General features: G+C 58.8%; 49 protein-coding genes and 1 riboswitch (2 of these 50 only partly in view). Of the genes, 26 read left to right on the top strand and 23 right to left on the bottom strand.

From position 1 onward, the window contains the following. Both DES53_RS06670 and DES53_RS06665 read left to right on the top strand, forming a co-directional pair. Positions 1-426, top strand: the 3' end of a protein-coding gene (locus tag DES53_RS06670) for a lactonase family protein (protein ID WP_113957460.1). 846 nt of this gene lie to the left of the window's left edge; 426 of the gene's 1,272 nt are visible here — the last part of the coding sequence; its start codon lies off the left edge, out of view; the stop codon is at positions 424-426. 93 nt (positions 427-519) lie between these two features. Next, the gene (locus DES53_RS06665) at positions 520-1,536 is read left to right on the top strand and encodes a class I SAM-dependent methyltransferase (RefSeq protein WP_113957459.1); all 1,017 of its coding nucleotides are present in this window, start codon (positions 520-522) and stop codon (positions 1,534-1,536) included. A gap of 286 nt (positions 1,537-1,822) precedes the next feature. Here DES53_RS06665 and DES53_RS06655 read toward each other — a convergent pair whose 3' ends face one another. Next, positions 1,823-2,560 (bottom strand): rhamnogalacturonan acetylesterase, encoded by a 738-nt coding sequence (locus DES53_RS06655; protein ID WP_113957457.1) that lies wholly within the window; start codon positions 2,558-2,560, stop codon positions 1,823-1,825. A gap of 189 nt (positions 2,561-2,749) precedes the next feature. On the opposite strand from DES53_RS06655, the gene DES53_RS06650 reads away from it, so the two are divergent. After that, positions 2,750-3,223 (top strand): SRPBCC family protein, encoded by a 474-nt coding sequence (locus DES53_RS06650; protein WP_113957456.1) that lies wholly within the window; start codon positions 2,750-2,752, stop codon positions 3,221-3,223. A gap of 63 nt (positions 3,224-3,286) precedes the next feature. On the opposite strand, the gene DES53_RS06645 is transcribed toward DES53_RS06650, so the two are convergent. Then, positions 3,287-4,690, bottom strand: coding sequence for a TonB-dependent receptor (locus tag DES53_RS06645; protein WP_113957455.1), 1,404 nt, complete (start codon positions 4,688-4,690; stop codon positions 3,287-3,289). A gap of 116 nt (positions 4,691-4,806) precedes the next feature. On the opposite strand from DES53_RS06645, the gene DES53_RS06640 reads away from it, so the two are divergent. From DES53_RS06640 to DES53_RS06630, 3 genes are all read left to right on the top strand, one after another. Continuing rightward, positions 4,807-5,439: a 2'-5' RNA ligase family protein gene (locus tag DES53_RS06640; RefSeq protein WP_170156907.1), complete on the top strand. Its 633-nt coding sequence runs from the start codon at positions 4,807-4,809 to the stop codon at positions 5,437-5,439. Between the two features lie 18 nt (positions 5,440-5,457). Next, entirely contained in the window at positions 5,458-6,369 is a 912-nt protein-coding gene (locus DES53_RS06635) for a GNAT family N-acetyltransferase (RefSeq protein ID WP_113957453.1), read from the top strand. Positions 6,370-6,495: 126 nt separating this feature from the next. Then, positions 6,496-6,825 carry an H-type lectin domain-containing protein gene (locus DES53_RS06630; RefSeq protein WP_113957452.1) on the top strand — a complete coding sequence of 110 codons (330 nt, stop codon included), beginning with the start codon at positions 6,496-6,498 and terminating at the stop codon, positions 6,823-6,825. Between the two features lie 60 nt (positions 6,826-6,885). Here DES53_RS06630 and rlmN read toward each other — a convergent pair whose 3' ends face one another. Together rlmN and DES53_RS06620 are read right to left on the bottom strand one after the other, a co-directional pair. Next, positions 6,886-7,986, bottom strand: coding sequence for a dual-specificity RNA methyltransferase RlmN (gene rlmN, locus DES53_RS06625; protein ID WP_245958108.1), 1,101 nt, complete (start codon positions 7,984-7,986; stop codon positions 6,886-6,888). 140 nt (positions 7,987-8,126) lie between these two features. After that, positions 8,127-8,924, bottom strand: coding sequence for a class I SAM-dependent methyltransferase (locus tag DES53_RS06620; protein WP_211325464.1), 798 nt, complete (start codon positions 8,922-8,924; stop codon positions 8,127-8,129). Positions 8,925-9,423: 499 nt separating this feature from the next. Between DES53_RS06620 and katG the strand changes: the two genes are divergently transcribed. Both katG and DES53_RS06610 read left to right on the top strand, forming a co-directional pair. Beyond that, positions 9,424-11,679 (top strand): catalase/peroxidase HPI, encoded by a 2,256-nt coding sequence (katG, locus tag DES53_RS06615; protein WP_113957449.1) that lies wholly within the window; start codon positions 9,424-9,426, stop codon positions 11,677-11,679. 125 nt (positions 11,680-11,804) lie between these two features. After that, positions 11,805-12,833 (top strand): hypothetical protein, encoded by a 1,029-nt coding sequence (locus DES53_RS06610; protein WP_147263254.1) that lies wholly within the window; start codon positions 11,805-11,807, stop codon positions 12,831-12,833. Positions 12,834-13,296: 463 nt separating this feature from the next. Here DES53_RS06610 and DES53_RS06605 read toward each other — a convergent pair whose 3' ends face one another. Both DES53_RS06605 and DES53_RS06600 read right to left on the bottom strand, forming a co-directional pair. Next, positions 13,297-14,679 carry a DUF1552 domain-containing protein gene (locus DES53_RS06605; protein WP_113957447.1) on the bottom strand — a complete coding sequence of 461 codons (1,383 nt, stop codon included), beginning with the start codon at positions 14,677-14,679 and terminating at the stop codon, positions 13,297-13,299. Beyond that, complete coding sequence (locus DES53_RS06600; RefSeq protein ID WP_245958107.1) at positions 14,669-16,594, bottom strand: DUF1592 domain-containing protein; 1,926 nt, start codon at positions 16,592-16,594, stop codon at positions 14,669-14,671. Before DES53_RS06600 ends, DES53_RS06605 begins: the two co-directional genes overlap by 11 nt. Before the next feature lie 197 nt (positions 16,595-16,791). Here DES53_RS06600 and DES53_RS06595 point away from each other — a divergent pair, with 197 nt between their 5' ends. From DES53_RS06595 to DES53_RS06575, 5 genes are all read left to right on the top strand, one after another. Continuing rightward, the gene (locus DES53_RS06595; protein WP_113957445.1) at positions 16,792-18,255 is read left to right on the top strand and encodes a protein adenylyltransferase SelO; all 1,464 of its coding nucleotides are present in this window, start codon (positions 16,792-16,794) and stop codon (positions 18,253-18,255) included. Between the two features lie 95 nt (positions 18,256-18,350). After that, complete coding sequence (locus DES53_RS06590; RefSeq protein ID WP_113957444.1) at positions 18,351-18,983, top strand: hypothetical protein; 633 nt, start codon at positions 18,351-18,353, stop codon at positions 18,981-18,983. Between the two features lie 117 nt (positions 18,984-19,100). Next, positions 19,101-20,243, top strand: a complete 1,143-nt coding sequence (locus DES53_RS06585) for an alpha/beta hydrolase (protein WP_113957443.1) — start codon at positions 19,101-19,103, stop codon at positions 20,241-20,243. A 215-nt stretch (positions 20,244-20,458) separates the two neighbouring features. Next, the gene (locus DES53_RS06580) at positions 20,459-22,039 is read left to right on the top strand and encodes a DUF1963 domain-containing protein (RefSeq protein ID WP_113957442.1); all 1,581 of its coding nucleotides are present in this window, start codon (positions 20,459-20,461) and stop codon (positions 22,037-22,039) included. Positions 22,040-22,114: 75 nt separating this feature from the next. Then, positions 22,115-22,981 (top strand): DUF4159 domain-containing protein, encoded by an 867-nt coding sequence (locus DES53_RS06575; RefSeq protein ID WP_113957441.1) that lies wholly within the window; start codon positions 22,115-22,117, stop codon positions 22,979-22,981. Positions 22,982-23,024: 43 nt separating this feature from the next. Here DES53_RS06575 and DES53_RS06570 read toward each other — a convergent pair whose 3' ends face one another. Both DES53_RS06570 and DES53_RS06565 read right to left on the bottom strand, forming a co-directional pair. Continuing rightward, positions 23,025-23,621, bottom strand: a complete 597-nt coding sequence (locus DES53_RS06570; RefSeq protein WP_113957440.1) for a hypothetical protein — start codon at positions 23,619-23,621, stop codon at positions 23,025-23,027. Between the two features lie 228 nt (positions 23,622-23,849). Continuing rightward, positions 23,850-25,115, bottom strand: a complete 1,266-nt coding sequence (locus tag DES53_RS06565) for a polysaccharide lyase 6 family protein (RefSeq protein WP_170156905.1) — start codon at positions 25,113-25,115, stop codon at positions 23,850-23,852. A gap of 245 nt (positions 25,116-25,360) precedes the next feature. Between DES53_RS06565 and DES53_RS06560 the strand changes: the two genes are divergently transcribed. Beyond that, on the top strand, positions 25,361-27,025 hold the full coding sequence (locus tag DES53_RS06560) for a dienelactone hydrolase family protein (RefSeq protein WP_113957438.1): 1,665 nt from the start codon (positions 25,361-25,363) through the stop codon (positions 27,023-27,025). Positions 27,026-27,097: 72 nt separating this feature from the next. Beyond that, positions 27,098-27,568: a hypothetical protein gene (locus DES53_RS06555; RefSeq protein WP_113957437.1), complete on the top strand. Its 471-nt coding sequence runs from the start codon at positions 27,098-27,100 to the stop codon at positions 27,566-27,568. 73 nt (positions 27,569-27,641) lie between these two features. Here DES53_RS06555 and DES53_RS06550 read toward each other — a convergent pair whose 3' ends face one another. The 5 genes from DES53_RS06550 to DES53_RS06530 all read right to left on the bottom strand — a co-directional run bounded on the left by DES53_RS06550 (position 27,642) and on the right by DES53_RS06530 (position 34,165). Then, positions 27,642-28,967 (bottom strand): cell envelope integrity TolA family protein, encoded by a 1,326-nt coding sequence (locus tag DES53_RS06550; RefSeq protein WP_113957436.1) that lies wholly within the window; start codon positions 28,965-28,967, stop codon positions 27,642-27,644. A 157-nt stretch (positions 28,968-29,124) separates the two neighbouring features. Continuing rightward, positions 29,125-29,514, bottom strand: coding sequence for a YciI family protein (locus DES53_RS06545; RefSeq protein WP_113957435.1), 390 nt, complete (start codon positions 29,512-29,514; stop codon positions 29,125-29,127). A 278-nt stretch (positions 29,515-29,792) separates the two neighbouring features. Further along, the gene (locus DES53_RS06540) at positions 29,793-30,206 is read right to left on the bottom strand and encodes a YciI family protein (RefSeq protein WP_113957434.1); all 414 of its coding nucleotides are present in this window, start codon (positions 30,204-30,206) and stop codon (positions 29,793-29,795) included. A gap of 830 nt (positions 30,207-31,036) precedes the next feature. Further along, on the bottom strand, positions 31,037-32,296 hold the full coding sequence (locus DES53_RS06535) for an RNA polymerase sigma factor (RefSeq protein WP_113957433.1): 1,260 nt from the start codon (positions 32,294-32,296) through the stop codon (positions 31,037-31,039). Positions 32,297-32,389: 93 nt separating this feature from the next. Beyond that, positions 32,390-34,165: a PQQ-binding-like beta-propeller repeat protein gene (locus tag DES53_RS06530; RefSeq protein WP_113957432.1), complete on the bottom strand. Its 1,776-nt coding sequence runs from the start codon at positions 34,163-34,165 to the stop codon at positions 32,390-32,392. 302 nt (positions 34,166-34,467) lie between these two features. Between DES53_RS06530 and DES53_RS06525 the strand changes: the two genes are divergently transcribed. The 3 genes from DES53_RS06525 to DES53_RS06515 all read left to right on the top strand — a co-directional run bounded on the left by DES53_RS06525 (position 34,468) and on the right by DES53_RS06515 (position 36,646). Further along, the gene (locus DES53_RS06525; RefSeq protein WP_170156904.1) at positions 34,468-34,740 is read left to right on the top strand and encodes a hypothetical protein; all 273 of its coding nucleotides are present in this window, start codon (positions 34,468-34,470) and stop codon (positions 34,738-34,740) included. A gap of 144 nt (positions 34,741-34,884) precedes the next feature. Beyond that, on the top strand, positions 34,885-35,556 hold the full coding sequence (locus DES53_RS06520) for a nucleotidyl cyclase domain-containing protein (RefSeq protein ID WP_113957430.1): 672 nt from the start codon (positions 34,885-34,887) through the stop codon (positions 35,554-35,556). A gap of 55 nt (positions 35,557-35,611) precedes the next feature. After that, positions 35,612-36,646 (top strand): hypothetical protein, encoded by a 1,035-nt coding sequence (locus DES53_RS06515; protein ID WP_147263253.1) that lies wholly within the window; start codon positions 35,612-35,614, stop codon positions 36,644-36,646. 89 nt (positions 36,647-36,735) lie between these two features. On the opposite strand, the gene DES53_RS06510 is transcribed toward DES53_RS06515, so the two are convergent. From DES53_RS06510 to thiC, 3 genes are all read right to left on the bottom strand, one after another. Then, positions 36,736-37,899: a hypothetical protein gene (locus DES53_RS06510; protein WP_113957428.1), complete on the bottom strand. Its 1,164-nt coding sequence runs from the start codon at positions 37,897-37,899 to the stop codon at positions 36,736-36,738. Positions 37,900-37,975: 76 nt separating this feature from the next. Then, positions 37,976-39,211, bottom strand: coding sequence for a DUF4238 domain-containing protein (locus tag DES53_RS06505; protein WP_113957427.1), 1,236 nt, complete (start codon positions 39,209-39,211; stop codon positions 37,976-37,978). Positions 39,212-39,463: 252 nt separating this feature from the next. Beyond that, on the bottom strand, positions 39,464-41,437 hold the full coding sequence (gene thiC / locus DES53_RS06500) for a phosphomethylpyrimidine synthase ThiC (RefSeq protein WP_113957426.1): 1,974 nt from the start codon (positions 41,435-41,437) through the stop codon (positions 39,464-39,466). Positions 41,438-41,644: 207 nt separating this feature from the next. Then, positions 41,645-41,754: riboswitch (TPP riboswitch) on the bottom strand. 309 nt (positions 41,755-42,063) lie between these two features. Here thiC and DES53_RS06495 point away from each other — a divergent pair. Together DES53_RS06495 and DES53_RS06490 are read left to right on the top strand one after the other, a co-directional pair. Beyond that, a complete protein-coding gene (locus DES53_RS06495; RefSeq protein WP_113957425.1) occupies positions 42,064-42,771 on the top strand; it encodes a glycosyltransferase family 2 protein in 708 nt (235 codons plus the stop codon). A gap of 373 nt (positions 42,772-43,144) precedes the next feature. Next, the gene (locus DES53_RS06490) at positions 43,145-44,104 is read left to right on the top strand and encodes a hypothetical protein (RefSeq protein ID WP_113957424.1); all 960 of its coding nucleotides are present in this window, start codon (positions 43,145-43,147) and stop codon (positions 44,102-44,104) included. An 8-nt stretch (positions 44,105-44,112) separates the two neighbouring features. Here the strand turns inward: DES53_RS06490 and DES53_RS06485 are convergent, their stop codons facing one another. After that, positions 44,113-44,556 carry a hypothetical protein gene (locus DES53_RS06485; protein ID WP_147263252.1) on the bottom strand — a complete coding sequence of 148 codons (444 nt, stop codon included), beginning with the start codon at positions 44,554-44,556 and terminating at the stop codon, positions 44,113-44,115. 142 nt (positions 44,557-44,698) lie between these two features. Here DES53_RS06485 and DES53_RS06480 point away from each other — a divergent pair, with 142 nt between their 5' ends. Next, a complete protein-coding gene (locus tag DES53_RS06480; protein WP_113957422.1) occupies positions 44,699-45,958 on the top strand; it encodes a DUF5722 domain-containing protein in 1,260 nt (419 codons plus the stop codon). Positions 45,959-46,008: 50 nt separating this feature from the next. After that, the gene (locus tag DES53_RS34010) at positions 46,009-46,464 is read left to right on the top strand and encodes an acyl carrier protein (RefSeq protein ID WP_113957421.1); all 456 of its coding nucleotides are present in this window, start codon (positions 46,009-46,011) and stop codon (positions 46,462-46,464) included. A 298-nt stretch (positions 46,465-46,762) separates the two neighbouring features. Here the strand turns inward: DES53_RS34010 and DES53_RS06470 are convergent, their stop codons facing one another. The 3 genes from DES53_RS06470 to DES53_RS06460 are packed head-to-tail and all read right to left on the bottom strand — an operon-like array spanning position 46,763 to position 49,432. Then, a complete protein-coding gene (locus DES53_RS06470) occupies positions 46,763-48,337 on the bottom strand; it encodes an ammonium transporter (protein ID WP_211325463.1) in 1,575 nt (524 codons plus the stop codon). 19 nt (positions 48,338-48,356) lie between these two features. Further along, the gene (locus DES53_RS06465) at positions 48,357-49,097 is read right to left on the bottom strand and encodes a hypothetical protein (protein ID WP_113957420.1); all 741 of its coding nucleotides are present in this window, start codon (positions 49,095-49,097) and stop codon (positions 48,357-48,359) included. 17 nt (positions 49,098-49,114) lie between these two features. Further along, the gene (locus DES53_RS06460; RefSeq protein WP_147263251.1) at positions 49,115-49,432 is read right to left on the bottom strand and encodes a hypothetical protein; all 318 of its coding nucleotides are present in this window, start codon (positions 49,430-49,432) and stop codon (positions 49,115-49,117) included. Positions 49,433-49,734: 302 nt separating this feature from the next. On the opposite strand from DES53_RS06460, the gene DES53_RS06455 reads away from it, so the two are divergent. Further along, a complete protein-coding gene (locus tag DES53_RS06455) occupies positions 49,735-50,553 on the top strand; it encodes a metallophosphoesterase family protein (RefSeq protein WP_170156903.1) in 819 nt (272 codons plus the stop codon). A gap of 87 nt (positions 50,554-50,640) precedes the next feature. Here the strand turns inward: DES53_RS06455 and DES53_RS06450 are convergent, their stop codons facing one another. The 3 genes from DES53_RS06450 to DES53_RS06440 form a co-directional block, all read right to left on the bottom strand. After that, a complete protein-coding gene (locus DES53_RS06450; protein ID WP_113957417.1) occupies positions 50,641-51,807 on the bottom strand; it encodes a pyridoxal phosphate-dependent aminotransferase in 1,167 nt (388 codons plus the stop codon). Between the two features lie 168 nt (positions 51,808-51,975). Beyond that, positions 51,976-52,815 carry a 50S ribosomal protein L11 methyltransferase gene (locus DES53_RS06445; RefSeq protein ID WP_113957416.1) on the bottom strand — a complete coding sequence of 280 codons (840 nt, stop codon included), beginning with the start codon at positions 52,813-52,815 and terminating at the stop codon, positions 51,976-51,978. Positions 52,816-52,913: 98 nt separating this feature from the next. Then, positions 52,914-55,214, bottom strand: a complete 2,301-nt coding sequence (locus tag DES53_RS06440; RefSeq protein WP_113957415.1) for a DUF3160 domain-containing protein — start codon at positions 55,212-55,214, stop codon at positions 52,914-52,916. 92 nt (positions 55,215-55,306) lie between these two features. On the opposite strand from DES53_RS06440, the gene DES53_RS06435 reads away from it, so the two are divergent. The 3 genes in view from DES53_RS06435 to DES53_RS06425 are tightly spaced (at most 44 nt apart) and all read left to right on the top strand, a layout consistent with a single transcriptional unit that may run on beyond the window. Beyond that, a complete protein-coding gene (locus tag DES53_RS06435) occupies positions 55,307-56,161 on the top strand; it encodes a GntR family transcriptional regulator (RefSeq protein ID WP_147263250.1) in 855 nt (284 codons plus the stop codon). Positions 56,162-56,205: 44 nt separating this feature from the next. Continuing rightward, complete coding sequence (locus DES53_RS06430) at positions 56,206-56,889, top strand: bifunctional 4-hydroxy-2-oxoglutarate aldolase/2-dehydro-3-deoxy-phosphogluconate aldolase (protein ID WP_113957413.1); 684 nt, start codon at positions 56,206-56,208, stop codon at positions 56,887-56,889. Further along, positions 56,886-57,671: the 5' portion of a sugar kinase gene (locus tag DES53_RS06425; RefSeq protein WP_113957412.1), read on the top strand. The gene runs 291 nt beyond the window's last position; 786 of the gene's 1,077 nt are visible here — the first part of the coding sequence; the start codon lies at positions 56,886-56,888; the stop codon falls past the right edge of the window. The genes DES53_RS06430 and DES53_RS06425 overlap by 4 nt, the downstream gene beginning before the upstream one ends.

Genomic DNA, 57,671 nt, shown 5'->3' with positions numbered 1-57,671 from the left:
GAAGAAGGCTCGACCATTGTCCTATTTGACTACGACGGTGAGAAGGGACGGCTGACCGCGCGCCAGACCATATCCAGCCTGCCTCCTGGATTCGCGGGCAGCAATTTCTGTTCGGAGATACTCGTCTCGACCGATGGACGTTTTGTCTACGCCGGCAATCGCCTGCACGACAGCATCGCCACCTTTGCCATCGGCAAGGACGGAACGCTCACGTTCGTCACGGAGGAGTGGAGCCACGGGGACTATCCCCGCAGCTTCAGCTTCGATCCCTCGGGTGAATTCCTCTATTCCTGCAACCAGCGTGGAGACAACATCGCCACCTTCCGGGTGAACCGACAGACTGGCCACCTCGCCTTCACGGGCCACTACACGCCCGTGGGCAATCCTTCCATCATCGTCTTCCACGACCTGACACAAGGAAAGTAGTGGAAGCGCGTGTGCGCCCAGAGCCGTGCCCCCGCAGGCAACGGCATCCAAGTTTGCTCGCCAGTTTGTAAATGCAGAGTACCCTCGTCCACCATGTCCGCCCCTGCCACCCCTCCGAATCCGACTCTTTTTTTCGAAACCATCAATGCGTATCAGAGGACCGCTGCACTCAAGGCCGCCGTGGACTTGGGAGTCTTCAACGCGTTTGGCGGTGTCCCCGCCACAGCGGGGGAACTCGCCGATCGCTGCCAGTGCCCGGTGCGCGGCATCCGTATTCTTTGCGATTCGCTGACCCTATTTGGTTTCCTCACCAAAGACGACTCAAGGTATGCGCCGACCTCGGACACGGCCTTCTTCCTCGACAAGAATTCGCCGGCCTACCTTGGCAATGCGATCAAGTTCCTCACGGCTCCCGGCATCAAGGATGCCTTTGATGGTCTCACCTCCACCATCAAGAACGGCAAGGTACATGCCTCCGAAGAAGGCACCACGGCGCCAGATCATCCGGTGTGGATTGACTTTGCCCGGACTATGGGACCCATGATGTTCGGCCCCGCCCAAGGTGCTGCTGCGCTCGTGGAACTCGACACCTCCCGCGACACCAAGGTGCTCGACATCTCCGCCAGCCACGGCACCTTCGGCATCGCCTTGGCTCAGAAAAGCCCCCGCTCACATCTTGTGGCACTCGACTGGGAGGCGGTGCTCGCAGTCACCGAGGAGAATGCCAAGGCAGCAGGGCTCGGCGACCGATTCAGCAAGATTGTCGGAAACGCCTTCACCGTCGATCTCGGCAGTAACTACGATGTGGTGCTGGTGCCGAACTTCCTGCACCACTTCAACATCGCAGACTGCACCGGCTTCCTCAAAAAGGTGAAGGCTGCACTCCGTCCAGGTGGCAAGGTGGTGATTGTGGAGTTCGTACCGAACGACGACCGAATCTCTCCCCCATCCTCCGCCAGCTTCAGCCTCGTGATGCTGGGCACCACACCCGAAGGCGATGCCTACACCTTCGCCGAGTACCAGAAGATGCTCGGTGAGGCAGGATTCAAAGATGCCGCGCTTCATCCTCTGGCCCCCACGGCGCAGAGTGCGGTGATTGGTGTGGCATGACGCCACGAAGATGAGATACTGTCCGGACCATGCGAAGCCAGAAGCAAAACAACCGCACACCACGCCCCTTCAAATTCAAGGGGGCTGAACGCGCATGGTCCGGCGGGCGAAAGAAAAGCGCTTCACTTCCCTCCGAGAAGTCCGCACCCAAAAGCACTCCATCCAGTGGAGCCGAAAGCGTGGCTCCACCGCCATCTCCCACGGTTGGTCCGACAGATGACAGTGCTGATGAGAAGGCGGATTGATTACCCTCGATCCGGGCAGAAGGAGGCGCCACAGCCTCCCCTTACCGAAGCAGCCTCCCTGCCTCTGGTGACACCCTCTTCAGCTCCTCCGCAATCACGGCGGCAAAGACCTCAGCGCCTTTCGCATTGAGATGCGTGCGGTCGGTTGTCCCTGGTTTGGGATGCGGTGGATTGAACTCATCAGCCTTTGCTGGGCCCATCTCCTGAAGAAGTATCATGCTACGGGAGAAAAGGTCCACGAGAGGCACTTTCTCATCCACTGCCACCTGCTTCATCGCCTCGGCATAGGGCTTCAATTCACCGCGGAGCTTTCCATTGTCAAAGACACGCCGCGCTACTGAAGTGACGAGAATGGGTTGCGCACCGATGTCTCGTGCTTCTCTGATGCATGCGATGAGATTGGCGCGGTAGGTCGTGGCGGGATCGGTCTCGCGGTTGGGTCCCTTGCCGGGCATGTCATTGTGACCAAACTGGATGAGCACGAACGTGGGATTCGCCTCCAGTACCTTCTTCCACCTTCCGCCATCGCGGAAGCTCTTGGAACTCTGGCCTGAGGAAGCGAGGTTTACGCACTCCACTTCTGTCTTCAGCAGCCTGGCGAAAGCTGCACCCCACCCTGCAGTATCCGTGACGGTGGAATCACCTGCAAGAACGACCCGGATCTGTGAGGAAGCCTTGTCGCCCTGTTGGGAAGCGACAGGCTTCGATTCGGCTGCGTTCGAATGAGCAACCGTGGCCAGCGAGCAGAGAGCCAGACTGAGTAGAGTTCTGCGGAACATGGAGGTGATGATGCAAGCGTGAGCGACCTCCCAGTAACGATTTCGTTTCCGCGAATCTTGTCCTCGATTTCTGCTGAGAGAGTACCATTTCGGTCCCCGAGGACATTTTTTTCACCTCTCATGTCCTGAGCCGCGTCCGCCGTTCGTCACGAGTATGAATCCCGAACCAAGACCAAACCAAATACCACCATGTCCAAAGAAAGCACCAAACCCGTCACCAGTACCATCCGCCTTCACCGCGTGCTTGCCGCCAAGACCGAGCGCGTCTTCCGGGCCTTTACTGACGCTGACGCTCTTGCAAAATGGATGGCCCCCAACGGCTTTACCGGCAAGGTCCACCAAATCGACGCCAAAGTCGGAGGCACCTACAAGATGTCCTTCACCAACTTCAACACAGGCAACAGCCACTCCTTTGGTGGCACCTACCTGGAACTGAAGCCGAATGAACTGCTGAAGTACACCGACAAGTTCGACGACCCGAACATGCCGGGCGAAATGATCACCACCATCACCCTGAAAGAGGTCACCTGCGGCACGGAGCTTCACATCACCCAGGAAGGTGTGCCCGCGTTCATTCCTGCAGAAGCCTGCTACCTCGGTTGGCAGGAGTCACTGTATCTCCTGAAGCTGCTCGTGGAGCCGGAGATTCCGGATCAGGGCTGATCGGAATATAGCCGTGCGGCTGGGTGTGGCCATGCGACCAAGTCCCTGCCCAGTCGCACCCCTCTACGCCCTATACCCAAAGAACCCCCGTTGCACGATGATATCAGCGACGGCTTGTGGAACCATCTCTCTCCACGATTCATCACCCGCCGCGATCTTCTTCAACGCATCTCGAGAGAAGAACTTCAGGTACTCGGGATTGTAGTTGTCCAGTTCCACAAAGCTGCCGCGATCCGCGAGATAGCCGTAGAGCTTTCTCAGTTCTGGAGCCACTTCCAGGTTCTGCACGGTGGTCAGGAAATCCGAGGCATCGCGCTGCAGGGGATACACGTAGAGTTTCAGGTCATTTTTGAAGAGACGACCGAAGGACTCAAGGATGCCGCCAGGAAGCTGCGTATAGTACTTCTCCTCAAACAACTCAGTCAAACTCGGCACACCCATCACGATGCCAATGCGCTCCTTCGTCCGCCAGGCGAGGTACGCCGCCAGCCGGTAGTACTCGAAGTAATCCGAAATCAGCACATTCACCCCGCAGGCAGCGAGGACGTCCGCACGGGCCAGGAAGTCCCGGCGGTCCACCGCATTTCCTTCCGATATCAGATTTCGCATGGTGAGCTCGTACAGTGGCAGTACCTCCTTGCCCTTCACGGCAGGATCTTGCTGAAACTTCTCCAACGCGCACTCCAGCATGTCGAGATTCACATGCGTGGGTGGGCGAAAGCTGCCGCGCTCCACCATGACCGCCTTCTTGTACAAAACATCGGAAGGCTGCAGCACCTCACCCCTGGGGCCGAACATGGCAGCGCCGCTCAAGCCGAGCTGCACGAGCTTGAGACTGATCAGCCGGTTGTCCACCGCGCGGAATTCAATTCCCTGGAACTCGATGGCATCGATCTCGATTCGGCCCACGGTCAGTTTGTCCAGCAAGCTCTCCACCAGTTTGTCAGGATCATGATGAAGAAAGAAAGCCCCATACAGAAGGTTCACTCCGACCACGCCGAGAGCCTCCTGCTGCAGCGCAGCCTCGGTATCCAGCATGCGCACATGGATGCAGATCTGACTGGCCTCGTCTCGGGGACGGGATTGGAACTTCAGACCCATCCAGCCATGGCATTCGTTCCCACCCTTGAAGCTTCGGGCGACCACGGTATCCGCAAAGGCAAAGAAGGCTGTGCTGTCCCCTCGCTTGTCGCTTAGCCTCTCTACATTCAGCTCATACTCGTGATCCAGCATCGACTGGAGGCGGGAGCGAGAGACATAGCGCTCCGTGCCACCGTAGATGGCATCACTCACCACCATGTCATAGGCAGAGATGCTCTTTGCCACGGTGCCCGCTGCGCCTCCCACGCGGAAGAACCACCGCACCACTTCCTGCCCTGCGCCGATTTCCGCGAGTGTTCCATACCAGCGCTTGTCGAGATTGATCTTCAGCGCCTTGTGGTGGGTATCCAGCTCCTCTTCCTTCATGCCCACACCTTAAGCGCAATTTGCGTCGCCGCCAAGGGATCGCTCCCCTTGTGTTTGACACGGTATGTCCGAAGCCCAATCATCCCTCGGATGAAACGTGCCCCTCGCATGGGTTCGTGAAAGCGCCAACAAAACTCATCGCCGCAGTGAGCCCTCCCATCATCAACCGCCTGTTTCTGGCATTCATTCCAAGTCTCAGCACCATCGATCTCATTTCAGAACTCGCAGTTGCACTCCGCCAGCAGTATGGACTGAAAGCCCAACCGCGCCCCTCAACTCATTTCCACATCACGCTACAGTGGCTCGGCGATTTTCCTGAAGTGCCGGACGCGCTGGTCTCGGGTGCAACGAAAGCATGTGCGACGCTCGCCAGGCAGACCGCTCCATTCGAAATCCACCTCGACCGTGTCCTTAGCTTTCGCAAGCCCTCGGGAAATCATCCCCTGGTCCTGGCCGGAAACGAGGAACACAATCCCGCCCTCTTCCAGTTTCAGAAGAGGCTTGTCAGCGAATTGGCCAGGGCAGTCCCACTCCCCAAAGATAGCCGGCGCAAGTTCAAGCCTCACCTCACCCTGATGTACGACAGGCAAGACGTCGCTGAAGCACCCATTGCACCTGTGCGTTGGAAAGCCGACGAATTCAGATTGATACACAGCGAGGTGGGTGCCACACGTCACCATCATCTTGCCTCGTGGAAACTCTGCGGTTCAGAATCACCGACACTCCACACCCCTGACTTGTTTGGCTGAGGCATCTTCCTCTCTCGCATGAAACGTCTCGCCACCAACTCCGACGCAGCACGGGATCTCGCATCCGGCCGCTATCGCATCCGCAAGCTGGATGCCGGAGGCCTTGCAGCGGTGCCCATTCCCTGGATGCGTGACGCAGGTTGGAACCCAGGGCTGCATGATGCAGAGACTTTCATCACGGCCGACCCGGATGGGTTTCTGGTGGGCGAACTCGATGGCCAACCCATCGCCGCCGTGAGCGGAGTGCGCTACGACGATACCTTCGGCTTCCTTGGTTGCTACATAGTCTTGGAACCTTTCCGAGGACGCGGCTACGGCATGGCCATTCATGAAGCGGCACGACAGCACCTGGAGGGCTGCACCCAGGGCGGCGATGGCGTGCTGGAGAATGTGGAGAAGTACAAGCAAATCGGTCGCGTATATGCCTACCGCAACGCACGCTATGAAGGTGTGAAACAAGCCACCAACTGGAACCCTGCCAAGCCACTGCACGATGCTTGCGAGGTATCTCTAGAACAAATCGAAGCACTGGATCGGATGTGTTTCCCGGCACCACGCAGCGCGTTTCTCAAAGCATGGCTGCACCAGCCGGATGCTTTTGCTCTGGCGGCAGCGGAGGCTGGCAATTCCGCGTCTGGCGCAGTCCGGGGCTACGGGGTCATTCGCAAGTGCTCACGTGGCTGGAAGATCGGCCCCCTCTTCGCTCAAGACGCGGATACTGCGGACGACCTCTTTCGCGGACTGGTGGAGCGCATTCCCACGGGCGACTCCTTCGTGCTTGATATCGCCGAACCGAACGATGGGGCCAAGGCCCTCGTCGCCCGCTACGGCATGCGCGAAGTCTTCGCCACGGCGCGCATGTATACGGGCCCCTTTCCTCAGGTGCGACTCGACTGGGTGTATGGCGTGACGACGTTTGAGCTGGGATAGCCAGCACAGGTCATCGAATTGAGAGAAACATACCGGTTTCCTTGGCGCCACCGCATTTCCGTCGAAATTGTAGTCATAGAGAATGTGACTCTGGCAGGTGATCTGCTTTCAATCCGTCCCTGCCCTATGCAAAACTCACCTTGGAAGGTCCTTTCCGCTCAAGTCTCCGTCGGTGTCCTCACGGAGGGCTGGCAACTGAATCACATCGATGATGCAAGCGCCGATGCCCCGCGCATCTGCTCTTTCCCAGTTGAGGTGACCTTTGACGCCCCCTTTTCAGCGCCGCCCGTTGTGCACCTGGGGCTCACCGGGTTCGACATCGATCAGCGTGATAGCGCACGCATCACGCTAAAGGCGGAAAATATCGGCCCCGGAGGATTTCATGCCACCATCACCACTTGGGCTGGCACCCGGGTGTACGGAGTGGAGTTCCAGTGGCTGGCGATCGGGGGGTGATTCGCTCCACCGCTGAGATGCATACATGGTGTTGCCACCCGAGTAGGCATTTCGTCAGGATCAAGACGCCGCACCGGCCAGTTTGCCACCCTGCTCTGCAGCACGCCTCCTCAACTGCCCACACGCCGCATCAATATCCGGCCCTCGTGCTCGTCGCAGATGCGCTACAGCACCGTGCTCACGCAGCGTAGCGAGAAATGATTCCGTCTGCTCCATGCTACTGGGCGCATAGGTGCGCCCTTTCAAGCTCAAGCCGGTGGGATTGTAGCGCAGGAGATTCACATGCATGCGTCGGCCTTGAAGCAAGCGGGCCAGTTCGCGAGCCTGCTCCAGCGAATCATTCACGCCCTCCAGCAGGCAGTACTGAATGGTGGTGATGCGTCCGCTCTGCGCTTGATATCGATCCGCCGCAGCCAGCACATCCTGCACCGCGAACCTTTTCCCCATGGGCAGCAGGGCTGCACGTGTCTCATCATCCGGCGCGTGCAATGACACCGCAAGATGCACGCCAAGGTCTGCCTCCGTCAATTCATCGATGCCGGGCACGATGCCCACGGTGGAGATGGTGACCTGCCGCCAACCCAGGGCTCCGAGCTTGTTGTCAGCCATGCGTCGCACGGCCTCCAGCACGTTGCGCAGGTTCAGCATCGGTTCCCCCATGCCCATGAAGACCACCGTGCGCAGGGTGCGCCCCGTCGCCTGCGCCTCACGCCGGAGGTGGAGGAACTGCTCCACGATTTCACCCGAAGTGAGATTGCGCTCAAAGCCCGTCTGGGTCGTCGCGCAGAAGTCGCAGCCCATCGCGCACCCGACCTGGCTGGAGATGCAACCCGCCGCCCTGTCGGCATGGTAGTCCGGCATCAGCACGGACTCCACCGTGCGCCCATCCGGCAGGCGCAGCAGCAGCTTGCATGTGCCGTCTTCAGAAACCTGACGCCTCGCCAGGCTGGCCGCTACTCTGGGAAAGGTGGAGGTGACGTGCTCCATCAACCCCGCCGGCAGCCGGTCCTTGGGCACGTGTTCCCCGGCCCTCGCCCCATACACCTCCCGCAATACCGGGAGCGTATGCGTCGCCTTGTAGCCCTGTGCCGTCATCCATGCCGTCAACTCCTCCGTGGAGAGGTCTGGCAGGGAACGCGAGGCAGTGGCAGTAGCGGGCATGATGGGGATGCGCAGCATAGCATCTCCAGCCCAGTTTCAAAGTCCGTGAAACCCGGAGTGAGTCCGGCTCCCACGACTCATCCCTCCTCACTTTGCATTTTTCATCTTCCACTTTTCATTTTGCATTCTCTTGAAGCTTCCTACCGAACCATCATCCACAGCGTGCTGGACCCATGCCCCGGCGGGAAGTCAATCTGCGACTGCCCATGCACATAATCGGCCACGAGACGCTGCTCTTTCGCGCAACGACGCGCGCGGCGCTCCAGGGACGCGGCATCGAGTTTGGTGCAGTTCGTGGAGATGAGGATCGCGCACTTCGGCATCGCCAGCTCCAGCGCGGCATTCAGCAGTTGCTCGAAATCATTCTCCACCTGCCAGCGACGGTTGTTCTTGCCGCGTGAGAAGGTCGGGGGATCGAGGATGATGGCGTCGAACCGCTCCTTGCGGGGATCCAGCTTGGGCAGCAACTCCAGCGTGTCCTCCGCGAGGAAGCGATGCCCCGTGTCCGGGATGTCATTAAGCAGAAGGTTCTGCCTGCCGCGATCCAGCCACTTGCGGGAGAGATCCACGCTCAAGGTTTCTGCGCCCCCGAGCGCCGCCACCACCGAGAAGCTACAGGTGTGGGCAAAGGTGTTCAGCACCCGCTTCGGCTTCAGCATCCTGAGCCGCGCGCGGTTCTTCCGCTGATCCAGGAAAAGCCCATGGCTGTACCCCGCCGCCATGTCGATGCCATAGCGAACCCCGCCTTCCGTAACCACGAGGGTCCACGGCAACGACGCATCCCCGCTGTGCAACACCGGCGCGATACGATCCGCATTCTTGAGCGGCAGGAACCGTGTGAAGATCCGCTCCGGCTTCCAACCGGACGCGGCGGTTTGTTCAGCCAACCCAGCCAGGAGCTCCTCCAGCGCGGTTTCGCTCTTGTAGGAGATATTCACCACATCGCCCAAGCGCTCCACCCACCCGTTCGGACCAGACCCCAGCCGATGTGCCGTCGTCCCCGCTTCCTCAAGTTTCTTACACTGGTCAGGGGTCAACCATGTCGGGGATGAATCAGGCGAGGCGGGACGGGAATCATGAAGCGGCGGCACAAACACAAGACACGGTGTCGCAGGATGATGGCTTATGCAATGGCAGGCTGCCCGGCTCCCAACCTCAGCCGCACTCCCGCCAAGCCTCCCAGACAGACATGAGCCAGTGTTTTTCAACCATAGACACACCCTATGGTAACAATAGGAACTATTTAGATTACTTCTACCAGCCTTGCTTCAAGTTGGCGGTCCGCTCCTCAAAAACTGTGCTGCCTTCACAAAAGAGTCTGCATGGAATCTTTTCATCAATTGCGTCACTGCGTTGAGTTTGCAAAAGTGTCCGCTCGTTCTTTGTCTCTTCTTTTCTTTTCCTACTTCTCACCCTTCCATCCACACAAGCCAAACCATGAGCACCGAAGCCAAATGCCCCGTCCTTCACCAAACCGCCGGTGGAGGCACCACGAACCGCGACTGGTGGCCGAACCAGCTGCGCGTCGACCTGCTGAGCCAGCACTCGTCCAAGACCAATCCGATGGACAAGGACTTCAACTACGCGGAAGAGTTCAAGACGCTCGACCTCGCTGCGGTGAAGAAGGATCTCGCCGCGCTGATGACGGACTCGCAAGATTGGTGGCCCGCCGACTTCGGCCATTATGGTCCCCTCTTCATCCGCATGGCCTGGCACAGCGCCGGCACGTACCGCACCGGTGACGGCCGTGGCGGTGGCGGTCGCGGGCAGCAGCGCTTCGCCCCGCTGAACAGCTGGCCCGACAACGTGAGCCTGGACAAGGCACGCCGCCTTCTCTGGCCCATCAAGCAGAAGTACGGCCGCAAGATTTCCTGGGCGGATCTGATGATCCTCACGGGCAACGTCGCGCTCGAAACGATGGGCTTCAAGACCTTCGGCTTTGCCGGTGGACGTGAAGACACCTGGGAGCCGGACAACGACGTGTACTGGGGCCGCGAGACCACTTGGCTCGGTGGTGATGTGCGCTACGCGCATGGCTCCCCCGGTGTGGTGGAAGATCACGCGGTGCTCGTGTCTGATGACACGGCAGATGGCAAGGTCCACAGCCGCAATCTCGAGAATCCTCTCGCCGCCGTGCAGATGGGCCTCATCTACGTGAACCCCGAAGGTCCGGATGGCAATCCCGACCCGCTGCTCGCCGCGAAGGACATTCGCGACACCTTCGGCCGCATGGCCATGAATGACGAGGAGACCGTGGCGCTCATCGCCGGTGGTCACACCTTCGGCAAGACCCACGGTGCAGGCCCCGCGGACAATGTGGCATCTGATCCCGAAGGCGCAGGCCTCGAAGAGCAGGGCCTTGGCTGGAAGAATGCCTACGGCTCTGGCAAGGGTGGCGACACCATCACCAGCGGTCTGGAAGTCACCTGGACCAGCACGCCCACGAAGTGGAGCAACAACTTCTTCTGGAACCTTTTCAGCTTCGAGTGGGAACTCACCAAGAGCCCCGCAGGCGCCCAGCAGTGGCAGCCGAAGAATGGTGCCGGCGCTGGCACCGTGCCTCATGCGCATGACAAGTCCAAGCGCATCGCTCCGGCCATGCTCACCACAGACCTTGCGCTCCGCATGGACCCTGGCTTCGAGAAGATCTCGCGCCGCTTCATGGAGAACCCCGATGAGTTCGCCGATGCCTTCGCTCGTGCGTGGTTCAAGCTGACGCATCGCGACATGGGCCCGCGCGCCCGCTACCTCGGATCGGAAGTGCCCGCTGAGGAACTCATCTGGCAGGACTGCATTCCCGCAGTGAATCATCCGCTCGTGGATGACAAGGATGTCGCTGCGCTGAAGAGCAAGGTGCTCGCCTCCGGTCTTACCGTCTCTGAGTTGGTCTCCACCGCTTGGGCTTCGGCTTCCACCTTCCGTGGTTCCGACAAGCGCGGTGGCGCGAACGGCGCACGCATCCGCCTCGCTCCGCAGAAAGACTGGGCGGTGAACAATCCTCCGCAACTGGCCAAGGTTCTCAAGACTCTGGAAGGCATCCAGAGCGAGTTCAACGGCGCTGCGAGCGGCGGCAAGAAGATTTCCCTCGCCGACCTCATCGTGCTGGCCGGTGGCGTTGGCATCGAGCAGGCTGCGAAGAATGCTGGCAAGAGCGTCAGCGTTCCCTTCACCGCGGGACGCGCCGATGCCTCGCAGGAACAGACGGATGTGGAATCCTTCGCCGTCCTGGAACCCATTGCCGATGGTTTCCGCAACTACCTGAAGGGCCGCTACAGCATCCCTGCCGAAGCGCTACTCATCGACAAGGCACAGCTGCTCACGCTCACCGCTCCCGAGCTGACCGTGCTCGTCGGCGGCCTGCGTGTGCTGAACATCAATGCCGATGGCTCGAAGCACGGTGTCCTCACCGACAAGCCCGAAGCTCTGACCAACGACTTCTTCGTGAACCTGCTCAGCATGGACACGGAGTGGAAGGGCGTCTCCCCCTGCGGCAACGCCTTCGCAGCCATCGACCGCAAGACGGGCCAACCCAAATGGAGCGGCACCCGCAATGACCTCGTCTTCGGCTCGAACTCCATCCTCCGCTCCCTGGCGGAAGTCTACGCGTGCTCCGACTCGCAGGACAAGTTCCTCCAGGACTTCGTCGCTGCCTGGACCAAGGTGATGAATCTGGACCGCTTTGATCTGGCGTAAACTTCGAGCTTGTTGCTTCATCGTTGAATCCAACGCCCCGGACTCTCACAGGTCCGGGGCGTTTTCGTTTCGCACGGCGGAATCCGTTTGCAATTCAATGAGGTTTCACGAAGCCTTGCTGAATCATGAAGACGTTACGCTCCCCTTTTCCTCGACTGGCTACTGCATTGGTCAGCACCTTGTTCGCCTGCGCCCTACAAGCGCAGACGCTTCCGGACAAGCCCGTTGTTTCAGGCACATTCCTCGGTGACGGGAAGGATGGGAAGATTCAATACCTCGTGGTGCAGACTCGCGAACCTTTCAGCGATCAGCCTGCCATCCGCTTGGTGTTTACCGAGAAAGATCCATCCTCATCCAAGAAGCCGGACTTTGATGCCGCATTCAAGAAGCTGGGAAGCGCGCTGGTCATCAGTGTCCATAAAGACGGTGGCATCTTCGGCTGTGATGTCGTTCACACCGCGCACTCCAAATCTCCTTTTTCTTCCATAGGCAAGATCAAGATGAAGGAGTTCAAGGTGACGGAGACACATGCCTCCGGAACGTTAAGCACAGGCGGCACGCAGGAATTCTTTGATCAAAAGTGGGACGTCGAACTCACGTTCTCGGCACCCCTGCCCAAGGGAGCATTCGCCGCCACAGAAGAGGAACCAAAGCCAGCGGCCACTCCTGCTTCTTCATCCAAGAAGATGGCGCAGGAAGGTGACAACGAAAAGCCTGCTGCTTCCACCGGACCGCAGTTGCCCGTGGCCCAGCTTCCCCTACCCGCCGCCGCACGCGATGTGGAGTACAAGAAAGTGGTGGGGCATATCACGTTTCGTTCCGATGAAAGCGTGAGCGCCGTAGCGACCGACTTTTCCAAGAAGCTGAAACAGCAGGGCTGGAAGGACCAACCCGGCAGCCTCATCGGCAAGACCAACGCCATCATCAAGCGCAAGCTCAACGGAGCCGACCTGACCATCATGATCCAGCCAGAAGGCAAAGGCTGCACCGCAAAGGTTTTCACCCAAGGCCTTGATTGGTCCTCACCACCCTCTTCCACTTCCGGCACGCCCGCCAGCCAACCTACCAAGGGCAGCGAGGTGAAGGATGTTGAAGACGAGGCCAACAAGCTGCTCAACGATGCGCTGAAGAAGATTCCAGGTGGGCTGAAGTAGCTTCTGCTACGAGATTCGAGGCTTCGTCAAAGTGCCCTACTCCATCAACGGTTAAAAAGGTCTGTGTATAGGGAACGGAGGACCAGGCAAAGGAGCGTGGACACTCTTGTCCGCTGTTCTGTTGCGTAGCGACCTCCATCATGTGGAAGCTACTGGCGGTTGAAGTTGCAGTGTAGCCATTTTCGTCTTGGGGCGCGCCACCCCAACCGCGACCAGCGGTCGCAGCCACAGTCTGAGCCATCCACCATACAGCAGTAGCAAGCTTGGTCCTCCTGTGGCTGCGACCGCTGGTCGCGGTGCCGCGAGTCCCCCCTGATCCAAAGCCACGACTTTGTTTAATACGCCCTACCGGCAATGCCTCTGGAGCAGGTGGTGGAATGTGGCCTTGCCTGCCAGCTGAAAGAGGGTGGTACGTCAGGGACGGCGGACAAGAGTGTCCACGCTCCATTGAAATACCGGCACCTCAAATCCCCACCTTCATCTCCGAGATCTGCTTCGTCGCGATGCCGATGGGACGATCCAGTGGCACGCCCGCACAAGCAAGCAAGGTCGTGAGCAGGTCGCCTTGATTACCCTTGATATTGGGCAGGAATTTTCCGGTGTTGATGGTGCCGCCGCCTTTACCGGCGATGATGAAGGGCAGGTTTTCGCGGGAATGCTTGTTGCCGTCTTCGAGACCGGAACCCCACATCATGATGCAGTTGTCGAGAAGGGTGCCATCGCCCTCCTTGAGACTGGCCATCTTCTTCACCATGTAGGCGAACTGGGAAATATTGAAGGCGGTGATCGCAGCGACTTTGCCAGACTTCACGGCTTCGTTGTTATGGTGTGTCTGCGAGTGGTGCGTGTCGTTGAAACCAAGCTCGGGATAGGACACCCCATTCGGCGTGGAACCGATGTACGTGCTGACACGAGTGGTGTCCGTCTGGAAGGCCAGCACGTTCAGGTCGCACATCACCTGCATGTACTCACTGCGCTTGTCACCCACAGGAATCTTGATCTCAATGGGAGGCGAATCCGAGGCCTTCCTCTTGCTGGAGGCCATGCCGGCCTTTTCCATCGCGGCTTCCTTCTGACGATACTCGATGGCCGCGATACGACGCTCCACGGCGCGCACGCTGTCGAGGTATTCATCCAGCTTGTGCTGGTCCATCTGCGGCAGCTTGCGGCGCAAATCCTTGGCACCACCGATCACGAGATCCAGCATCTGACGATCCAGCGGGTCAGCCTGGAGTGACTGACCGGGTTTGTCTGACTTGCCAAAGAGGCGGTTCAGCACGCTGCGGGGATTCGTTTCCGCAGGCAGCGCCTGGGTCGGTGAGCGATAGCTGCAATGTGAGTAGTAGCCCTCGTTCAGTCCTTCCTGGTTCTCCTTGTGTGTCTGCGGCATCGTCGCCAATTCCAGGGAAGGCAGGGACGTGAGCGCACCCACGTAGTTTGCCGCAATCTGGTCCGCGGAGATGGCGATATTGATTTCACTGCGACGGTCCGCATCGGGCAGTTGGGCCGTGAGCCAGGTGGAGAGCTCCAGCGCATGCGGCGCACCATTGAATGGCGAAATTGGGACGCCTGAAATGCCCTTCATCAGGAGGCACTGGTCCAGCACAGGGCGCAGGGATTCCAGAGCGGGCGGTGGCGTAGTGAGGAAGCTCTCCGGACTCGCAGGCCAGAACTGGTCCATGATCACGCCGTGTGGCATGTACATGAAGCCGAGACGCACAGGTGGCTTGGCCATCTTCCCCTTCACCGCGGACGCGAAGCCCATGGATTCCATGAAGGGCAGCGCGAGGGACACTCCCAGTCCTTTCAAGGCGGTGCGGCGATCGATGCGGGCGTTATTTCGCATTGGGCTTGGAAGTGGGGGCTGCAGGGTCTTGAGTGCGATAATTGACGAAGGGATAGCTGGTGACGACCTCGGCAATGAGAGTCTGCATGCGGTAGCCATCCTTTGCGATAGTCTCCATCATGCGCTCCACCACGATTTCGTCGTAACCTTCCAGCTGTCGGCACAGGGCGTATGCCAGCAGCCTCTGGGTAAAATTACGCGCCAGATCCCCGGATCGTGCAGCGATGATGCCTTTTAGCTCCTTTGGAGTGGAGAAGAGCTTCCCGCCCGGCAGCTCACCCGCGGCATCAATCGCGCCGCCCGCATCGTCCTTGTCACGCCAGCGTCCGATGGCATCGAAATTCTCCAGGCCGAAACCGATGGGGTCCAGAATCTTGTGGCAGTTCGCGCAAGTGGCGTCGGTCCGGTGCAGCTCTGTGCGCTGACGCAGGGTCAGGTTGGCCACGGTCTTGTTGTCCTGCTTTTCCAGAGCCGGGACATTCGGCGGAGCGGAGGGTATGTGCTCCCCCAGGACCTGCTCCAGCACCCACACACCACGCCGTACCGGGCTGGTGCGATTGGGGAAGGAGGTCGTCGCAAGAATACCAGGCATGCCCAAAATGCCACCCCGATTGGCATCTGTGAGCTTCACCTTGCGCATCTCAGCACCGGACACCGACTTCTCCATGCCATACAGCGCCGCCAGCGTTTCATTGAGGAACGTGTAGTCACTGTCGATGAAGCTGACCACGCTTCTGTTCTCCCACACAATGCTCTCAAAGAACAGACGCGCTTCGTCATACATCGCCTTGCGCATCTCCGCAGTCATCTGGGGAAACTTCGCAGGATCAAAGGTCTGGTCTTCCAGGGCACCGAGGCCCAGCCAATGCGAGCCAAAGCCATCAAACAAAGCGCGCGAGCGTGCATCCTTGAGCAGGCGCTTCACCTGCGCTTTCAGAATTGCGGGTTCGCGGAGTTTGCCCGCATCGGCGAGAGCAGCGAGTTCCGCATCCGGCATGGTGGCCCACAGGAGGTAGGACAATCGCGACGCCAGCTGATAGTCATCCAGCGGCAGCATGGTTTGTCCCGGAGCCGCTTCCTTCGCCGGGGTGATGAAAAGGAACTGCGGAGATACCAGCACCGCCTTGAGTACCAGTCCGAGTGCCGCTTGATGTTCGAGCTTGTTCTTCCGCGCGAGGTCATACACGCCGAGCAGCACCTCCACCTCCGCATCGGACGCAGGTCTGCGATAGGCACTGCGGGCCAGTGAGCGGGCGACCTTACCCGCTTCCGCACGAAGATCCGCTCCCGGAGCAGGCGGGTCACCGAAGAGGCGCTTCTGCACAGCGGTGGGTGGCTTCCCTTGGGGTGCCATGACCTGACGCAACACCTCATTGGCGATGCCAAGAAACTGCTCCGACTGCAGAGCGGAGAGCGTATTCAGGTAGCCTTCCCCCGCCACTTCGTCCGGCAGGTCTTCAGCGATCTTGGGGTCGACGCCAAAGAGGTCTCGCAGGGTATTCCCATACTCCACCTTGGTGAGGCGACGGATGACAAAGGGGCCAGGATCCTTCTGGCTCAGATATTTGATCCCGTTCATCCACTCCAGGAACTTCTGGCGCTCCTCCTCCGTGGGTTGCGCATCCGCGTCATCCGGTGGCATGTCATGCGCGCGCACATTAGCGATGGCCTTCTTCCATTTCTTGCTCGCCGCGGCGTTGCCCGGATTCTTGATCGCAGGCGAAAACGTGAGCCCGCCCTTCATCCTCTTGTCTCCGTGACACTCCGTGCAATACGCCTTGAAGAAGGGGACAATGTGCTCACGGAAGGACCGGCGCGCTTCCGCCTGCTGCGCTTCGAAATCCGCATCGGCAGTGGGCGCGATTTCAGCCCGGCAGGGCATGGCCACTGCGAACGCAATCGCCAGGAGGATCATCGGCCATATGCCTCTGAGGAAAAGTCGGGGGTTTCTCATTCTTTTTTTGAGTCTGCATCAGGGAGCTTGATGCTTACGCAGGCTGGCCCGGACGTCTATCTGCTCCAAGGCAAGACACCCGCCGTGCCACGCTTATCACTGGCGATGGGAGCTCCTGTGCGTGAAGCTCGCGTGGCCATCTTCGCTCTCCCCTCTTCATGCCCGCTACTTCTACCAGTTCCTCCCTGCCCCACGGCTGGCGTCTTGAGCACTCATATGCGCAGCTACCATCTGTGTTCCATATAGCGTGCCAACCAAGACCAGTAAGCCAGCCAGAGATGGTCATCTTGAACCGCCCCCTGGCAGCATCCTTGGGGCTGAATCCGGCGTCGCTGGACGACCCCGCATCCTTTGCCGGCAATGCGCTGCCCCCCGGAGCACAACCGCTGGCTCAGGCTTATGCGGGCCACCAGTTTGGCAATTTCACCATGCTGGGTGACGGTCGCGCCATCCTGCTGGGTGAGCAGCTAACTCCAAGTGGAGGGCGCTTTGACATCCAGCTCAAAGGCTCAGGGCAAACACCTTTCTCCCGTCGCGGAGATGGAAGGGCCACTCTGGGGCCGATGCTGCGGGAGTACCTCATCAGCGAAGCCATGGAGGCCTTGAGCATTCCTACGACGCGCAGCCTCGCAGTCGTGACGACAGGTGAGGTGGTCTATCGCACGGCACCGCTGCCTGGAGCCGTGCTCACCCGGGTCGCGGCGAGCCACATTCGTGTGGGCACGTTTGAATACGCGTCCGCCCTTGATGAAAAACCCAACCTACAGGCGCTGGCGGACTACACCATCCAGCGTCACTTCCCAGATGCCACCACCGCTGCACAGCCGTATGCCGCCTTTTTGGATGCCGTCATTGAGAGGCAGGCGGCATTGATCGCCCGGTGGCAGCTCGTGGGTTTCATCCATGGCGTGATGAATACGGACAATATGGCCCTCTCCGGTGAGACTATCGACTTCGGGCCATGCGCCTTCATGGACGTCTATGATCCCTCGGCGGTCTTCAGCTCCATCGACCACGGGGGCCGCTATGCGTACGGCAGGCAGCCGCTGATTGCCCAGTGGAATCTTGCCCGGCTGGCAGAGACGTTGCTGCCTCTGCTTCATGAGGACGCGCAACAGGGGCTCGATATCGCGAATGAATCGATTGGACGTTTCGGCGAGCGCTTCCAGCACCACTGGCTGGAGGGGATGCGGGCGAAGCTGGGACTCTCCACCGAGGAGAGCGACGACCCCAAGTTGATAGACTCCCTTTTGGAGTGGATGCAACGTTCGCAAGCCGACTTCACGAATACCTTCCGAGCCCTGAGCAGCGCATCCTCCGCCACGTATTCGCCCGATCCCGCCTACCGCGAGTGGCACCAGCGCTGGCGAAACCGCCTGACCCGCCAAACTCCGTCAGAGAGCGAAGTCATGGAGAGCATGCAGCGTCACAATCCCGCGGTCATCCCACGCAATCACAAGGTGGAGGAAGCGCTGACGGCGGCCGTGGAGACAGGCGACCTCAGTGTGCTGGAGCGCCTGCTGGCGATCCTGGCCAAGCCCTATGATCACGCGCAGGCGCATCCGGAAGATTACACCCTTCCTTCGGGATCTGGGTCCTATCAGACGTTCTGTGGCACGTGAGCCATTCCAGTTTATAGCTCGTCCTCACGAAAACACGCCAGTCTGGACGACGTTCACAGACCTGCTCAATTCTCCACCCTGTTCCCGAATCATTCATGAATCGCTCCCTCCTCCTCACCTCCTTGCTCGCCAGTGCTTTGCTCGCCATCCCCACCCAGGCCGCCGACGACCTGAAGAAAATTGCCTCTGAGCTGGATGGCTACCGCTACGAGTTCCCCTGCAAGGACCCAATGCCGGAGAATCCCAAACCCGGAGCAGATGGCATCTCGGCTCGCGCGACCAGTGACCCGGCCACCAACGACAAATTCACCGACGTGAAAAAGTTCGGAGGCGAACCCGGCAAGAAATACAAGGTCACGCTCCGTGTGCGCGGCGTGGTGGAGCCCATGATGTACAAGGACGGCAAGCAGGAGGGCGAGCGCTTCTACATCGGCGGCACTCCCAACAATGCCACCTACAACATCTACCAACTCACTGTTTCCTCACCTGCCTCGCACTTCTTCTTCAATCGCGATGACAGGACGGGCCACCGCATCTTCACCATTGACTACACCGCAACCATAGAGATCGAGGGCGGCGCCACCCTCACCTTCCACGGCAACGGTCAGAACGGCCGCATGATCACGAACTTTTCGAAACTTGTCGTGCCAGATGTCGCTCCCGCCCCTCAGCCGTTCAATGGCCAATTCATCCAGCTCAATGTCGTGGATGTGGTGGAGGTGAAGTGAAGCCTCCAAGCTCGGCGCTCACGGAAGTGGAGCAATCACCGTGATTGCAATCACGGATCATTTCATTGAACGCTACGTGCCCTTCGGCACGTTGATTCGTACGCACTTTTGTCTTCCATGTTCTCACATCGCTCTTTCCTTTGCCTCGGTCTTGGTTTTGTGGCTTTTGCCTTGCCAGTCTTCAGTCAGAATCAACCCAAGAAGCCTGATCGGCCCCAGCCTCCTACCCGCCCTTTTGACGCACCGGGTGCGCCGAAGTTCACGCGACTGGATGGCAAACCCGGTGTGAATCCACCGGTGGATACCGGGGGCGACTTCGTCATCGGTCCTGACTACACTCCTGCACCAGAGATGAAGGCTGTCGAAGGCGTACCCCAAGGCAAGGTGCAGCAGTTCCAGATGGATTCCAAGGACTGCAAGCTCTTCAACCCCGGCATTGCACGCAACGAGTTCGGCACCGTGGATCCGAACAATCCCAAGACCCTCATCGTCGAGACCCATCCCATCGACTACAAGCGCACCGTGACCGTTTATGTACCTGCGCAATATGTGGCAGGCAAAGAAGCCCCCTTCATCGTCACGCATGATGGCCCCGGCATGGGCAAGCCCGACATGAACCTCGTGCGTATCCTGGACAACCTCATCGCCCAGAAGCGTGTGCCTGCCATGATCGCGATCATGATCTCCAGTGGCGGTGGCGATGCCCAGGGCCACGAGCGTGGACGTGAGTACGACACCATGTCCGGACTCTATGCTGAGTTCATTGAAAACGAAGTGCTGCCTCTGGTGGAGAAGAACTACGGCGTGAAACTCACCAAGGATCCGGAAGGCCGGGCCACCATGGGCAACAGTTCCGGCGGTTCTGCAGCACTCGCGATGGCCTGGTATCGCACCGACCTCTACCATCGCGTACTCACCACCTCCGGCACCTTCGTCAATCAGCAGTGGCCATTCAATCCCGAGACGCCGGGTGGCGCGTGGGACTTCCACAGCAAGCTCATCCCCGAGAGCCCAGTGAAGCCCATCCGCATCTGGATGGCCGTGGGCGATCGCGACCTGCTGAATCCAAATGTCATGCGTGACGACATGCACGACTGGGTGGAGGCGAACCATCGCATGGCCAAAGTCCTGAAGGAAAAAGGCTACCACTTCCAATATGTGTACTGCCTGAATACCGGCCACAGCGTTGGACCCGCGAAGGCGCAGTTCCTCCCTCAAGCGCTGGAGTGGTTGTGGAAGGGGTATCCTGCCGAAAGATAGGGCAGAGACACTCCATCAGCTCCAGTTTGTTCGATTCCAGGGAGGGCGCCCTTGCTCCTCCCTTCTGTTTCCACACTCTCGATGACTACACGGCTCGGGCTGACTCTTGAAACGGCGGCATGCGCGCCGGTGCTTTTTGGAGACCTCATTGAAAATAGTTCGTCCTACACCACGACTTCTGATTCGATGCCGGGAACCTCAAAGCTCCCCATCTCATGGCCCTCTACACTGACGACGAACTTGAAGAATTTCCGACATTCCATGATTTAAAGGAAGCTCTTCGCAACACCGCCAAGGTCATTCGTTTTGATACCAGCGAGTGTCAGGATGCAGCATTCTTGTCCCGCGTCGCCGAGTTGCGAAATCTGCAATTACTCTCCATTTCGCTCTCGGACGTCAGCCAGCTTCTCCCCCTGCTCGGAGAACTGAAGGACTTGCAGAACCTCCACCTGCAAGCGTGCAACGTCCCCACATTCCCTGAAAGCATCCTCGGGCTCAAAAACCTTCGTTCACTCTCGATTGGAAACTGTGGTCTACTCCAACTGCCTGACGGATTGGATGCCCTGGCAAGCCTGAGGGAGCTGCGCCTCCTGCAGAATCAACTGCGGCGCATTCCAGATTGTGCGCAGAGATTAACGCGTCTGACTGTGTTCGGCCTTTCCTACAATCAGATCGAAGAGCTGCCTGAGTGGATAGGTCTTCTCAAAGGCCTCGAATGTCTCTTTCTGGATGTAAACAAACTTTCTCGGGTTCCAGAGGCGATCGGAAATCTGGCCCTGCTCGAAAGCCTCAATCTGAGCTTCAACAAACTCCGAAGCCTTCCGGACTCCGTTTGTCGGCTGAAAAGTCTTCGCGATCTGGATCTTGAACACAATCCTTTCGATTCCCTACCAGCCTGCCTTGCCACGATGACGGAGGTGGAAATTTCCATTGAGTCCGGGAAGCGCATCCTTTTCATGGATTGGTCCTATCGCCCTAGCGAAAAACCTCCACAATTGGACTTGGCGGAGATGCGGCTCTTTGTGGCATCAGACAGCCCCGTGCACCCTTCCCTCGTGTCTGCTATTCAAGAAGCTGGATTGGCCGAGCGCGCTGCACCCATCGCGAAGGTTGCCCGCGAGGCGATCGAGATTAGATCGACCGTCCCGGATGACTATTCTCAGTCAGGGAACTCTCGTTTGGGAGGTTTCCCCGAATTGACAGATGCGTCCCTTTTCCCCAAGACGGACGGCAAATATTGGACGTTCCTCGCCCAGTTAAATCTCGCAGACATTGCGCCCCTTAACCGTTATCTTCCACCTTCCGGGCTCCTCTCGTTCTTTGTCGATACAGGTTATTACGAAAACTGCAGAGTTCTGTTCACTCAGGAGATTCGCGCTCCTCTTTTAACCGTTCGGCACGCTGGCGAAGATGTGATGCTCAGTCCCGGTGATGACTACACGCAGAATCCCCATCGGGTTGAATTCACGCGCACATTCTCGTTGCCTTACGATGCTCCAGAGGGTGTTACAGGCGATCATGCCCAGGAACTCTATGACAATGGTGAGTGCCTGCGCAATCAGTGGGATCACCACATCAATGGCTACACGTACGCCCAGAACGAATCGGCCGGGGAAAGGGCAGCCGCAGAGTGCAAAGGACAGCCTCACGAGTGGGTCCCGCTCCTGCAGTTGGGTTGGGACGGCAAGGTCGGTTTTTGCTTTTGGGACGCCGGCACTCTGACTTTCTCCATCCACCAAGAAGACCTGCGCCGTTGGGACTTCTCCAACGTCCAGGTCAGCCTGGAGACTTCATGACAAGCGCTCCCGCGTGGTTTCGCCCACGAAAAAAGAACGGGTGTTTTTTGCAGTAGTCGTTTAGTGTTTTTGTCCATGACCGCGCTTTGGAAGTGGACACTCCCAGTACCCGTGCTCCTCGCCTGCGTGGCGCTGCCTTCGCAGGAACCGGTGCCGCGCAACTTCGGCGCCGAGCATACCCATGTCTTCCCTCATGACGCGCGCCAGTTCAAAGGATGGCGGCATCAAGGTGCGCCGATATGGACTGTGAATCCAGAGCTGCCCAATGATGTCTTCACCTTCGCCCGCCTGCGTTATCCGGTGCGCAAGCGCGGCCGGTGGACGGCGGACTACCCAGAGGCCGAACTCAATTTCTCGTACCGCCTCCACCAACTCACCTCCATCCAGGTGAATCCCTACCCCGCAATCGTGGACATCGATGCGGAGCAGCTTCGCCACTATCCCTTCATTTATGTGAGCGAGGCGGGGAATATGAACATCAGCGAGGAGCAGGCGAAGCTCCTTCGCGAATACATGCTCAATGGCGGCTTCCTCATGATCGACGACTTCTGGGGTGAGGAGGACTGGAAGGACTTTGCTCCCTCATTCAAAAAGATCTGGCCTGACCGTGACTACGTGGAGCTCGATCCCGGGCATCCCATCTTCCATCTCGTATTCGACCTGACTGCGCCACCCCAGTCGCACAGCTCCGTGTATGTAGACGAGATGCGCAAGCAGGGTTGGACACGCATGACCAATGAAATCCGCAAGGGTGCTGACACTCCCCGCTTCCGCGCTGTGTATGATGACCAGGGCCGCATGGTCATGCTGGTCTGCCTCAACAATGATCTCGGAGATGGGTGGGAAAGGGAGAAGAGTGATCCCTACTATTTCACGGAGGTATCAGAGAAGATCGCCTATCCCCTGGGGCTTAATATCGTGTTCTATGTGCTGACCCATTAGGCCTCCGGATTCCTGCGACAGCTTGAGAACCGCAGTCTCCTACTCAGGCCCTGGGTTGTTTGGCTCCGCTTCTCTTCAAGGCAAGGACATCGCCATAATGCTTTTCTGCGCAGTCCGGGCACACTCCATGGCTGAAGCGGGCTTCCGAGTGCGAGGTCACGTAAGCCTCGATCTGATGCCAGTTCCCCTCCTCATCCCGGATATCTTTGCAGAATGAGCACGTGGGCAGGATGCCCTCCAGAGTGCGGACACGTGCGCGGAGAGCCCGCAACGTGCCGCCAAGCTTGGCGCACAGGAAAGTGAACACATACAGCACCGCAAGCCGTAGCACTGCATTGATGACTGCGACGGACAACGTGTAAGGAATCCCCCAGACGGCATACTGGATGCCGAAGCGAATCGCACACAGCACTGTTCCCAAGATCAGCCCCGTGCGCAGGCCGCAGTTCCATGCCAGGAGTGAAACGGGAACCAAGAACAGGATGGGAAAAAAGACCACCGGACCCGCCAGGAAATCAAAACAGGAAACGACCAGGGCGATGCCAACAAGGATCCACCGGTTATTCCATGGAAACCGTTCGAAAAAGTACTCCGTGGGAAGTGGAGGTCGTTTGAGAGCTGTAAGCTGGCGCTCGCTCATGGCGCTACCCCGCCCCTGAAGCAGGGTTCAAGCACTTCACAAGTCCTAAATGATTACTTGGACCTGAATGTTTGAGGCATCATGCAAAATGCAACCACCATGATGGACGGAGCCCTGAGCTCAGGAAAGCCTTCTCCCAAGTTCGCAGTGCACCTGGCCGCGTCCGCGTCTGTTAAGAAGGAGGCCAAATAGCAGAGCCGTCTGATTGCCGGCCTTTCCGGAGTTTTTCTAATCATCCCCCGCTGCATCTGGCCCCACGTCCGCTTCCGTCAGCTGCACCGGCATTTTGAAAATCGGCTTCTCTCTTTCCCACACGAACCATGATGTCCACGCCGCATCTTGCGGAGAAGCCTGCACACTGTATGCCGTGTTGTCCTTCGCCTGGAGATCTCGCACGGCACCGAGATTCACCATCGGCTTGGGGTTGGCCCTGGTGCGTATGACGTGATTTCCGGTGAAGACGCAGGCATTCGGAGTCAGCGGCCACTTCTTATCCTCCTTCTCGTAGCCAAACTGCAGCGGCGCGCAGTCCACCCACGTGTTTCCTGAAATCGTGCAGCGCGTAGGTGCGGTGGCGGTCATGTCATCATACTTCTTGCCGATGTTCTCTGTCGTGGGCGTGTCATGCATGCCGGGGATGAGCGAAAACGGCGCTTCATGCTTGGTGCCGGTGAGTCCAGAGAAGTAGTTGCCCGTTACCTGGTGCTCGAAGCCAAAAAGCTTGATGCCACCGACCCCTGGAGCATCCTCTGTAGCGACGATGACGTTGCCAGACACTACGCTTCGATTCCCCAAGCGCATGCAGATGGCACCGCGGCAGTTGATGAGTGTGTTGTCACGGATGATATTGTCGGAGGATTTGATCGAGATGATCTCGTCCTCACCGCTACAGCGCTCCAGCAGGTTGTGTTCGATGGTCGTGAACGAACTCCGGCCTGAAGCACCGAGATCATTGCCTCCGGTGCGGATGGTCTCATGGCCATTCTCACGATCCGCGTAGATCACATCACGGAAGTGGTTGTGATCAATACGGTCACGCTGGGAGCACACCAGCGCTGCGTCATCCCCACGAACAAAGAGCGGACTGCCCCGATTCACCTTTCGCTCAAACCGGTTTCTATCGATGCGATTGTATCCGCTGCGAGCGCCATCCACGGTCACCCAGTGCTCCCAATGCCTCGGCCTGGCACGCTCCTTGGGACGAAAGACATTCCTAGTCACGCGTGTGTACTTGCAGTTGTCCAGCATCACACACTGCTGATCCGCATCATTCTCAAACACGAAGCCTTCAATCACTGCGTACTCGCAATCCCGGAGAATGAATCCGGACTCGCCGACAATCACCACCTTGCCACGATTCTTGGCACGGATGACGATGGGCTTTTCCTTCGTTCCACGCAGCCCCTGAAGCGTGCGGCACCCCTTGGTCGTATAGGTACCATCCGGCACTTCGACAGTCGTGCCCTGCTTCAAGTCCCGAAGAAGCGTACTCAAGGACGGCGTGTCATCCGCAAGAGCATGATCCGTCAGGACATGGGCGCCAAAAAGGAGGCACAAAAAGCAGGCAAAGCCAAAAGGAAGAAATCGGGAACGCATAGAACCTCTCTCTGAAGAAACGTACCGACAATGAAACCCTGTCTGCGACTTTGCCGCGCAGCCGCACGTGGGCACAGCACGGAGTGATACTTCTGCCATCCAATCTCCGTTCATGCAGCAAGGACCTCCCACGCTTCGCTCCCATGAAATGGAACCTTCTCCTTCTTGTCGCCCTTTCAGCAGGCTCGCCAAACGTCTTGCGAGCTGACGCCCCGCCACCGCCGAATCCTGCTGTGGACGCCGGAGCCAGATGGCCTGTGAGACGGGCGCAACTGGAAAAGGAATGGCTGAAAATCCTGGGTCCCTTCCCCACCAGCAAGCCCCCCTTGGATGTGCAAGTCCTGAGTACCGAGAAGGTGCCCACTTCCTCAAATGATCCCACGTATCCCATGCGCGCGGGAGACATCACACGGTACAAGGTGAAGTTTCGTGCGGAGACGGACTCCAGCGGCGGCACGCAGTCAGACATCTGGATCTACGGCTGGCTCCTCGTGCCGGCCAGCGCGAAGGAAGCCCACGAGAAACACGGGCTGCAAACCCCTGCGGTGATCTGCCTGCACAGCACCACGTACGGCTCAGGCAAAAGCAGCCCCGCCGGCTTGGCGGGACGCTTCGCCTCGGATCCGAAGCTTGGCTTCGTAGGTCGTCCCAACTTGGCGGGCAAAGACCCGCGCTATGATAACAACAGTATGCCTGATCCGAATGACGCGGAGGCCATGCATGCTTGGTACGCGGGTGGTCGCGCATCGGGGCTGCTTCTCGCAAAGCAGGGATTTGTGACTCTGAGCATCGACATGCTCGGAGACGGCGAGCGCATTGAGCCAGGACAACGACCGCTGGATACCCGTCAATTCTACAAGCAGCGGTACCCAGACCCCATGGCGGAGAATGCGTGGTCATGCATGGGCAAATGGATCTGGGATGTGATGCGCTCCGTCGACTATCTTCAATCGCTACCCTACGTGAATCCCAAGGGCATCGGCTGCACTGGCTGGTCATGGGGCGGGCACGTCACACTCTTCGCTGCCGCCTTCGATCAGCGCATCGCTGCGGCTGTGCCGAATGGCGGCGTGCTGGATTGGGACCGCCCGAAGTATCCGCCGGGTTACAAAGGCAAGCCCAAGGCGAACCAGTGGTGCCGCCAGCCTTCTACCTGGGAACCATGGACCCGGGATGCCACGGAGCCACCCTCCAGCGGAGCAGAGTCATTGCGTCGCTGGGGCTTCCTGCAAAACAGCGGCCCTGCCATCATGATGCCAAAGTTCTACAAATACGTTCTGCCCGAGAACCGCGACCTCGAACTACCCATGGGATTTGAGAGCCTGTTGATGATGGTCGCTCCCAGACCACTCTTGATCATTTCCAGTGAGATCGAGTTCAAGCAACATGACATCCTCCCCAAATGCATGGAGACCATGAAGGTCTATGCCGAGTGGAAAGACGTGAAGGGCTCCGGCCTGCCGAGCCCACTCCAAGCAAGAAAAGAACGGCGCGGCTATGCCGAGACGCAAGCCTACTACGTGAACAACAACGAATACTCGCCGAAGGCCATCGACTCGTATCTCAATAGCCTGAACGCTGGCGACTGCTTCAGTTGGTTCTCCTTCCCCGGAGGCCACAGCTATCCCTTCTCCGCGCAGATGGTCACTACCGGCTGGTTCGGCCGGTGGATGGGGCTTTATCCAGCCGCGACGGTACCGCCGCTGCCGAATGTTCCCGCGGATGAAGCGCTGAATATCGGCCCGCTCCCCGCACAAAAGGATAATGATGTGCCCAAGCACCGTGGCGAGGAACCACGCCATCAATAGGCTGTGGGCTTGGAGCACGAAGCCTCAAAAAATGTCCTAGATCTTTGTAGCCAGGAGGTTAACTGAATTTGCATGCCTCATCTCTTCCGGACACATGACGGCAACGAATGGAAACCTGGCAAGCCCATGGCGCTGACACTGGAGGACGGCACCAAGGTGGAGGGCGTGTGGGCCGGATCCGCGCAAGTTGAGAAACTCCCATGGTGGCTTAGCGAACCCGGCAGCAATCTCTGCCAAACCGATGAGGTGGCCGCAGTGGCAGTCCGAGGCGAACACACTGGAGAAACTCGCTGGGGAAATGCACCGCCTGGAGCAAGGCTATTCTTTGTTCTGAAGCCTCCGCAACGGGGGAAGAATGGGCACGCCTATCGTCTTGCGAAACTGGTCACCACCGCATCCACTGAAGCACAGACGAAGTATTTCGATGACGAACGATTCTCGCTGTTTGGGACCTTCAATTCTGATGGCACCATCGCGAGCATCCCGTCACTTCCTCCGCCAAGCGAGCCGGGAGATGTGCGACGTCCGGGTGAGCTGTTTTGAGGCAGCGGCTGAAAGCCCCACACCGTTCCCAAGCTGAGCTCGGGAACGGATACGGGTGCCAGAACACTCCCTTTTACTCCGACTGCGTTGCAGCCGCAGGCTTCTCTTCCGCCTGCTTTTTCTCCTCCTTCATCGCCGCTTTGTCTGCTGCCATGGTTGCCATCGATGCCATACGACGAGCGCGGTCCTTGGCCTCCTGCTCGGCACGTGCTTTTGCAGCAACGGCTTCGCGTTTGGCCTTGGCTTCTTCCTCGGCCTTGCGCTTCACTTCCAGTTCCGCTTCCTGCTTCGCACGCATCGCGGCGGTAGCGGCTTTCATTGCTTCGATTTCGCGCCGCGCTTGTTCTTTCTCGGTTTCGCGAGCAGCGTCACGTTCCGCCTTTGCTTTTTCAGCAGCCAGACGAGCGGCTTCCTTCTCTTCAGCAGCTTTTTGTTTTGCGGCTTCTCTCTCTGCTTGCAGGCGTGCTTTTTCAGCAGCCTTCTCTGCGTCGGCTTGCTCCTTCGCGATGCGCGCAGCCTCCTTCTCCTCCGCAGCCTTTTGCTTGGCAGCCTCCTTCTCCGCCTGGAGACGTGCTTTCTCGGCAGCCTTCTCCGCATCGGCTTGCTCTTTCGCGATGCGCGCAGCTTCCTTCTCTGCCTGCAGGCGTTCTTTCTCAGCAGCCTTTTCGGCAGCAGCCTGTTCCTTCGCACGCTGCGCAGCCTCTTTCTCCTCCTGGAGACGGGCCTTCTCAGCAGCCTTCTCTTGAGCCGCCTGTTCCTTGGCAGCCATCAACTCAGCAAGGCGACGAGCACGCTCTGCCGTAGCTTCGGCAGCGGCTTGTTCTTTGGCGAGCCTGGCAGCTTCCTTTTCTGCGGCAAGACGCGCGGCCTCGGCAGCCTTCTCTGCAGCCGCCTGTTCCTTGGCGAGCTGTGCTGCTTCTTTCTCTGCGGCAGCCTGTTGTTTGGCAGCCTCTTTCTCGGCAATGAGACGCTCCTTCTCCGCGGCTTTCTCGGCAGCGGCTTGTTCCTTCGCACGCTGAGCGGCTTCTTTCTCTGCCGCAGCTTGCAGTTTGGCAGCTTCCTTCTCCTCCTGCAGACGCGCCTTCTCGGCGGCTTTCTCAGCGGCAGCTTGTTCCTTGGCAGCCAGCAACTCAGCAAGATATCGGGCTCTCTCGGCCGCGGCTTCTTCCTTGGCGCGTTGGGCAGCTTCTTTCTCGGCAATGTCCGCGGTGGTCTTCGCGTCCTGAGCCTCAGTCAGGCTGGTGGCGAAGGCGCGCAATTGCTGTGCAAGAGCATCGGCTGTTTCCTTCAGCGCAGGGGCAGTCTCTGCCAGCACCTTGGGCAGCAGTTCGAGCGACTCCAGCTTGGCTGCGGCATCGGTCAGCAGGGTGGTGAATTTTGGATCGAGTTTCGTGGTCATTTGAAGGTGGGGATTGGGCGAAAAAGGCAATATGAATGGAGACAGTTTCTCCCGTGTAAAGTGCCTTCCGCAGCCCAATCAAATGAGGCGCATTTTCGTGGGCTCGCGCTTGACAGCGAACTCGGTTCCGTGCGCCTTCCAACCTTCTCAGCGCAGCTTACTTCCCACCCCTTCTTGCTTCACTCTCCTGCACCATGTCGCTCATGTCTGCGGCGGGGCGGATCTCGAAGGGACCTGCTTTTACGCCGGGGTGTTTGGACATGAGCTGGATGGCGTGATTCAAGTCGCGGGCTTCGAGAATGAGGATGCCGCCGATCTGTTCTTTCGTTTCAGCATAGGGACCATCCGTGATGGCGACCTGGCCATCCTGCCAGCGTAGGGTCGCGGCGCTGGTGGGGCCCTGTAGACCTTCTCCGCCGACGAAGTGGCCGTTCTTCTTCAGCACATCATCGTAGGCGAGGCATTCGTCGACCATCGCGTTGCGTTCGCTTTCGGACATGTTCTCAAACTTGTGGGACTCAATGTAGCCAAGGCAGATGTATTTCATGGTGGGTGGTTTCCTAGTGGTGGGGATGGATGATGGTGAGTTGGGAAAAGTCAGATTTTGGCCAAACGAACTATCATTTTAGCAAGGCGTTGAGGCGCAGCGGGTGATGGGGTTCACTGCAGATTTCTGGGAGGGAGGCAGCGGAGCGTTGCATAGGGCACGGAGAGTTGTGCATATTTTATTTTCGATGTGATTGTTAAACAAGTGTTAAAATAGTCGCTGAGAGTCGCGTGTTTATCTGTAGGAGGGAAATGAGACAACGGGCCTGTAGCGGGGTGTCACTGGCGATGGACAGCGGCTTTCTGCACTTCGGCGGGGAGGTCTTCCATCTCCCAGATTTCGCGGAGTTCGATGACATCGCCGTTGAGGGCGGGACAGCGGCGAGCCCAGTCGATGGCTTCTTGTTTGGATTTTACCTGGATGATCCAAAAGCCGCCGATGACTTCCTTGGTTTCGATGAAGGGACCGTCGGTGACGGTGGCGTTGCCTTGGGGAAAGGTCACACGGGCGCCCCGGGAGAGTGGGTGGAGGCCATCGACGGTGAGGAGGATGCCGGCGGCTTCCATGTCGTCGTTGAATTTACCCATGGGGGTCATTTCCTCGGCGGTGGGCTGGTAGCCGTCTTCCTGCTTTTCGGAGGCGGGGGTGTCAGGTTGGTAGCCACGGGGGATCATCATCATCAGGAATCTCATGGCGTTTGTGGATGGGTAGGGTTTGTGGTTTGGGGGAGATGGGGTGCCGCTCTCGCTTTCGTTCTGCTGAATTTTTAGCCGCAAAAAAACGCAAAAGACACAGAAGTAGGGTTTCGTGAGTGCTGCCCCTTTTGAGTTATTTTGAGTCGTTGATTGGCCGTCACATTGAGTGGTCGATTGGGATCGGGGGAAATCGACAGGGGGGAGCAGTTTTTTTGGGGGGTGGAGATTGTTCGTGCCGCGGCGTCGGCGCATTTTCCGGCGTACCCTCCGGGACGCGACGTTTTTTCACGTCTTAGATCCGGTGGTTCCCGGCCTGATTACAGGCCTTCACCACCGGCTAGGGTTCCGTGTTCCCTCCGGGAGCGAGTTGCAGAGCTGGTTTTGATGCGCTGCTTAGTTTGACGCGCAGGAGCATGTGTGACGGCATGCAATGGCCGTGCCACGTGGCATTTTCCCACCGCCTCCGCCCGTTATCTGCGGACGCGCAGGAGCGCATCCCTACCGCTCTTTTTTTAGCGGCGAAGTGGTGTGGAGGTGCGGCATGCAATGGCCGTGCCACGTGGCATCTTCCCACCGCCTCTGCCCGCGATCTACGGACGCGCAGGAACGCATCCCTACCGCTCTTTTTTTAGCGGCGAAGTGGTGTGGAGGTGCGGCATGCAATGGCCGTGTCACGTGGCATGTTCCCACCGCCTCCGCCCGCTATCTGCGGATGCGCAGGAGCGCATCCCTACCGTCTCTTTTTTAAGTAGAGGCGGTGTGGAGGTGAGGAAATGCAAGGCCTCTGGAGAGACCTTCTACTTTCTTGGGGGCCTTCGGGAAGCGTTCTACGTTGCCTGCAGGCGGTTTTCGAGGAAGCGGCGTTCGGGCTCGGATTGGGTGAGGGTGAGGGCGCGTTCGTAGGAGGCGCGGGCTTCGGTGGTGCGGCCGAGGCGACGGCAGAGGTCGGCGCGGGCGGAGTGGGCGAGATAGTAGGTGGTGAGTTCGCCGCGGGCGAGGATGGCATCGATGAGGGAGAGGCCGGCTTCGGGGCCATCGCGCATGGCCACGGCGACGGCGCGGTTCAGTTCCACGACGGGTGATGGGGCGGCGCGCAACAGGACGGTGTAGAGAGCGACGATTTGCGGCCAGTCGGTGGCGGAGGCTTCGGTGGCTTCGGAATGCACGGCGGCGATGGCGGCCTGGAGTGTGTAGGGGCCGAATCGGCGCGAGGTCAGGGCGCGTTCCACGAGAGCAATGCCTTCGGTGATGTGGGCGCGATTCCATTGCGTGCGATCCTGATCTTCCAGAAGGATGAGTTCACCGGTGGGCGAAGTGCGGGCGGCGCGACGTGACTCCTGCAGGAGCATCAGCGCGAGGAGGCCTATGACCTCAGGTTCTGGGAGGAGTTCCAGCAGCAGGCGTCCGAGGCGGATGGCTTCGCCTGAGAGATCTGCGCGTGTGAGGGAGGCGCCGGATGAGGCGGCGTAGCCTTCGTTGAACACGAGATAGACGACCTGCAGTACGGTCTCGATGCGGCCTGGTAGTTCTTCTGCCTGCGGTATCTGGTAGGGAATGCGAGCCTCGCGGATCTTCCCTTTCGCCCGCACGATGCGCTGGGCCAATGTGGGAGCGGGGATGAGGAAGGCCCGGGCAATCTCTTCCGTGGTGAGCCCGCATACCTCGCGCAGAGTCAGGGCGACGCGTCCCTCGGGAGCGAGGGCGGGATGGCAGCAGGTGAAGATGAGGCGCAGGCGGTCGTCTTCCACACTCCCCTCCTCCGCGCTTCCGATGGCAGCGGATGGGTCGCCCGCATCCGCTTCGCGCGTGGCGGCGATTTTTTCCTGGGAGGCATCGAACCGGGCGCGGCGACGGAGAGCATCGATGGCCTTGAAGCGTCCCGTGGAGATGAGCCAGGCGCGAGGATTGGCCGGGATGCCGTGGCGTGCCCATTGATCCAGCGCCGTGGCGAACGCGTCATGCATGGCATCTTCCGCGAGGTCGAAGTCACCGAGGAGGCGGATGAGGGTGGCGAGGATGCGGGAGGATTCGGTGCGGTAGAGGGAGTCCAAGGTTCCCCGCACGTGTTCGATGGCGATGTCCGACATGAGCGGAAGGGTACTGGCCAGTTTGCCTGGAACACAATGCGAAATCTGTTGCAGGCATCAGCGGTCGTGACGATACCCGGTCCTACAGCGCCCTCACGGCGCAAGCGGCAACGCATAGCACGCGGCTTCGGTGCCGTTGCGCACGAGCAGCTTGTCGCCGACGACCACGGGGTGATTCCAGGTCTTGCCTTTGAGGGCCTGGAAAGAGGTGAGTTCCTTGTGAGCCGTGGGATCGGCTTGCAGCAACACCACGCGACCATCTTCCGCAGCGATCAGGATCTGGTCCGTGGTCTCCAGGAGCACCGCCTGCCCCTTGCCGTAGCGCCCATCCTTCCACGTGCGCTTGCCGGTCTCGAGATCAATGCAGCTGAACATGGAACCATCGATACCGTAGAGATGGCCCTTGTGCGCGATGAGTTCGGCGAAGTCGGTCTTCAGGTGCCTCGAGGTCCAGAGTTCTTCAGCCGTGAGTTGATCGTCTTTCTTGCTGACACGAATGGCGCGGGTTCCTTCCGACATCGGCGTGGGCAGCAGGATGACATCCTCGCCCACGACCGTCGGTTGCAAGGCGCGGTAGCCGTTGAACTTCCACTCGTAGTTCAGCCGCACTTTGCCGGTGGTGGGATCGAGCAGGAGCAGTCCATCATTCGTGAGCATGAGCAAGGTGTCTTCGCCGAGCACCTTGCTGAGTTGCGGTGAGCTGTACGACTCGGGACCACAAGCCACGGACCAGCGCGCTTCTCCCGTCGCGGCGTCGAATGCCATCACGCCTTTGTCCCCTGCCCCGCCCGCGTAGACGATGACCAGGGAGTTCACCACCAGGGGCGATGCCGAATAGCCCCACATGGGGAGCGGCTCGCGTCCGGAGAGTTTCTTGAAGTCCTGTTGCCAGACCACCTCGCCCGTGCCTGCCTTCAATCGCTGCAGCACGCCCGTGGCGCTTGCGGTGAATACAGCGCCATCGGCGAGCGTCGGTGTGGCGCGCGGGCCGGGGCCACCCATCGGTTCGTCGAACCGTGCTTCACGCTGGTGGGTCCAGACTTCGTTGCCCGTCGCGAGGTCGTAGCAGGCCACCACCTCGTGCGGGCCGCGTTGTTCATCGGCGAAAGCATACGGCCCCGCCACGGCAAAGGAGGACCAGCCTGCGCCCACGGGTTTTTTCCAGAGTAGCTTGGGTGGATTGGCCTTCCAGTCCGTCGCCAGCTTCGCCGCCTTCGCATGCCCCATGCGGTCCGCGCCGCGGAAGCCCGGCCACTCGGCGGTGGCCAGGGCGGCATCGATGGCCGCGGCGGCGCCGGGCGTCTTGGGTGCGTCCGCTTTGTTTTCGACCCACGAGCCTGCGCCCGGGGCCGAAGACCAGCGCGAATGGAAATCAAACACGTAGTCCCCCGTGATGCCAAGGCTCTGCAACAACAGCGTGAGCGACATCGCGAGTGCGGAACAGGCAAGCACGCCGGTGACGCGTTGCTTCGGCGGCCTGGAGCGGTAAAGAAGGGCGCCCACTCCGAGTCCGACCATGCCGAGCGGCACCGTCAGATACGTGCTGATCATGCCTCGCATGGAGGGATGACTCAGCAGGACGATGACCGCTCCAGCCACGAGGAATCCGAACAGTCCGATGAGCCTCTCGAACCATCTCGCACGACTCGCCGCCAGCCACCAGATCAGTATCAAGACGCTGCCCAGCAACGGGAAGAAGACCGGCACATACCAATACTGGCTGCTCGCCCCCTCGATGAACGGGGGCACGTAGCGGCACAGCACGATGACGACCACGAGGATCAGCGCCGGCCAGACGCGCAAAGGTTTGTAGTGCGCCTGAGGTGCTGAAGGGACCGAAGCTGGATTGGGCGTGGCATCTGAAGTCATCACCAGAAGGGGTTGGGGTTGCGGTGGGGGTGGCAGAGAGGCGGCCAAGTGGTTCTGAGCTGATCTCGTTCGGAAATGCGCCGGTCTCTATCTGAGCAAGGGCCCGTGCGCGGTCAAGAGGGGTCGGAGCTGGCAGGCCGAGCCGAAGTGCGGGTCGAACCGCTCCCGCCAGCCCATGACGCCGGTAGGGCGCTGCTGCGTCCTACCGACATCATCCTGCTCGGCACGGAGGCCCAAGTGGAGCTAGCCGCCAGGCGGCCCGGGAGCGGGTCGTCGGACGTCATGGGCACACGCGTGCACTGGTGCTTTCGTTGCGTGACTTCATCCGCCAGGCCCTGGACCTGGAACCCATCCCCACCGGATTGGAAATTCCCATGCAGGGACCGGCGAGGCCGGGTGGAGGTGGCAGCGGCAGATCAGAGGATCGTGAGCGCGGCAAGGGAAAGGAAGGTGGTGGCACCGGAGGCGGCGGCGCGATGGATCTAGGCTTGGGGATGGGCGGCATGGCTGGCCTGGGGCTCGGACATGGAACGGAAGAGCCAACGGATGAGATGGAGCCAACGAAGGGTGAGTAACCTCAATCATGGAATCTGGGAGAGCCTTTTCCCGTTTGGCCGCGACGAGAGGGCATCGGGATTTGGGTTGTCTTGCCAAGATTTGACGACTGTCCTATCCAGTTGTAATTGGTTGTGTAGCGAAAAATCCTGAACGATTGCTCTATGGCTGGTATCCTATTTTTCGATATTCGTAACTTTAGCAGCCACAGGCAATTTCTCGCCGACCATGCCAAGGCTGGCTTACTTACAAAGTTAATTCAATCACTTTTGAACAAGGCTTCTGAGCTGAGCGGAATTTGCAATCGGATTTGCAAACTCAAAAAAAAGCCATGGATGAATCATACGGGCGACGGATTTATCCTCATATTTGAGACTGACAGGGGCTCTTTGGCAGCCCTTCGTTTCGCAAGTGTATTCCGGCAATTCATAAAGCCATTGCTTGATGAGTATACCTCCAAGCTTGAACAACTATTCCCAACCCATCCCCTACAAGATATCGATTGGGGCATGGGACTCCACGACGGCGGCGCTATTTCATTTACTTACAAAGACGTCGATGAAAGCGAAAAAGTTGGATATATTGGCTCGGCTCTAAATTGGGCCAGTCGTGTTGAGGCTGCGACAAAAGATCACACCTTTCACATTATCTGCACGGAAAAAGTTCGAGTGCTATTTCTGAGAGCACTTGGTAGCGTGCAGTCGAATTCCGTTTCCAAGTATTTTTCAGCTTTGGGAAGACATAGGCTTCGTGGTTTATCAACCCCCATCGAGCTATACGGATGCAAACCTGGCATTCATCTGTTCATCGACAAGTTCATCGCAGACTCGAAATAGTGAAAATACTCAGATCAGAACGCGGAATCACTTCCACGAAATGCTGCAATTAGCCATGAGAATCAACGTCGACGCAGAAAAGCTTCACATCAACGACATCATCGAAGGCTTGAATAACTACAGGCACCTTTTGTGCGACCAAGACGACTCCTTCAATGTTGAGGTAGTTTCAATGCTTGCAGCTGTAAAAGCCTACGCAAGCATTCAGCGCGGAATATTGCCAATATTCTTTGGTTCAGAAACACTTAAAGAGTGCTGCCATTACGTAGCGTCAGCCATGGATCTGGTCCGATACATCAACAAGATTACAGACAAGAAGAAGCTCAAGAAGATCAAAGCTCACCTAAAGTTAGTTGGAACAGGTGGCTTTGGAATATACGCTACATATCAAAAGCTGCAGTTCAATTCAGCATTTGCATATGAACAGTTAACAAAGGAGAAGAATGACACTAAAATCAACAAGGAAGTGGAACGCGACGCAGCTAGGAAATCCATTGAGCTGATGCTAGCATTGGCAGCATTAAACAAATTCGACGACGTCATCTTGGAAGACCCTTTACATTCGAGCGACACCAACCCCAACCCTGATTTGATTGTCGTTGAAGGTGAAAATCGCTACGGCATAGCGTGCAAATCAATCAGTTCAACAAACAAGAGCAACTTCATTCAGCATGTTGAATATGCCATCAAACAACTGAGAAAGGCATTGGGGAAGAAAAGTATCGGTTCTGGCCTTGGAATAGTGTTTATTGATGTATCGGCACTTTTGAATCATGATAAACTTTTCATGCCCAACGAAAACTTTTACTGGGATAGCCATGCTGCCCCAGCAGTGATATTGAACGAAGTCAGTCAAGTGTTAAGCAATGTTCTTGGAAGTGGTGATGTACACAGTATCCTCGGTCCGCTTTTCAAGAAAGCTGACGTAGCACCATGTGTTGTAATTTACGCACATGGATTAATGATAGCTGGTGATGGCCAAGGAGAAGCCCCACGCTATTACAAACCCATGCGGGTGTTGACATGCGGAGACCACTCAAAGGTCGCGAAGTTTCTCACGAAGCTAAATGAGGCCAATCACTGTCAATAGAATCTGGATTGCTCTGCCCCCTGTCCGATTACAGGGGGGGTGTTCATTCCCGGTGAACATCGAAGAAATCACTACGACCACTTAATCACTCAACTTTGCAATGCACGGTCAACACACTCTTTCAAATATTCAATCCCCTGCTCAAAACCTGCGGGCAGCATAAAATCCCTCATCTGGCTATTGTGACCAAATATCGTTAAGAACGGCTCGAGGTTCTTCTCACGAATCCTGACCTCCACTCGACAACTCTTATCCCTCGACCGGTCTTGCTCCTGCAGGTGATATACCAGACTCAGGTCGTGCCAGCGAATCGTGTGAGGCATCAAACTCCCGGGCATTCCCCCGGCAATACCGACAATCGCCACTCCAGACTCGTCACAGTATGTTCGGAAAATTTGATCAAGCTCATTCCGGAATCGAAGGCGAGTTTGGGCGCAGGTAATTTCTTTTTCATCCATAAGCATTGAATAGTCGGGGGCAATTTCAGGAGTCGAAGGCACCTCCCCTGGCCGTTCTGGCGGAGCATCCGTAGGAAGAGGGGTTCCTGGCGGAAAAGGAAGAGTTTTCTGAGATGCATATCCCGTAAAGCTGAGAGGGCGAGAACGATGTCTCTTTGTAGGCAATGAGAATCGGTGACATAAGTCCTGATCCATCAAATGGACGTGGTTCTGAATATGGCGACATGCCCAAACGCCTGTCTGCGCATCAACTACGAGCTCATCCCCATTATAGGAAATGGGAACTACATCGGGAGGAAGATCGACCGGTTGAATTATACACGCTTGGCCGTTCTTTGAAGCAACCATCTTCTCCACCTCCCTTTCTTTGTCGTGACCTCCTTGATGAACGAGCTTATTTCGGAGAATAACAACGATGTCGCTCTCTGGACTCCAATAGGTCGCAATCCCATCTCGAATAGCTTCCCTCGCCCCCAACTGCCTATGGTTTCGCAGACGCTCTACTGTCTCAAGCAAGTTTTTTCCTTTTAGAAGCCTTTTTACATTCTCCCACTCCGCAGGAGCGGCATGGAGAATCTCTGCCAACATGGAATCGCAGTAAGTATTGAGAGTGTCGCCCGCATGACAGATCTGTTGCACACTCAAATACCTCTCCATCGCGCCAAATAGGCGCCAGTTGGGATGATGCTCATGCCCTCCCATAGATGGGTCATGAATCGACCCGCGGACCATCCAATTTATGAACCAAGACTCGCGGAGTCGCTCGATGGCTTGGATCGCATGAGGAGAGGGCATGTGGAAAAGCTGAAAGTCAATTGGTCAATGAAAGCAAACCCCAAGACAGACTATGTTAGAGTCAAACGCTGTATGTTTACAGCTTGGAACGTCTTCGGCGAGTCTCAAGCCTCAAATGATACTTGTGGAAATCTTCGTCATCTACTTCCTTATCAAGTTCCCCGAATCGGAATGCCCTGCCCTTACGACGAGGGCCAACTAGCCGCGCGAATTCACCCTGGAAGTTTAAGAAGGCCTGCCACTCTGCATCGCTGCGCTCCTGAGAATAACCTTGCTGCCAAGGCTTGCGTCCGTAGAGATCAAAAGCATCTGATCGACCGTCTTTGTACCCAATGTAAATTCCAGAATCGAAATCCATTGATCTCGGGTCTGGCATGCAAAGGTATCCCCCACCAAAGCGAGTCCATTCGGCGACCGAAATGTGGGCTTCTGGGTAGAGCCATTCTTCCCTCGAAGATGCGATGTATCGTTTCGCACGGCGTTTGATAATGTAGTTGATTTCTCGTACCTCTTGTTCGTCCATATGCCTTTCCACCTGAATGCCCATCACCTTAATGATAGTATTTCGAAAGTAAGTGGGATTCGGCCGGAAACGGGTTGCGGACTGGTATGGGTTTCGTGCCCAGGAAGTGTTGGTCAGAATGAGAACCTTTTCAGACGATAGCGGAAAGATTGTGTGGGTTCCATTCATGCGGATGTCCGGCTCGTTACAACCGCGGCAGTGCGGGGAAAGTGGTCGACATTCGCGATTGTAAGCGACCACGGGATGATCTGATAAGATGAACTTCGTAGGAGAACCGTGCGCGTCGGCTATTTGCCAGATACACTCAGCCCAAGTTGCGCAGAACATCTGCCGGAGTTCCATCATCTCCAAAAGCAGTAGCGTTCTATCATGGACATCTACTTGATCGCGAAGCCATCCCAATCCACGGGGCGTCCTCAGTTTCTGCGTGCTTAAGTACAGGAGGAGGTCGCTAAAAGCTATAGCTTGACCCTTAAATCCAGGCGCATATCCCTCAAGCGCATGTACAGCATCCCTTCCCTTGTCGTCAATTTCACCGAAGAAATTTTCCTCGATATCTGTCGATCGAAAAGGCCCAAGATTCATCGTGTATAAATCTCTTTCAAAGAAACACTTCTTCGGACCTTGACGCTTCAGTGCACGTTTGATGTGCGGCTTACCCCGGCCGTCTACAAATCGAGATGGAGCAAGGTCTAGATAAAAGAGCTCCTTATCTTTCGATGATGGATCTAGAAACCTCCTCTGATACCAAGCAGGCACATAGTGATTTCTGACGTAGTTGTGGCTCATTTACCTCGCCCTCTAATTTAGGGCAGGTTGAGATTCTACCTCTTTGCGCAGTTTTTCCACTAGCTTTCGTTGCCAGGGTACAGCACGCTGCACTTCAGGAAAGCGGCAGCAAGCTGCCGCAGTCCAAGGCGTTCGTCACCAGTTCCATTCGTAGACCTAAGGTAGACGGCGGTGAGATTGTTTCGCGTTAGGCGCGATGTTGGATCGTGGGACGTGCGGGGGTGACCGCGAAGGGACTCGCGGACTACTTCCTTAAGCAGCCGTGTACACCTCGGCACCTTGTTCGACAAACTCCTTCGACTTCTCCTCCATCCCCTTCTTCAGGGCTTCTTCTTCGGAGATGGCCTGCTCCGCGGCATACTTGCGCACATCCTCCGTTATCTTCATGCTGCAGAAGTGCGGGCCGCACATGGAGCAGAAGTGGGCGGTTTTGGCGCCGTCCTGAGGCAGGGTTTCGTCGTGGAACTCGCGGGCGGTGGTGGGGTCGAGGCCGAGGTTGAACTGGTCTTCCCAGCGGAATTCAAAGCGGGCTTTGCTCAGGGCGTTGTCGCGGTACTGGGCGCCGGGGTGGCCTTTGGCGAGGTCGGCGGCATGGGCGGCGATCTTGTAGGTGATGACGCCGTCCTTGACGTCCTTCTTGTTGGGGAGGCCGAGGTGTTCCTTGGGCGTGACGTAGCAGAGCATGGCGCAGCCGTACCAGCCAATCATGGCGGCGCCGATGCCGCTGGTGATGTGGTCGTAGCCGGGGGCGATGTCCGTGGTGAGGGGTCCGAGGGTGTAGAAGGGGGCCTCGTGGCACCACTCGAGCTGCTTGGCCATGTTTTCCTCGATCATGTGCATGGGGACGTGGCCGGGGCCTTCATTCATGACCTGGACGCCTTTGGCCCAGGCGCGCTTGGTGAGCTCGCCCTGGACTTCGAGTTCGCCGAACTGGGCCTTGTCATTGGCATCGGCGATGGAGCCGGGGCGGAGGCCGTCGCCGATGGAGAAGGAGACGTCGTAGGCGGCCATGATGTCGCAGATGTCATCCCAGTGGGTGTAGAGGAAGTTTTCCTTGTGATGGGCGAGGCACCACTTGGCCATGATGGAGCCGCCGCGGCTGACGATGCCGGTCATGCGGGAGGCGGTGAGGGGGACGAAGCGGAGGAGGACGCCGGCGTGGATGGTGAAGTAGTCGACGCCCTGCTCGGCCTGCTCGATGAGGGTGTCGCGGAAGATCTCCCAGGTGAGGTCCTCGGCCTTGCCATTGACCTTTTCGAGCGCCTGGTAGATGGGGACGGTGCCGATGGGGACGGGTGAGTTCCGCAGGATCCACTCGCGCGTGGCGTGGATGTTCTTCCCGGTGGAGAGGTCCATGACGGTATCGGCACCCCACTTGGTGGCCCAGCGCATCTTTTCGACTTCTTCCTCAATGCTGGAGGCGACGGCGGAGTTGCCGATGTTGGCATTGATCTTCACGAGGAAGTTCCGCCCGATGATCATGGGCTCGAGCTCGGGGTGATTGATATTGGCCGGGATGATGGCGCGGCCGCTGGCCACCTCGCTGCGGACGAATTCTGGTGTTATCTCGGTGGGGATGCGCTGGGGGAAGCGGCGGAAGACAGACGGGGAGTAGGGAGACTCGGAGACGCGGGGATCGGAGCTGCCAGCGTGCTGCTTGGTGAGGTCGTTGCGGAGGATGTCCTGGCTGAGGTCGGCGATTTTGGCGCGGCCCATGTTTTCGCGGATGGCGATGTACTCCATCTCGGGGGTGATGATGCCCTGCTGGGCGTACCAGAGCTGGGTGACGGGGTGGCCCTTGCTGGCGCGGAGGGGCTTGCGGCGCTCGCCTTCGAGACCGGGGAATTCGATGAGGCGGTTGCGCTCAGCCTTGCTGGCGAATTCGGCGTGTTTTCCGGAGAGGTAGCCGTTGTCCTGGGGCTTCACCTCGCGGCCGTCGTACTCTTCCACGTCGCCGCGCTTGGTGATCCACTCGCTGCGCAGGGCGGGCAGGCCCTCATCCGAGGAGCCGGTGAAGGCGGGGTCGCCCCAGGGGCCGGAGCAGTCATAGACGCGGACGGGGGCGTTCTCGGAGACGGTGCCATTGTAGGCCTTGGTCGGGGAGACGGTGATTTCGCGCATGGGGACGCGGATGTCCGGGTGGAGCTGGCCTTCGACGTAGACGCGGGTGCTGGCGGGGAGTTGCTCGCTGCTGTGCGGTTCGAAGGAGTCAGGGGAGGCGATCATTGAATGGTCGATAGTTGAGAGTTGATGGTTGATAGCCTGAGCCGGGTGAGCTGGCGGGGAAGTTCGCGATGGGTGAGCGATTGCTGAGCGGTGGTTGAGCAGTTGTTTGGAATGCGGGGGCTCAGGGCTATCAAAAGGTGTTGGAAATGAAAAAGCCATGCGCGGTGGGGCGGCATGGCTGTGATGCGGTGTTGGATGAGATTCCCCGGAAGGCTCGGCTTTGCTCCCTGCGGCGGCATTACCCGCATCAGGTCCAAAGGGTTCCCCGCGGTGTGCGGAATCTCAGCCAGCCTGCGCCAGCGCCCCTGCGATGTGCTGGGAGTGTGGGGGATCTGGGGCGGGAAGTCAAGAGCGGGGGCAGGTCGATGGTTTAAGGTTGATAGTTGATAGCCTGAGACCGCTCGGGATACGCTGGCTGAGACGGCAGGAAGCCATGTAGCCAGCCGAGATGAAACGCGTGTGCCAGCAAGCTCCCTTGCTGCTTGCAATGCCGCCAGCCCGCAGACCTGCAACCGCCTCCCCTCAAGCTATCAACCATCAACCACAGACCATCAACCCTACCGCAGCCTTCCGCAAATTTCGCTTGCCTGTGCCTCGCTACGGTTCAGGGATGATGATTCCCGTCCATGCCCGAATCCTCACCCCAGCTCTCCGTCGTTGTGCCGCTCTACAATGAGGAGGAAAACGTACCCGACATGCAGAGCCAGCTCACGGCCGCGCTCGCGGGGCATGACTTTGAACTCATCTTCGTGGACGACGGCAGCTCGGATGCGACTGCGGCGAAGGTGCAGAAGGATGCGCGCGTGAGACTGCTGCGTTTCCCGAAGAACTCGGGACAGAGCGCGGCGATGTATGCGGGCATCATGGCGGCGAAGGGCGAGATCATCGCGATGCTGGATGGCGACCTGCAGAATGATCCGGCGGACATTCCTTCGCTGGTGAAAAAGCTGGATGAGGGATTCGACTTTGTGTGCGGCTACCGGAAGAAGCGGAAGGACACGGCCTTCAAGCGCGTGCAGAGCCGCATCGCGAATGCGGTGCGCAGCCGGTTCATCGGCGATGGCGTGCGGGACACGGGCTGCTCGCTGAAGGCGATGCGCAAGGAGTGCCGCAGTGCGCTGCTGCCCTTCAACGGGATGCATCGGTTCATTCCCGCGCTGATCCGGCATTCAGGGTTTCGAATCACGGAGGTGCCGGTGAATCATCGCCCGCGCATCCATGGCGTGAGCAAGTACACCTTCTGGAGCCGCGCACTGCGGGCGACGAAGGATATGTTTGGCGTGAGCTGGCTGCTGAGCCGGCGGGTCAGGGTGGAGTTTAACGAGGAGAAGTAGGTGGTGGAGTGGAGCGCTGGGAGATGGCGGCGGTCTTGAGGAATGGCCGCAAAAGAACGCAGAGAACGCAGAGGTTTGAGGGAGGGAGGCGGTTGGTGCGGGACGCGAGGTGGTGTGGTGAGGCTGAGTTTTGGTCAGGCTGGAAAGCCTAACGACCGCTGTCAGGCCGGAAGGCCTAACCTCCATCCTCATTCTCCGCTGCTTGGCTGCTCTGCGTTGAACTGAAACGCCGGAGATCGCGCGAAGAATCTCACAAACCGCGTTAAATTCTTTCGCATTCGCTGACTGTCTTCTTGTTGTGTGCCATGGGATTGCATATCTTTCTTGACTCCCTGCGCGCATTCATCATGCTCGCACGCCAACGACACCACACATGAGTCTTCGCGAACAGTTGCGCGACATCCTCCCACAGATACTTCCCGCCAGCCCGGTGGAGGCGATCAAGGGCACTGAACTCATTCGCCTGGTGCGGCACAAGCTGCCGGATGACTACAGCGACGCGACACTGCGCTACCATTTCTCCATCCTCTCCTACGATCCGTCCTCGCCCATTGCGAAGGTGGATCAGGGCCAGGGCTACTACCTGCGGCTGAACAAGAGCGAATCGCGGAATGAAGCGATGCATCTGGGCATCTTCGGCGCGGACGCGTCGCCGGTGGACCTGGCTACGCTGCGCTATGCGCGCTTCCGCAGTGTGGTGGAGCGGCACTGCGTGCACGGCGGTCGCTACCCCTTCGCCCTCATGCAGACGCCCGGCGGCCACTGGGAACTGCCAGACATGGTGATCACGGACTGGGATTTCGAGGCGGACAACGATGACGCTCCCCGGCTGGATGAGACCATGCTGAATCTGAAACGCCACCTCGGCGTCTCCACGGTGGAACTCACCGCGGCGCAGTTGAAGCTCAGCATCACGCTGGACTCGTGCAATGAGGATTTCTTCAAGACGCTGAGCGCCACCCGCTGGGCGAACCAGGGTGAAATCCTCATCGCGGAGCGCGTGAGTGACGAGGCGCTGGTGGAGACGCTGCGCACCCTGGGCCACCAGCATGGCATTGGCATCACCAGCCTCGGTCTCGACCTTGACCTGCTGGATGAGCTCCCCCTGCCGGATGACATCCGGAAGATGAGCGCGGCGGAATTCGAATCCCTCCAGACCCTGCTGAAGCCCCAGCGCATTTCGATTGGGACGCACCGGTCGCATCTGGACTGGCAGCACCTTTCCACGCTGAAGAAAAAGCACGATTCCCTCTCCCGCATGCTGCGCTGGCTGAATGAATGCCTGGAGAACCGCAAGCCCGTGTGGCCTGCGCGCGAGCGGGAGGAGGCCTGAGCGAAGCCTCAGTGCGCGTGGTCGTGATCCCCGCCGTGGCAGCTGAAGCTGCGATAGGTAACCAATAGCGTGGCCGGCTTGGCCACATCCAGGAAGGAGACGAGCGCCGGACCGGCTATCAGGAAACGACCGCCGTTGGCCTGGTGTTTGATCATCACGGGCACGTCGAAGAGCGCATTCGCATAGCCACGCACCACACGCATGCAGGGGATCTTGTCACTGGCCTGGGGAGTTTGATCGCCGAAGCCGGTATCGTAGTGCAGCGTGACAATCTCAATGACCTCGCCCTCGGCCACACGCACCTCCGTGGAGGCGGAGGGATAGACCAGGGTGACATAGTCTTCAGCCCGGGCGGAGCTGGCGAAGATGAAAAAGCCTGTCGCAAGAAGGGACAGGCACAGCAGGAAGGAACGGCGGGAGGAGCGAGGTTGTGAAGCAGGTTGCGCTTTCATGCCGCCATGGACGGAGGTGCCTCGGGGTTTATTCGACGGAAAGTGGATGAGCATAAAATGAGCGGCATTCAACCCTCCGGCCCTGTTGGGCGCTCCGCATTCGTCATTGCCGGGATTCAGGCGCTCCCTATCGTGACCTCGCATGCCCCTTCGTCATTTCATCACCACCTGTGTGTGCACCTTCTCGCTGCTGGCTGCTATCAGGCACGTGGCAGCACAGAACACGGACCCCTTCCCCACCCCTCCCAGCAAGAAGGGCCTGCAGGTGCAGATGGTGGATGATGCGCTGGCGCTCGGCATCCATCACGCCGCGGTGAATGTGAGTCTCGGCGCCATGTTTCACGCATCGAAGTCTGGCGATTTGAAGATCGATGAGAACTATCTCGCAAGCCTCGACAAGCAGGTGAAGCCAATAAGCGACGCCGGCGTGGTGGTGTATCTCATCCTGCTAGCCTATCCTACCGGTGATGCTGAGAAGGACGCCCTGCTGCTGCATCCAGCGCGAAGGCAGGATGGCAAGTTCAACATTGCTGCGTTCAACACAGCGAAAGCAGAGGGACCCTATTGGTACCGCAAACTCATCGCCCAACTCGCCGACCGCTTCAGCGGTGCTCATCCAGAGCACGGTCGCGTGTGGGGATACATCGTGGGAAACGAGGTGAACTCCCACTGGATGTGGTACAACCTGGGCAATGCTCCCATGGCCAAGGTGGCCAGCGAGTATGAGAAGGCGGTGCGCGCCACGCATGAGGAAGTGCGCAAGCATTCCGCCCACGCTCGTGTGTACCTGTCCTTCGATCATCACTGGAATGCTTCCATGCCCGGCATCAGTGCGGAGGAGGCATGCAAGGGTCGAGACCTGCTGGATACATTTGCGAAACTCGCTCGCGAACGCGGAGACTTCGAATGGCATGTGGCGCATCATCCCTATCCCGATGATCTCGGCAATCCACGCACATGGCTGGACAAAGCTGCCCTCCCAAATGCGGACAGTCCGCACATCACCTTCAAGAACCTGGAAGTGGCGTGCGAGTACATGAAACGACCGGAACTCCTCTGGCAGGGGAAACCGCGCCGCATCATCCTGAGTGAGCAGGGCATCCACTGTCTGGCGACGCCGGATGGCGGCGAACTGCAGGCGGCGGGCTATGCCTACGCGTGGGAGAAGACGACACGGCAGGATGGCATCGATGCGCTCATCTGGCATCGCCATGTGGACCATGCCCATGAAGGCGGCCTGCGCCTCGGGCTGTGGGAGAATCAGGCGGGCAGCATCGCGACACCGGGGAAGAAGCGCGAGATCTACGGGCTTTTCTTGAAAGCGGGTACTCCGGAGTGGACTGAAGCGGCGAGGAAGTATCTGTCGATCGTTGGGCTGAAGTCGTGGGATGAGTTGAAGTGAAGCAATGCGACCTTGACGGCTCTACGTTTTCGGACATCAGGTGAGCCACTATGGGCCTCGACTCTGTTGAACTGGTGATGGCTTGGGAAGAGGAGTTCGGGATTGATATTCCTGATGAAGCGGCAGCGCACATGTTCACACCCGCGGACGCCATCGATTGGGTCTGCAAGCAGGTGAACGCATCCGAGGATCGTGATCCCTGCTTTTCGATGGTGGAGTTTCATCGTGTTCGCGAGCACCACTTCACAAAGCTTGGCGTTCCCCGACGAGAAGTGAAGCTGCAAAGTGTCTTGTCACGAGGGTGGTTTACCCGCCACACTGTGCGTGACGAGGTCAAACACCGCGTTGAGATTCGCACCAAAGCCTTGATGAAGCGGCGCAAATACGTTCCGCAGTGGAACCGTAGTGAGGTACGGGAAGTTGTGCGCTGGATCATTCGTGAGCAACTGGGCGTCGACGAGTTCTCTGACAAGGATGAATTTGTGAGAGACCTGGGTTTGGGTTGAGGAGGCTAGGCGTCCCGTCTGACAATGGGCGTTGAACCTCCGGTCTGACTGAAAGGAGTGAGAATGCGCCGACATGCAAACAGCCACCTTGCACCGATGAATCCGGATTTACCCCAAAGGAAGCAAGGTCGCAAAGAACGCTGAGGCTGGGAGGGTAAGCCGCCAGTGTGGGAAGGACAACTCTGTGCTGACCGCGCGGATGGGGTGAGTGTATCTCTGGCGCAAGGCAGCAAAGAGCTTTTCGGTCAGGCCGGAGGCCTAACGCCCACTGTCAGGCGGGACGCCTAACCTCCTTGTGCTACGCCCGCTCACTGGTCTGGAAGTCCGGATACGCATTGACCGCGTGCTCAGCGAAGTCCAGGCCATCGATCTGCTCTTCTTCACTCGCACGCAGGCCCACGGTGAGGTCGATGAACTTAAAGACCGCGAACCCGGCAACGAAGCCAAAGACGGCAATGGACACCGTGCCAAGGGCCTGGACGCCGAGGCGTCCGATATCGAAGCCCTTCTCATCAAACAACGCCACCGACACGGTGCCCCACAATCCATTCGCGAGATGCACGGGCACGGCACCCGCCACGTCGTCCAGGCGCAAGCGCTCCAGCAAGATGGTGGCGCCGGTGGTCAGCAGCCCAGCGACCGTACCTACAATGATGGCCGAACCGGGCGAGATATTCGCGCAGCACGCCGTAATGCCCACGGCGCCACCAAGCGATCCATTGATGGCGATGCCGACATCCGGTTTCCCTTGGGCGAACCACATGGCCACCATCGCGAAGATCGCGCCTGCACATGGCGAGATGAGTGTGTTCACCGCGATGCGTCCCATGGAAGGATTTGCCGCCAGTGTGGATCCTGCATTGAAACCGAACCATCCGAACCACAGCAGCATGGCGCCAAGTGCCATGAGCGGGATGTTGTGACCGGCAATGAGACGTGGCGTACCATCCTTGGCAAAACGTCCCACCCGCGGCCCCACCACAATGATGCCCGCCAATGCACACGCACCACCACAGGCATGCACCACGGAGGAACCGGCGAAGTCTACGAAGCCCATCGCCTCCAGCCAGCCCTTGTCGCCAGCCATACCCCATGCCGCACCTGCACCGGACCAGGCCCAATGTCCCGTGATGGGATAGATGATGATCATGAAGAGACCCGCATAGATCAGGTAGCCCAGATACTTGGTACGCTCCGCCATGGCTCCGGAAACAATGGTACAAGAAACCGTGGCAAAACCCACCTGGAAGAACCAGAAGATCCACACCTTGTGGTCACCGGCAAAGTCCGGAAGCCAGGTACGATCCAGTCCGATGAAACCCATCCACGAACTGCCAAACTGCAGCGTGAAGCCAATCACCAGATAGATGATGGAGCCGATGCAGAAGTCGAGGTAGTTCTTCATCAGCACGTTGATGGAGTTCTTCGCGCGACACACGCCGAGTTCCAGCATGGCAAAACCCGCCTGCATGTTGAATACCAGGATGCCACCCAACAGGATCCACACATAGGACGCATTGTCCTGCACGAGCTGGATGAGATCCGGCGTCACTGATGAAGCGGTCGCAGGTGGAGACACGCTCGCAGCGGACCCAGTTGTGGCTGGAGCCGTGGCAACGTCATCCGCCGCCATCTTCCCGGCCATACTCTCCAAAATCCTGCTTACCTGATCCAGCCGCTTCTCCACATCCTGCATGCCTGCGGATGATGGCGTCTGTGGTTCCGCGATGATGATACGGTAGTTTGATGGCACCGGTGCGGATGCCGGTGCAGTTTCATCTGCGGGAGTAGATTGGGCAGGCGCTTGCAGGCACAAGCTGAAACTGAGTAAGCCCACTAAAGTGGCTAGAATGGATGGGGCGCGGAGGATCATGGTGGTTGTCGGAAAGGGATCAGAGTTTTGCTTCGGCAAGCGCGTGGTCGAGTTCGCTGAGAAGGGCATCGCGCTTCGACTTGTTGGGCACCTGCTCCAGCACGGCCCTTGCGAGTACCTTGGCATCGGCAGGACTGATCTTGGAAACATCATTCCCATGTTTCGCTTCACTCATGCGGTTGATGAGTCGAACTGCCTGCGCATTGCCCATCACCTTGCCGAGAATGGACTCAAGGATTGCCGTCACCTTCGGCCATGCTTCATGCACAGGCTCCGCCATCAACGCCTTCTCGCGCACCGGCTCTTCCGCGGCGAATGCCACAGGCACCACCACGGGATCTGACTCTGGCTTCGCGACTGGCTTGGGCTTCTCCGGCTCCTTCTCCAGCTTCGCAGTAGGGGCAGCGGCATCGAGCTGCGCCGCATAATCCATGAGAAAGGCCCCAGCTGCGAGGGAGGCCTTATCCAGATCCGCCTGCGGCGTGAGCATCAGCGCGAGTTGGATCTGCTCTTTCATCACAATAAGGAGCGTGCCCGAGTCAAAGAGCATCAGGACCTGGCGCACACGGCGCTTCACCTGCCCATAGCCTGCAGCCATCTGCATCACATGAGCTCCCAATTCATTGGTGCGCACATCCGCAAAGGGCATGTGGTTGGCGAGTTGATTGCCACTCTTCATCAAGAGAAGGCCCACCACTCCCGTGATTCGGTAGAGGTGAAGCGTGGCGGCGCTGAGTTCGGCGGAGTCTGGAGAAGACATGCAGTGACGCGCTGAAATCAGTCGCGATGCTCCTCCCGAAGAGTTTGAATCAATTCACTCAAGGAACGGCGCTTCATGCTGATGAAACCATTCACCGCCGGACTCCCACCCATCGCTGGCGCGTAGTAGATGGCTGTCTGCGACTGCGCATCCTCCACGATCGCCAGCTCCATGCTCTGCATACCCAGGCTGGTGCCAATCAGTTGTGCGAAATAGTCGACGAACCGGACCTCCCCGAGAAAGCGTTGCTGCTCATCGGGATTGCCCGTACCGCGGACACTCTGGTCCGCAGTCACCTGAAACAAAGGCACACGCTGTGATTCTATTGAAGTCATGAAAACAATGGTCGCTGCATCTGCACTAAGCAGTCGCGATGCCAGATTTGCTTCATTGTCTCTGAACTTTTGTTTGTTGTTGCAAAACAGGGTGCGGGAAAAACCAGCTCATCCAAAAACGTTCATCTCAAATGCATCGAAGGAGATTTCTACAATCGGCACTGGGACTGGGCGCGGCGACCACTTGGGGAGTGGCAGGCGGAGAGTCCGAGGCTGCACTCTCTACACGTCATGCATTCTCTCTCACGGAGAGTACTGTCTCCCTCCGCAGTGCCGGCCTCGCTGGGCCTGTGCGCATCACCATGCTGTCCGATACTCATCTCGGCCTCCGGGATGCACGCGAGGAACCCTTCAGCCAGTACAGCAAGCGCATGGCCGGAGCGTACGTGAAGACACGCCATGCGAAGTCCGGTCAGCCGACCACACCTCAGGACTCTTTCATGGAAGGCATCGCCTCGGCGAAGAAGAGCAAAGCGGATCTTCTCGCCCTGCCGGGAGATCTCTTCAGCTTTCCCTCCGAGGCAAATGTGGAGTGGGCTTCGCAAAAGCTCCTCGAATCCGGACTCACGTGGCTCTACACGTCAGGCAATCATGACTGGCACTACGAGGGCATGGAAGGCTCCAGCCAGGAACTCCGTGACGCATGGATCCAGAAACGGTTGCTGCCACTCTATGGAGGTGCCAATCCGCTCATCTCATCCCGCGACATCAAGGGGCTGCGCGTCATCGTGCTCGATAACTCAACCTATGAGATCCTGCCGGAGCAGTTGAACGAATTTCGCCGACTGCTCCAAGGAGGCATGCCCTCGCTCCTTTTCATTCACATTCCGCTGTATGCACCCGGGAGACCCATGGGCTTCGGCTGTGGTCATCCGGACTGGGGTGCCAGGTCGGATAAGAACTTCGCCATCGAGCGACGTCCAAAGTGGCGTGAAACCGGACACACGCAGACGACCTTCGACTTTCATCGTGAAGTCCTCGCGGCCACCAATCTTCTCGCAGTCTTTGCTGGTCACACCCACCAGCCTTCGCTCGATCTCCTGAATGGCATTCCGCAAGTGGTCACCGATGACAATGCCAGCGGAGGTCGGCTGGAAATTGAGGTCCTGCCGCTCACATGACGTGGGCAAAAAAGAACGCGCACGGTCTCCCGTGCGCGCTCTGAAGTCGTTTCTGGCTCTTCTGCTCAAGTCCGTGCCAAGCCCAGCTTAGTGCTGGTTGCAGAACTCTTCGAAGCGGTCCATGCCGGAATTGATGATGTCCAGGCTGGTCGCGTAGCTGAAGCGGACGGTGTATTCCGCACCGAAGGCCACGCCGGGCACCACGGCCACCTTTTGCTTGCTCAGCAGCTTCTCCGCGAAGTTCACGGACTTGATGCCGATGGGCTCGATGTTCACCAGGAAGTAGAAAGCGCCAAGGGGCTCCACCACGCGGATGTTCTTGATGTTCTGCAGGCGGCTCAGCATGTACTGGCGGCGCATGTCGAACTCTTCACGCATGTCCGCCACGATCTGCTGATCACCGTTCAGCGCGGCGATAGCGCCGAACTGGGCGAAGGTGGTCGGGTTGGACGTGGTGTGACTCTGGATGGTGTCGATGGCGGTCGCGATTGCCTTCGGAGCGGCGGTGTAACCGAGGCGCCATCCGGTCATGGCATAAGCCTTGGAGAAGCCGTTGATGGTGATCGTGAGATCGTGCACCTCCTTGCTCAGGGACGCGATGCTCACGTGCTCCTGGCCGGCGTACACCAGCTTCTCGTAGATTTCGTCGGAAAGGATGAGGATGTCTTCACCCAGCGCGATTTCGGCGATGGCTTCCATCTCCGCGCGGCTGTACACCGAACCCGTCGGGTTGCCGGGCGAGTTCAGGATGATCATCTTGGTGAGGGGCGACATCGCGCCTTCGAACTCATCGGGGGTGATCTTCCAGCCGTTCTCGGCCTTGGTCTCCACGATCACGGGCACGCCACCGGCGAGACGGACCATCTCAGGATAGCTCGTCCAGTACGGAGCGGGGATGATGACCTCGTCCCCCGGATTCACGACAGCGAGAATGGCGTTGTAGCAGGAGTGCTTCGCGCCGCAGTTCACGCTGATCTGGGAGGGCTCGTAGGAAATGTTGTTGTCCACGCTCAGCTTCGTGGCGATGGACTCGCGCAGCTCCAGAAGACCGGCGCTCTCGGTGTAGCGGGTCTGGCCGTCATGGAGCGCCTGAATGGCTGCCTCCGTGATGTGCGCCGGGGTATTGAAGTCAGGCTCACCCGCGCCGAAGCTCAGCACGTCCACGCCCTGCTTTTTCAGCGCCTTCGCCTGGCTGGTGATGGAAAGAGTCAGGGACGGCGACAGTTCTGCGACGTTTTTGGCAATGAAGTCCATTGTGAGGGGCGGGGATAAATGATTGGAGGGAGGGGCAAAAAGGAGAGCTTTGGGCCTTTGTCAACGATTGTGAAAGGAAAGCGGGCCCATGCCGCAACGGGATCGGCTGCCCCATCTTGCGCGGTTGTCGCCCTAAACCGTTTCCTGCGTAGAGGATTCAGGCCGAAATCATCCCAGCCGTCCCTGCGCTGTGACCCACTTCCCGCGGGTGACAATTTCTTCGAAGACGAATCCTGCTTTCCGCCCCGCATTGAGGCAGCTCTCCGCTTGGGTCTTCAAAATGCCGGAGATCAGGAGGGTGCCGCTCTTCTTGATGGCACGGGCCATCTTGGGGAAGGCCTCCTCCAGCACATCGTGGAAGAGATTGGCCGCCACGCAGTCCCATTTCTCCTTGGGCCTCCACTTGAGGACGTCCGCCACCTCCAGCGTTACTTTCTTAGTGCGGTTCCGCTTCAGGTTCTGCAGCGCCACCTTGATGGCCAGCTCGTCGAAATCACAGCCCCACGCCCTCGCCGCGCCGAGGCGTTCTGCGGCAATCGCCAGCACGCCACTGCCTGTGCCCAGATCCAGCATGGTCCAGGGAGTCCCCTCCCGCTCCTCCGCGATGTCCACCAGCATGCGCAGCACCGTGGAGGTGGTCTCATGGTGGCCGGTGCCAAAGGCCATGTCCGCAGGAATGCTGATGACATGACGCAGGGGATGCTCCTTCCTCAGCGCGGAAAGCTTGGACTGGGCCTTGTCCCCCACGATGATCAGGCGGTCGCGAACTTTAACAGGAGGCGGAATCTCAGCGGACATTGCGGCCCAATTGCGGGCCTTCACCGGGCGCACCACGCCGCCAAAATGGCTCTGAATGTCCTGCGCCTCCTTCTTCTTCTCACAATACATCTCCACGCGCACCGTGTGGCGCCCCGGGATGCGGGTGATGACAAACCGCGGATCTCCCGCGAAACGCTCTTCCCAGGCATCCACCCACGTACTTCCCGAAAGCTTGGACCAGACAAACATGCGGCGATGCTAGCGTGCCCACGACCGGATGGCAGCGAAAAAATGCGTCGCTTTTTCTTAACCTCTCATCCCGGGGCAGGCATCCTTAAAGTGAGCGCTCAGTTTTTTGCTTCGGGCAATGCGGCTTCTGCGGGAACCATTTCGTGCAGCCACGCCGGGATCGGTGGGCGCTCTCCGCCTTTGGAGAAGCGCTCACGCCAAGCCTCATCCGTGAGTGTGGTGGCCGCCTCCACCTCGTGATAGGGCATCACGATGCCACGACACAACACATCCTTACCCTCCCATGGATAGAGCACATACAGATGACGCGGCCTGCCGATGCCCACGTGCTGCATCATCGCCCGCTTGGGCTGCGAGGAAATGAAGGCGATGCGCGGGGCATCATCATGAGGGTGGAAAAGAGCCTGTCCCCGGTAGAGCATGATTCGGGAGAGACGCCGTCCGGTGTGCGAGATGAAACTATTCTCATCCTGGGTGAATGTCCGACCGCTGAGTTGTTTATCCGCCATCGCTGAAAGGCGGAGACAAAGAACCTCAAGCTCGTGCCACAGCACGTCTGTGCGAATGCGCTCCTCTTGAAGAATGCCCCACAACTCACTGCCCGGTCTCGCTTCTTGCTGAACTCTCGCTGCCAGCTTCTCCAGTTCATCCGCCAGTCTGAGCACATCCTCGCGACTGGGATTCTGGAGCTTGTCGTGATCCATCGGCACTCTGTAAGTTCCTAGCTGCTTGGACAAGACCCACGTAGCCTCGGAGATTTCTTGTTCGCCCGCCTTCTCCGCAACGCGGGCTCGCTCCGACTTTACCGTCTCCCTCATCTCTTCCACCACGGCAGCCACAGGATCCCCCACGGCCTCGGCATCGGAGGCAAGGCGTCCCATGTGGCCAGCGCACTGGCTCAGCCGCATGAAAAACTCCGGCAGCGGTTCAATAAATCCTTGTGGCGACGCCGTGCCTTTCAGCACGTGCACTTGAGGCTTTGATTGCAACATCCAGGCATGCCGTGCTTGGGCCCAACTTGCCGCGATGGTTTGCATCGCCTTCGTCTGCCAGGCGAGGCTGCGCATGAAGGCAGGCGCGCGCTCGTCCACCTCCGCCGCCCAGCGCAGCGTGCCGCGATACTCCAGCTCCGAAGACCATACTTGGAAGGGACGCTTCCACCAGGGCTCCTGCTGTGCGTCAGCGTCTCCGTAGTCGCGCCTGAGGGTCGGCCGGCCCGCGATCAGTTGGGCCCACGCGTCAGGACCACACTGCTGCCGGTACAGCTCTTCCGCCTTGGGCACTCCAAGCCACGCATTGAAGGCCAGGCCAGGGGAGATGGAGGACTGGGACGGAGATTGAACGGCGGCCGCCGTATACATGGCGATATCTTCAGGAAGCCTGTAAGTACTCAAGGCCCGGAACTCAAGGTCATCCTGCCCAGGCGCGACTTCACGCACTCTATCCGAAAAGGGAGACGGACTAAGAGCCATCTGTCCAGCATCCGCCCGCACGACATCCAAACCGGACTTGAAGAAGCTGTCATCCACCCTTGCCTTTTCACGGCCATAGGAAACCAGCCGGGTCTCGTCTAGATCCAGGTGGTCCCGGACGCCCCCCAAAGCCGTGAAGAGAATGGTGCGCGTGGTCAAGACACCTCCAAAGTAGTGCTGCCGAATGGTACCCAGCATGTGAAAGGCGAGATGCTCTTCCGGAAAGTCGGCGCGAAAGGGAACCAACTGCAACCAGCGCACAGCCCTGAAGTACCTGCTCAATGTCCCCTTGTCCGCATAGAACCCGACAGGACGGAAGAGTGCATACTCAAAAGCCACAAATGAAGGCTCAGGCTTCCCCAGCAACGCAGGCTTGTGCCTTCCCTCAGCCTTGAGGATGAGAGCGACCTCGTCGTCGATGCTTTTCTTCAACTCTGGGGAAGCCCCGTCAATGTCGCCGCCAAAGAGCCTGAGCGCTACACCGATGGTGAACATGGCTCTGCGTTTCGATTGGGCAATCAAAGCGTCATCCCCACTGTAGCGAGATTCAATACTGCCCAGGTCCTTCCACACCGTGTCGCAAAAACTCCTGAGGCCTCCGGCCTGCACCTCCTCCTGCTGACGCAGTGACTCTTCGAAAAGGACGTGGTAGGCATTGAGCACCGCATCGCTGGTCACAAAGAAAGGAACGTTCCCACCAAGATAAGCCCTGAAGGACTGGCGCTCCTCCACGCCGGTCACGAGAAATTTATCCTTCTCCAGCCGGCTCAACTGGTCATCAGTCAAGCCAGCACGCTTCGCGGCTTCCTGCCAGTTTTTGGGAGGCTCGGGGTATCCATCACTTGCCAGGCACACAGAGATGCCAGCCCACGCAGCGAACAACGACAGCAGTGCCCGGAAAAACATGGCGCAGGCTAATCCTTTCATTCCGTGAATGTCACGCCTCAATTCCGAGTCACCCGCAAGGTGAAGAAAAACTCACCCTTGACCACGGGGCATCAAACCGGTATACCGGTTTTGTGGTCCGGAATACACCTCGCAACCGTCCCAAGAAATCCGCCCGTCGTGCGCCGCTGAAGAAGCCACGTGCGACATCCGTGGCGACTGGTCCTTCCAACCTCGCCCAGCGTGCCTATGAGCACCTGCAGACCCAGCTCTGGAGTGGGAAGCTGGCGGCGGGCGAGAAGATCTCCGAAGCGGGACTGGCCAAGGGATTGGGCATGAGCCGCACACCGGTGCGGGAGGCCATCCGCCGGATGGAGTCGGAAGGGGTGGTCACCCAGCGCGCCTCCAGTGGCACCTATGTCGCCATGCCTGAGCGGGCTGAGATCGTGGAAGCTTATGAGGTGCGCATGGCCATCGAATCCTTTGCCGTGCGGAAAGCTGCACGCCGCATGAAGCCAGCGCAGATTCTCGAGTTGCAGAAGCGCTGTGACGACATGCGTGAAGCCATCCGTGACTTTCGTGCCTCAGGTGAAGCGCTCATGACCGGCACTCCGCTGAAGCGGTATCTCAATGCGGACCTCGCCTTTCACCTGCTGCTCATCAAGGCGGCGGAGAACCGTCGTGCACTCACCATTTTCGGCGATGTGAATCTCCGCAGTGCCATCTTCGGCTGCCGCAGCCACGAGCGTGATCTGCATCACGTGGCGTGGGTGTGGCTGCAGCATGCGCGCGTGGCCCGCTCCATTCGCCAGCGCAATGCCGCCGCCGCACAGCAACATCTGGAGGCGCATATGCAGACCAGCATGGAAGACGCCCTGGCTTCCCATGATGCACGCCGTGGCAAGCAGCCAATGAAGGGTGGGCCTCCCCCACCCCTTACGGAAGCCATGTCGGAACTCATCGCCGAACTCCGCGAGCCCGCGCACTGAACGGCGTCACGTCTTCCATCTCACCCACGACCCGCATCCTCCTCATGGCTTCCGCTATAAATAAGATCACCTTCTCTCCTGCATGGCACGACCGGATTAAAAAGTCCGGTGTCATCGCCACCATCGTTCTCGACGATCCCGATGCCGCTGTGCCACTGGCCAATGCGTTGTGCGATGGCGGCGTGGATTGCATTGAACTCACCCTGCGCACAGAAGGGGCACTAGAGGCCCTGCGCCGCATGTCCAGTGAAGTGCCTCGCGCGCTGGTGGGTGCCGGCACCGTGCTGACACCACAGCAAGTGCACGCCTGCGTCGCAGCCGGAGCCAAATTCGGAGTGTCCCCAGGAACGAATCCCCGCGTCGTGCAGGAGGCACAGGATGCAGGCTGGTCCTTTGCTCCCGGCGTGTGCACCCCCTCCGATGTGGAGCGCGCGCTGGAACTCAGCTGCACGCTGCTGAAGTTCTTTCCCTGCGAGCCCTGCGGTGGTCTCCCCTACTTGCGCAGCATGGCCGCACCGTTCACGCACCTCGGGGTACAATTCGTGCCTCTAGGTGGCATTGATGAACGCAATGCCGCCAGCTATCTGGGAGATCCCCTCGTGCCCGCCATTGGCGGTTCGTGGCTCGCGCCGAAGCAGCTCATCGAACAGCGCGACTGGAATGCCATCACCACACGGGCACGTGCCATTCGTGAACTCATCGATCGCACCCGGGGAGGCAACTCATGAGCCACTCCACCGTCGTCACGCTGGGTGAGATCATGATGCGCCTCGCCACGCCAGGGCACGCACGATTCCAGCAGGCCATGCCCGGCACGCTGCAAAGCACCTTCGCCGGAGCGGAAGCGACCGTAGCAGCGGCCCTGGCGCACTGGGGTGGCAATGCTTCCTTCGTATCAGCACTGCCGGATCACGCCATCGCAGATGCGTGTGTGGTGAACCTGCGACAGTTCGGCGTGGAGACGCGTCATGTATTGCGCACACCTCACGGCCGACTCGGATTGTTCTTCCTGGAGACCGGTGCCAATCAGCGGCCACATCAGGTCATCTACGATCGTGAAGGGGCTTCCGTAGCCATCACGCCACCAGAGGCCTACGACTGGAATGCCATCTTCGCAGACGCCACCTGGTTTCACATCACCGGAATCACTCCCGCGCTCTCCGAGAATGCGGCGAACCTTGCGCGCACCGCACTGCGCGAAGCCTCCTCAAGAGGCATCAGCATTTCCCTGGATGTGAACTTCCGCAGCAAGCTGTGGAACTGGTCTCCTCCCCTCGCCCCGGTTCAGCTCGCGGCTCGCACTCTGCAGAAACTCATGCCCATGGTGACTGTCTTCATGGGAGGCCGCGAAGATGCCGCTGCGTTGCTGAACATTCACGCGGATGCCGGCGCTGAGAATCCCGATGTGGATGTGGCCCGCAAACTCGCCGCCCGATATCCTCAACTCACGCACATCGCCATGAGCTTGCGCGAAGGTGTTTCTGCCAATCACAGCCTGTGGAGTGGCATG

This window comes from Roseimicrobium gellanilyticum (assembly GCF_003315205.1).
GTDB classification, from domain to species: domain Bacteria; phylum Verrucomicrobiota; class Verrucomicrobiia; order Verrucomicrobiales; family Verrucomicrobiaceae; genus Roseimicrobium; species Roseimicrobium gellanilyticum.
Note: the sequence above shows the minus strand (reverse complement) of the source record. Positions and strands in the feature narration are given on the sequence as shown.

Coding starts and splice junctions, on each gene's coding strand:
- DES53_RS06665 (WP_113957459.1), top strand. CDS start 520: ATGTCCGCCCCTGCCACCCCTCCGAATCCGACTCTTTTTTTCGAAACC.
- DES53_RS06655 (WP_113957457.1), bottom strand. CDS start 2,560: ATGTTCCGCAGAACTCTACTCAGTCTGGCTCTCTGCTCGCTGGCCACG.
- DES53_RS06650 (WP_113957456.1), top strand. CDS start 2,750: ATGTCCAAAGAAAGCACCAAACCCGTCACCAGTACCATCCGCCTTCAC.
- DES53_RS06645 (WP_113957455.1), bottom strand. CDS start 4,690: ATGAAGGAAGAGGAGCTGGATACCCACCACAAGGCGCTGAAGATCAAT.
- DES53_RS06635 (WP_113957453.1), top strand. CDS start 5,458: ATGAAACGTCTCGCCACCAACTCCGACGCAGCACGGGATCTCGCATCC.
- DES53_RS06630 (WP_113957452.1), top strand. CDS start 6,496: ATGCAAAACTCACCTTGGAAGGTCCTTTCCGCTCAAGTCTCCGTCGGT.
- rlmN (WP_245958108.1), bottom strand. CDS start 7,986: ATGCCCGCTACTGCCACTGCCTCGCGTTCCCTGCCAGACCTCTCCACG.
- katG (WP_113957449.1), top strand. CDS start 9,424: ATGAGCACCGAAGCCAAATGCCCCGTCCTTCACCAAACCGCCGGTGGA.
- DES53_RS06610 (WP_147263254.1), top strand. CDS start 11,805: ATGAAGACGTTACGCTCCCCTTTTCCTCGACTGGCTACTGCATTGGTC.
- DES53_RS06605 (WP_113957447.1), bottom strand. CDS start 14,679: ATGCGAAATAACGCCCGCATCGATCGCCGCACCGCCTTGAAAGGACTG.
- DES53_RS06600 (WP_245958107.1), bottom strand. CDS start 16,594: ATGATCCTCCTGGCGATTGCGTTCGCAGTGGCCATGCCCTGCCGGGCT.
- DES53_RS06595 (WP_113957445.1), top strand. CDS start 16,792: ATGCCCGCTACTTCTACCAGTTCCTCCCTGCCCCACGGCTGGCGTCTT.
- DES53_RS06590 (WP_113957444.1), top strand. CDS start 18,351: ATGAATCGCTCCCTCCTCCTCACCTCCTTGCTCGCCAGTGCTTTGCTC.
- DES53_RS06585 (WP_113957443.1), top strand. CDS start 19,101: ATGTTCTCACATCGCTCTTTCCTTTGCCTCGGTCTTGGTTTTGTGGCT.
- DES53_RS06580 (WP_113957442.1), top strand. CDS start 20,459: ATGGCCCTCTACACTGACGACGAACTTGAAGAATTTCCGACATTCCAT.
- DES53_RS06575 (WP_113957441.1), top strand. CDS start 22,115: ATGACCGCGCTTTGGAAGTGGACACTCCCAGTACCCGTGCTCCTCGCC.
- DES53_RS06570 (WP_113957440.1), bottom strand. CDS start 23,621: ATGAGCGAGCGCCAGCTTACAGCTCTCAAACGACCTCCACTTCCCACG.
- DES53_RS06560 (WP_113957438.1), top strand. CDS start 25,361: ATGAAATGGAACCTTCTCCTTCTTGTCGCCCTTTCAGCAGGCTCGCCA.
- DES53_RS06555 (WP_113957437.1), top strand. CDS start 27,098: ATGCCTCATCTCTTCCGGACACATGACGGCAACGAATGGAAACCTGGC.
- DES53_RS06550 (WP_113957436.1), bottom strand. CDS start 28,967: ATGACCACGAAACTCGATCCAAAATTCACCACCCTGCTGACCGATGCC.
- DES53_RS06545 (WP_113957435.1), bottom strand. CDS start 29,514: ATGAAATACATCTGCCTTGGCTACATTGAGTCCCACAAGTTTGAGAAC.
- DES53_RS06540 (WP_113957434.1), bottom strand. CDS start 30,206: ATGAGATTCCTGATGATGATGATCCCCCGTGGCTACCAACCTGACACC.
- DES53_RS06535 (WP_113957433.1), bottom strand. CDS start 32,296: ATGTCGGACATCGCCATCGAACACGTGCGGGGAACCTTGGACTCCCTC.
- DES53_RS06530 (WP_113957432.1), bottom strand. CDS start 34,165: ATGACTTCAGATGCCACGCCCAATCCAGCTTCGGTCCCTTCAGCACCT.
- DES53_RS06520 (WP_113957430.1), top strand. CDS start 34,885: ATGGCTGGTATCCTATTTTTCGATATTCGTAACTTTAGCAGCCACAGG.
- DES53_RS06515 (WP_147263253.1), top strand. CDS start 35,612: ATGAGAATCAACGTCGACGCAGAAAAGCTTCACATCAACGACATCATC.
- DES53_RS06510 (WP_113957428.1), bottom strand. CDS start 37,899: ATGCCCTCTCCTCATGCGATCCAAGCCATCGAGCGACTCCGCGAGTCT.
- DES53_RS06505 (WP_113957427.1), bottom strand. CDS start 39,211: ATGAGCCACAACTACGTCAGAAATCACTATGTGCCTGCTTGGTATCAG.
- thiC (WP_113957426.1), bottom strand. CDS start 41,437: ATGATCGCCTCCCCTGACTCCTTCGAACCGCACAGCAGCGAGCAACTC.
- DES53_RS06495 (WP_113957425.1), top strand. CDS start 42,064: ATGCCCGAATCCTCACCCCAGCTCTCCGTCGTTGTGCCGCTCTACAAT.
- DES53_RS06490 (WP_113957424.1), top strand. CDS start 43,145: ATGAGTCTTCGCGAACAGTTGCGCGACATCCTCCCACAGATACTTCCC.
- DES53_RS06485 (WP_147263252.1), bottom strand. CDS start 44,556: ATGAAAGCGCAACCTGCTTCACAACCTCGCTCCTCCCGCCGTTCCTTC.
- DES53_RS06480 (WP_113957422.1), top strand. CDS start 44,699: ATGCCCCTTCGTCATTTCATCACCACCTGTGTGTGCACCTTCTCGCTG.
- DES53_RS34010 (WP_113957421.1), top strand. CDS start 46,009: ATGGGCCTCGACTCTGTTGAACTGGTGATGGCTTGGGAAGAGGAGTTC.
- DES53_RS06470 (WP_211325463.1), bottom strand. CDS start 48,337: ATGATCCTCCGCGCCCCATCCATTCTAGCCACTTTAGTGGGCTTACTC.
- DES53_RS06465 (WP_113957420.1), bottom strand. CDS start 49,097: ATGTCTTCTCCAGACTCCGCCGAACTCAGCGCCGCCACGCTTCACCTC.
- DES53_RS06460 (WP_147263251.1), bottom strand. CDS start 49,432: ATGACTTCAATAGAATCACAGCGTGTGCCTTTGTTTCAGGTGACTGCG.
- DES53_RS06455 (WP_170156903.1), top strand. CDS start 49,735: ATGCTGTCCGATACTCATCTCGGCCTCCGGGATGCACGCGAGGAACCC.
- DES53_RS06450 (WP_113957417.1), bottom strand. CDS start 51,807: ATGGACTTCATTGCCAAAAACGTCGCAGAACTGTCGCCGTCCCTGACT.
- DES53_RS06445 (WP_113957416.1), bottom strand. CDS start 52,815: ATGTTTGTCTGGTCCAAGCTTTCGGGAAGTACGTGGGTGGATGCCTGG.
- DES53_RS06440 (WP_113957415.1), bottom strand. CDS start 55,214: ATGAAAGGATTAGCCTGCGCCATGTTTTTCCGGGCACTGCTGTCGTTG.
- DES53_RS06430 (WP_113957413.1), top strand. CDS start 56,206: ATGGCTTCCGCTATAAATAAGATCACCTTCTCTCCTGCATGGCACGAC.